This window comes from Bradyrhizobium sp. CCGB01 (assembly GCF_024199795.1).
In the GTDB taxonomy this organism is placed as follows: Bacteria; Pseudomonadota; Alphaproteobacteria; order Rhizobiales; family Xanthobacteraceae; genus Bradyrhizobium.
This window is the reverse complement of the sequence record NZ_JANADK010000001.1, coordinates 4,101,194-4,158,567: the sequence shown is the minus strand read 5'-3', so window position 1 is coordinate 4,158,567 and position 57,374 is coordinate 4,101,194. Positions and strand designations below refer to the sequence as shown.

Here is a 57,374-nt window from a genome sequence, read left to right as displayed (position 1 = left end):
CGGTGCTGGATGCGCTTGCGGCCTGCTGCATCTGGCTGCGGTCGGCGGCGACGTCGGACTCATCATCGAGCAGCCGATCCTCGATGGCGCGAGGCTCCTTCACACCCGACGAGGCCTCGTCGAACAACACCAGTTGCTGCTTGAGGCCGCCTTCCTCGCCGCCTGTGTGCATAAGTTCTCGATACGGCAGGGTCGCGAGGCGAAGGTCGGTCGTGCGCACTTCGCCGCGCCAATCGTCGGTGCGCGCAGGCGGCCGATCGGCATACTCATCGCCCACCAGGGTTGGTGGATTGTGCAGACGGTTGACGAAATTTGCGTCCTCATAGTGCCGCAGCTTGTTCGCCCGGACCGGTGCAAGCCCGGAAACCAGCACGATGGCCTGGTCGGGCGGTAGCTGCATCACTTCGCCTGGCGTCAGCAAGGGACGCGCAGTCTCCTGACGGCTGACCATGACATGGCCAAGCCATGGAGCCAGCCGGTGACCGGCATAGTTGCGCTGTGCACGTAGTTCCGTCGCGGTGCCGAGGGCGTCCGAGATCCGCTTGGCGGTGCGCTCATCGTTGGCCGCAAAGGCAATGCGGACGTGGCAATTGTCCAGGATCGCGTTGTTCTCGCCATACGCCTTGGCGATCTGATTGAGCGACTGCGCGATCAGATAGGCGCGGATGCCATAACCGGCCATGAATGCGAGCGCGCTTTCGAAGAAGTCGAGCCGCCCCAGTGCGGGAAACTCATCCAGCATCATCAGGAGCTGGCGCTGCCTGCGGTCACCTGCCTTGGTGTTCAGCGTCTCGGTCAGCCGGCGCCCGATCTGATTGAGGATCAGCCTGATCAGCGGCTTGGTGCGGCTGATGTCCGACGGCGGAACGACGAGATAAAGCGTGACAGGCTTGCCGGCGCTCACGAGGTCGGCAATGCGCCAGTCGCAGCTTTCGGTGTTTCGGCTGACGACCGGATCGCGGTAGAGGCCAAGAAAGCTCACGGCGGTCGACAGAACGCCGGAGCGTTCGTTTTCGGACTTATTGAGCAATTCTCGTGCGGTCGCGGCAACAACCGGGTGCACCTTGGGCTCGGCCTCGCTGCCAAGGTGATTGGTCGCCAGCATGATCCTAAGCGTCTTCTCAAAGGACTGCGTAGGGTCGGCCAAGATCTCCGTAACGCGGGTAAGCGTCTTCTTCTCTTCCGCATAAAGGACGTGAAGAATGACACCGACCAGAAGCGAATGGCTTGTCTTTTCCCAATGGGTTCGGCGTTCGAGCGCCCCTTCCGGATCGACCAGGATGTCAGCGATGTTTTGGACATCGCGGACTTCGGCCGCTCCTTTGCGCACCTCGAGCAGCGGATTGTAGCGGGCGCTCCGCGAATCCGTGGGATTGAACAAGAGGCAATGCGAGAATGTCGAACGCCAACCTGAGGTCAATTCCCAGTTTTCGCCCTTGATGTCGTGCACCACCGCGGACGACGTCCACGACAGTAGTGTGGGCAGGACCAGTCCGACGCCCTTACCCGACCGGGTTGGTGCAAAGCACATGACGTGCTCCGGGCCGTTATGCCGCAGATAATTGCTTTCAAGTCGTCCGAGAAACACGCCCTTGGCTGCGAAGAGGCCTGCGTGCTTGATCTCTTTGGGCATCGCCCAACGGGCCGAGCCATAGGTTGTCACGAGCTGATTTTGCCGCGCCCGCCACACCGAGTTGAGGATCGCAAACAGCGCGCCTGCGATGCCGCCAGCGGCAGCGATGGCTCCGCCCTTCTCGAATATCTCAGGTGCATAGGCCTCATAGGCGAACCACCATTCGAACAATCGCCAAGGCAGATAGACGCGATATCCGACGATCAAGAACCAGGGCTCACCCAGCCGCTGCTGATAGCCGAGAGCTGCGGCGGTCCATTGCGTCGCGCCCCAGGTCGACGCAACGACGATGCCGAGCACGACGACGATCTGACCGACATAGATTTTTGCTGGAAACATTTCCCGACCCGCTCACTCGCACCGCCGAGTGCGTGCGAGATGAAAAGCGGGAGTAGCCGAAGCATTCAATGGGAATAAAAATCGTCGGCGGCAATGAAATCCACGCCGGTCGCACTCATCCCTGAGAGATCAACGATACGCCCGTTTCAGCGTGGTTGAGGATGCACCTCAATAGAAGGTGAGCGGTCTGACGAAACTGGATCAATCGTCTGGCTCGGCTGATTGCTTAGCTCACCGACATCGTGAGCAAGGATGCGAGCGAATCGCACGGTCTTGTTGGCGCATCTATTTTCGGATTTACGGCATCAGCAGAGAATCTGAAGACCGGCTGGTTATACTCATTCCACGAATTGAGTATAAATTCGCGCGAGAGCAGCCCCGAGCTTGCTCGTGTCGCGCCATGCCGTCCGATTGAGGCACCCTGGCAAAGCGACTGTCGGAAGGGCGTTCACGCGCAACGGTTTTGCGGCCTTGGAAGCGTTGGGGAGGTCGTTAAGGAAATCGAAACCATTGCGGGGAATAGCCTTCCTATTCCCCGCATAGACTGCGGTGAATACCCTTGCGAATGCAGGGAATAGCCGCCATATTCTCCGCAACGAGTGCGGAGAATGACAATCTACATCCACCAATTGCCCGGTTGGCCCCATTTTTCATGGGATTCCGACGCCTTGGCGAAGCAGCTCGCAGCCGTCCGGCTCAAGCAGGGCCAACTCATCGGCCGAATGCAGACCCTTGGGTTCCCCCAGCAGGAAGAAGCCGTCCTGACCACCCTGACCGAAGAGGTCCTCAAGTCCAGCGAAATCGAGGGAGAGAAACTCGACAAGGAGGCCGTACGCTCATCGCTAGCGCGTCGCCTTGGCTTGGACGCGGGCGCCTTGCCGTCGGCAGATCGGAATGTCGAAGGCATCGTCGAGATGATGCTCGACGCCACCCAGAAATTCAAAGCCGTGCTCACTGCAGAGCGGCTCTTCGGCTGGCAAGCCTCACTCTTCCCAACGGGTCGCAGCAACCTGAAGAAGATCACTGTGGCGGCCTGGCGGGACGCGTCAGCCGGACCGATGCAGGTTGTCTCGGGCGATTATGGTCGCGAGCGCGTCCACTACGAAGCGCCGACCGCCGAAAGGCTCGATGGCGAAATGACCGCGTTTCTGAAGTGGTACAACACGGAAGAGAAGATCGACCCAATCATCAAGGCCGCGATCGCGCATCTGTGGTTCGTGACAATCCATCCCTTCGAGGACGGTAACGGGCGCATCGCGCGCGCCATCGCCGACATGTCCCTTGCCCGCTCTGAAGGAATTCCGCAGCGCTTCTACAGCATGTCCGCCCAGATACGCACCGAGCGGAAGACCTACTACGACATGCTGGAGAGCACCCAGAAGGGCAACCTCAATGTCACGCCATGGCTTGAGTGGTTCCTGGGCTGCCTCGACCGCGCCTTCAGCGGAGCTGAGACCATTCTCGCAGCGGTGCTTGAAAAAGCCGACTTCTGGAAACGACACGCCACGGCCCGGATCAATGAGCGACAGCGCGGTATGTTGAACCGATTACTGGACGGGTTCGAGGGCAAGCTGACATCGAGCAAATGGGCAAAGATCGAGAAGTGTTCGCCCGACACCGCCTTGCGCGACATCCAGGATCTCGTTGATCAGGGCATTCTCGCCAAGGACGAGGGCGGCGGCCGGAGTACAAGTTACTCCCTCGCCTCTTGAGTGCTGTTGCTGGCGAACACTTCCCTCCCGGGACCGTCCTCTCACCGGAAACGTGAAGCGGTCGCACACCGCCGTATCCTCTAGCGGCCGATACCGCGCTTGATGCCGATCGACCAGGATATGCCCTCTCCGCCCAGGCTGCCGGTGACCAGCTGCCCGCGCGCCCTCTCCAGCACCGGCCGCCAAGGTACCAGTGCGAAGTCATGAGACCGCTCGATCAGGGCGAAGCGGCCGCTGTTCAGCGTCAGCATGCGCCGGTAGACGCCTGTGAGACTGTCGCCGACTTGAACATCGACATGCTCAAGACCCGTCCGCGCGGCAATCTCCGCCGCTGTCTGTCTGAGTTCGCGCGCCTCCAGCGTCCGCAACAGATCCCGCGCATAGCGCACCTGACCATCCTGCTCGGCCGCAAGCCCCTGCTCGATCAGCCATTGCCGTCTCGTCCGCATTGCCGTCTCGACCTCAACGCCCATTCCGCTCGGTGCGAACGCCTCGCGCGTCTTGGCGACAAGCTGACGATCGAGCCACGTTGCGCCCACCGCCTGCGGGAGATCCTCGAGCCTCTGCCACGACAGCACGGCGATCCGCACGGGGTTGCGAGAGCGCTGGCGGCTCTCATACCGAAGCGCCCGATCAAGATGATCCTCGCCCACTGCCCAGCTCCCATCACCGAGCCGGCCCACCATGCCTTCCTGCCGCATCGATTCCAGGCGCCGCACATGAGCTGCAACATACTCGGTCGAAGCTTGCGGATCGAACTGGCGATGAAGGCGGTCGCTGTAATGGCCGTTATGCGCAGCGGCGATCTTCGCGATGGTTCGATCGATCTGGCGCGGTTCGGCAGCTCGAGAGCTGAGCTCGACAATCGCGTTCCGGACAAGCGGCTCTTCATTGGCGCCAACGGCACCAATCTCGGCGTAGTGCGTCCGTCCGTCCACCCCGTCGATCACGACATAGCGGCGCTCCGACAATTCGTCCGCGAACCCATCGCCAACGACCCGCCCGACCAGTCGTAGATTGCCTCGTTCCGGATCAAAGATCGCGTAGTCGCCGGCCGCCCGCGCAATCCCTGCCGCAGCCATCTCACGATGCATGGTCTTGATGATGTCGCCGCGTTCCCCCATGCGTCTGAGCTTGGGTTCGAGCTCGGAGTCGATCCGCCAACGCCCCGGCTCAGCCTCCATCGCCAACCCCATCCGCTCCAAGGTTCGCATCCGCCCGATCCGCGCCGTCTGCCAGCCAGGCTCCCGTCCAGACAACGCCCCCACTTCAAGAACTCCGCCCGGAGCATCACGCAGGATGCTCCGGTCGAGCCGCGTCAGCCGCTCGGCCGTGATCTCCTGCCGAAGCTTGCGCGCGGCCTCAATTTCCGTTTCAGGGCCAAGCTCTCGCGTGATGAGCTCCGCTGCCCGAGACCGAAAGCCATGACCGATATAGTCGCGCGCGATGACGAGGTCATTTCCTTCGCCATCCCTGCCGCGCAAGACGATGTGGGTATGGGGATGGCCGGTGTTGAAATGATCCGCGGCGACCCAATCGAGCCTGGTCCCGAGATCGTTTTCCATCTGCAGCATCAGGTCGCGGATGAAAGGCTTCAGGTCGGAGAGTTCCGCGCTATCCTCAGGTGCGACAATGAAGCGGAATTGGTGGCGGTCACTGGCGCTTCGTTCCGTGAAAGCCTTGCCGTTCGCTTGATCGTTCGCGTCATCATAGAGCTCGCCCGGCTCACCGTCTCGGGTGACGCCATCGCGTTGCACGTACCGCAAGTGCGCCCGAATGGCGCCGGGATCGCCGGCCTTGATGCGCACGATGCGTGCCTTGATCACGACGCGACGCTGGCCCCTAACCCGCGCTCGTCCGGCCAGCACAGAACCCTGCGCGTGCCCGCGACCGATCCGGCCGCCCGAAAAGCTTGACGCGCGATGCGAACCGGCGCCGGCCTTTTCGGCCGCCTGCCGGACGCGCCGAAGATAGCCGGTTGCTCGCTTGGCTCTGCGGTTGGCGATCCGGCCAAGCTTTGGTTCGAATTCGTCGTCGATGCCGTGCATGAGCCGGGCTCTCCGTCTGCAAGACATGCGGATATGTGAAGCAGGCCCGCGGCTGCCAAGACGCAGACGAAATCAGCGAGCAACGCGATCGAGTTGAGCCGCAATTGGCGACATCGCGCCGAGCGATGTCGCCACGACTTGGATGTGCAGACAACGGTTTAGGCGCTCCGTAGCGCCAGCGCTTTTATCTTGCACTCTCAATCGGTCGTTTCGTCTGCTCTGTCTCACCCATTCTCGCTTCCTCTCTGCTGTGACGAGACCTTCGCAGTGCCGCCACGCAGCGTCACGACGAGTGAGAGCCCGGGTGCGCCGTGCACTCTTGCGCGCTCATCGACAGGCATAAAATCGCTGCGACAAGGCAGCCGGCAACCGTCGCGGCGCATCTTTCCATCGGTGTGACGGCGCCGCATCACAGGCACTCCCGCGTGGTCCAGGCGCGTTTTGGGGGGCGTGGCCACAGGCAAGATAACGTGCGTCCGTCGTCGTGGATCTGCACCAGGTCTCGTCCGCTCGTCGCGGAGCTCCGTGTTCAAACCAGAGGGTCTTCACCTCGATCGACCACCTCAAATCGCCTTGGCCCCCGCCGCGGAGCGATTTGAGCTTCGTGTCTCCTTTCGGAATTCCATCCCGAAACTCCAGAACAGGGTTAGGATTCCGTGCCCCTGAGCAGTTGACAGACCACCTGGCGTGAGGTCGCCTTTGGGTCAAAAGCCGACGCTCGGCTAGCAGCGCGGCAAGGTCAGCTTTGGGCCAGAAGCTGACACCGCTGCCGTTAGGTCGGCGGCGTCGGCTGAGGTGCTGGCTGAGGCGGTGACGTTGCGGGATGCTGCGACGATGTAACAGGGGGCTACCGCTGCGGAGCCGTGCCGGGCTGCTGATCACCGCCTCCATGCGGGACACAGGTCCCCACGTTACTCAGCAGTCGTTTGGCCTCAATGTCGCGGGCCTTCTTGTAGTCCTTGCGCCGGTCGATCCTTGCCGCCGCCTGACGATCCCACGCATCGAACGCATCCGCATAGTGCTGTCGCATTTGCTCCTCGGCGGCGAGACAGTCGGTGAACTTATCGAACACCAGATCGGTGTTGACGGGCGCGACGCCGCCTACCAAGACCACCAACATCCACTTCATTGTTTTTTCTGCCTACGTTCGTGCCCGTTCTTGCCACTGACAAGCACCCGGCCAGCGTTGCTGACCGGGTTAGTCAATGCGGAGGAGAGCAATGATCGTCATCGATGTCCGGCAACGGGTCATGTTCTTTGCCGTTCCTATCGGACAGCGGACTTTCTGCCTCCGGTGAAACCCCGCTACTGTCGCGCAGCGTAGGAACGTCCAGAGCGCCGATGGCTTGGTTGTCATGAGAAAAGCGCAAGAATACCGCGAGTTGGCTGAGCGTTGTAGGGCCGCAAAGTTGGCTGCAAATGAAGGGCGAGCCAAACATTCGCTCGCAACCCTAGAGCGTAGCTACTCCACCCTCGCCAGCAGCGCCGAGATTGTTGCTCAGGCTGAGGCTCGCTGGGCAACTGCGAACAGCCTCAAGCAGCCGGAGGAATGACACCCATGCAAGCGAAGATCGAGCCGATGATTGATGCGCTGATGCACTACGACATCGAGACGGCCGTTGCATTCGAGCGGCTAGCCGCCAACGAGATTGATGGCGACCTCAGGGCGTGCCTTGAGGGCTTAGCGACAGCCTACCGGAAGCTCGCTGCGTTGCGGGCGGAAGAAATAGGCCTGCCGCCACCAAACAAGCCTTCACGTCAGGTAGGTCCCATGGCGAGCGGTTGACACGAACCTGCCAGCCCTTCGCCCGCTCCGGCCTGCGGAACTTCTTGAGACTATGGCTTCGTTCAGCTGGCTACAACCACCGAGATAAGTTCCGCGCGGGTGCCGCCGCCGCGCTGATAATTGCCAAGTTTTCCCGGAACTGGTTGCGTCCTCTTAGTCATCCTCGATAGAAGGGATACGATCTACTGGCTCGACTCGCCCATGCCCAAAGAAAAAGAACAAGCAGGCCGCAAGGTCACGTTTGAGCACCATTTGCCCGCGCAGATAATGGCCATCGATGGGACTTGGCGTCGCTCATGCCGCGTCAAGGAAGTCTCGGAAGCCGGCGGGATCCTTCAGGTTGAAGGATCAATCGAAGGACTGGCCTTAACGGAGTTCTTTCTTGTCCTCTCTTCGACCGGCCTTGCCTATCGCCGGTGCCTGCTCGACAGAGTGAACGGCGATGAGCTGGCGGTCACGTTCCTCCGACAAAAGAACAACGCCAAAAAAGCGTCAGAGCCTCCCGCTTAGTCCAGTGAGGAGTGCCCATGCTGCCGATTATTCCCAGTTCTCGGGAACCTTCTGCTTCTGTGCACTTTGTAACGTTCAGCGAAAATGTAAGTTGGGGGCGACCTTGCCGGAAGTGCCATTAATCCTTGTCGTCGAGGACGACGACGCCATCCAAGGGATTGTCGAGGATGCGCTGAGTGAGGGAGGCTTTGAGACCGCCATCGCCAGGAAGGGAGTGACTCTACTCAAAGGCGGGCTTGTTGCGTATCGGAGCCTTGTCACTGACATCAATCTACTCGGAAGGTTCAATGGTTGGGAAGTAGCGCGAGCGGCCCGCGAGGTGGATGCCGCGTTCCCGGTGATTTACATGTCGGGAATGGCGGCCGACCAATGGGCCGTGCAAGGCGTTCCGAACGGCATCACGCTGACGAAGCCATTCGCCTCGGCGCAGCTTGTGGCAGCGGCCTCGCAGCTACTCAATCAAAGTTAGTCGCTTCTTACCGGCACCGGAAGCATCGGATGAAGCATGCATCGATACTCCTCGTTGAAGATGAAGCCCTCATTCGGATGATGCTCGTAGATATGGTTGAGCAGCTTGGGCATACCGTCATTGCCGAAGCCGGGAGTGTCGATTTAGGCCGATCCCTTGCGGAGATTGAGGACTATGATTGCGCGATCCTCGACATCAATTTGCATGGGTTCAATGTGAGGCCCGTCGCCGAGGCCGTGACAGGACGCGGCCTTCCACTGGTATTCGTGAGTGGTTACGGCACGAAAGGTGTGCCTGATGGCTTTCAAGGAATGCCTGTCCTGAACAAGCCTTGCTCGCAGGAAGCGCTCAAGCGAACTATTGACGCTGTTCTATCCGATGCACAGCATGAAAAAATTCGAGACATCGGCGACGAAGGATCGTAAGCCGTCACCGCTCGACATCGCTTGCCGAACTAAACAGGTCTGGGGGGTACATACCTGCTGAATAGGGTTGATGATGCTTGGAAAATTGCTGTGAACGTTGGCTATCCGGTCAAAGGCGCATTCAAACCCGAATGAGAGACACGACGCTCGAAGCTTCCGCTTCGGGTCATTCTCGTCGTTTTGGCTGTCCGACAGTCACTTCCGGTATAACCTGACGAGCGGACATTCGCAGTGTTCGACGGCATGTCGCAAAAGGGCCAGCAGCAGACTCTCGCGACTTCTTTGCCTCAGCACATCTCGGCGCTACAGGGCCCCGCCTAATTGGCCTATACGTCTCCCCTGTGCGACGGAAGACTGAAAGCAAAGGGCTTAAACATAAATTCGTCGCGGTCGACAATAAGAGGCCTCTCAAACCCCCAGTCGCTGGCCCGATTTTGAACTTCGATGGCGTCAACCAAGTGCGTCCGGGGAATCCCGAGATACCGGAAGGAGGCTGGCCCGGAGGGAGAGAGCGCACGTGGCAGCGTCAAGCAATATCCGAACCCTCTCGCCGCTCCATTCCGAAAGTCGATACTGGCACCAACGTTTGGGCCCTCGCGAAACAGGTCCTCAGTCCTTTGGACGGGATCAGCAGGACATGGCAACGCGGACCAACTCGTCATGTCGGGATAGTAAGACGGAGCAACGCCCTGGTCGCCCTTGCCCCATTTGACTGGATGGCGCCGGGGGAGCCCTCTATCAGGCACGTCGAACTCAAGGTTATAAAGCACGCGATTTGACGGGACCGGGACTGCATCTTCGTGATCAGTCTGCATAGGGCGACCGTAAAGCAGAGGATCTACTGCCTCCTGCTCTTCTGTGTTTATAGGTTTCCAAAATTGAGGTCGATCAGCGGGCCAGACTTCATGGACGCGCTCCTTCCTTGCTCCAACCAATCGAAAGCGAGCATAGCCATAACAACCGAGCCCCATCGGAACACGCGCGGGCGGCAAGCCATGTTCCTTAAGCGCGGCTACGCCGCTGGCCGTATGGTAGGATGATCGAGAGACCAGATTATGTTGCTCTCTCCGAAACTGGTCAAAGGCGGCACGGTCAGCGCGCTCTATTGTAGCTCCTCCAAATCGAAGAACCGACAAAGGGCTCTCATACGCGTCGTCGGATAGGTAAGCCGTCCCGAATGCAAGCGTCTCTGCATCATCGTAGACAACTATCACTGGGAGCAGGTCGGGAGGCACTTCGCCGTTTTCCGTCGTTTCGCCCCGGCACGCTCGTGGCGGACGCACGACAAGTCCTCTGCCGTCGCCCATTCGACGACCGAATACGCTTGGTGTCAGACCGATTTCGACCGTTCGACCCCCGTCCATGTAATTGATCTGGCGTACGTCGCAGCCGACAACAATGTCGAAATCCTGCGTCTCACCCTTGTAAGACAGCTTCACCTTGAGTCGATAATAAGTACCTGTGTCGCGAGTGGCGGACTTTGCGAAATCCCAGTTGCCGCGAAGTGCCTGGAATACTGGCGAACGCTTCGCACTAACCAAAGCCGCAACAAAAGCGACCACCAAAGCTAAAGAGATGAGAGCTATGGCCTTCATGCACGATTTCGGTTCTGGGTTTGTCTTGGCGCGACACCCCGGCGCGTTCTAGCCGTAGCTTCTTAGACCACGCATACGATGGACAATCGTAATGTGTGCAACCAAAGGTTAAAGCGCAGTTTGCTCAAACCGCAAAATCAGTCGAGTTCCGCTTTGGTCACTTGCGGACGTTCCCGCCCGATGGAGTTTAGGTCGGATCTACCCCTCGAAGCGGACGTCGGTGAACCGTCAAGCCACGTCGCCTTTGGGCCCAGAAGCGGTCCTCGCCTAACCGTCCTCGACAGGCCTGCTATCGGTCGGCCGTTCTTCTAGACAGCCTGATGCTGGCAGCGCCTCCCGCGCCAAGCGGTGCAAGCCTGGCGGCCGATGCCGAGGGGCGTCGTGTCAGCCAGCCGGTTTCCACGTCCAGAGTGGCGAGGCAACGCCAAGGATATCGCATCGCAGGACCGGCCCGAAATATCTGGAGTCGAACGACAGCGGGTGCGGCTGCATCAGGAAATACTCTCCCTCGGCCAGTCGCAAACACCCCTCCCAGGACGGCAGAGGCCGTCCTGCCCGGTCTTTTTCCTGGACTTCGGCGGTGACCTTGCCGTTGATGAAGATTGATTCAATCGGGTCCTTGGCTCGGCAGACGTCGTCGCCGGCGCTCGCCACGACCTGCTTGAGGAGCGGCACCGGGGCCGGCAGGATCTCATGGGCGAGGATGAGGAGCTCGATCGCGGGCGGTGGTCTGTAGACGGCGAGTTCGCCTCGGGCCGGCGCTCGCGGCTCGACGTAGTAGAAGCCGAGCGGCGCGCTGCCGGAGGCGTTGTAAATCACGACAGGCTGCTGGGGTCCGAACGTCAGCAAGGCAGCGACGGTGCTGGCCGACATCGCCGACAGTACGACCAGTTGGTGCCATGGTTTGTTGCGATCAATCGGCATCGGACGTCGACCTCCGCTTGCTGGCCTCGGAGTATTCGACGAGGTCTTCGATGTGGTAGCGGACGTAGCGTCCGTGCTTGCGGTAGGCTGGTCCCCTGCCGTCGACCCGCATTTTCTCGAGGGTGTTCTTGGTCAGCCGCAGCCAGGCCGCCGCTTCCTTGGTGTTGAGGAAAGGCTTGTCGGAAGCCTTGTCATCCTGTCCCGTCATTGCAGAAGTGTTCCTTCCTACAGCCACGCAACCCGTGAGTGTGTGAAGAAGCGTCGTCCGATCGAGAGCAGTTTAGGGAGTGGCGAAGTTTCGCCGGGTGCATTTCGCCACTAGGCGCGCGCAAAATTGGTCTAGCGAGCGAGGAACTGGGCCAGTCCACCAATCCCGCAAGCTCTGGTTAACCCAGAAGATCGCGATAGCCACCCTTCATGAGTTCGGTGCCTTTCGCAACGAGCCGTCGCGTGCGGTCCTTCAAGAATTGACTATGACTGCGCCATTCCTCAGTGACTTTCTTCTCTCCAAAGATTGCAATCGCAATCTGCCGATAGGTCTTGCCGCGAAGGCTTTCGTCGAGCGCGATGAGGGCGTGCTGCAAACGCTCGTCATTCGCAAATGGCGGCCTTTGCGTCTTCTGGAAGCTCGGCTCGGTGAAGCGCTTTAGCTGCTTCAAGAGCTCTGTCTGCGCGGCGATGTCGGTAAGGTCGGTCAGCTCGAACACTGGCGCGAAGGCCGCGGTGAGGACGCGCAGGCCGTGGATCGCGATGGGAACGTGGACACCCCCGCCCTTCATCAACACCAGCGGCACGCCATTGGCGCCGATGACGGCATGTCGATCCACCCGGAAATTTCCCAGGGTCAAGGATGCGGTCTTGCTCCCCGGTGTCGGTCTGGTCGCGTTCAAGCGAACGAGCCGTTTAAGGGCATCGGCGTGCCAGAACACGGGCGCCTGATCGGCAGCCAGGCGCGGATCGGCGAAGGCGGAGAGGCCCCATTTCTCGGCGCGAGGAAAACGCCGCGGCAGGCGCAACAGGCGCGTGCCGTCGATCAGGGTGATGCACGACAGGCGCTGCGGCACGGAGCAACGCCAATCAGCTTTGTAGTCCTCGTTTCTGCGCAGGAACTCCCATGCCCAATCGCTCCCGTCATAGGCGACGGAATTGCAGGCAGCAGCGTTGTCGCCGGCGTCGCGGCGCGAGTGCGAGACGGGATTGGTCAATGGATGGCCCCGGCGAGACTGTCCCCTTTCTGCTTGGCCCGGTCAATCGGGGCGAGAGAACGGCCCCCGCGAGAATTGCCCGCGGAGGCCGATTGTTGTCAGTCGACGGGATTCCAGATCAGGGCAAAGACGCTGTCGTCATCCTGGCCGGCGGCTCGCCCGAGATTGGCGTAGAGCTTGCGCGGACCGAACTCGGGGGCTGCCAGCGACAGGCTCACATAGTCCTTGCCGCTGTTCTCGCCGCGGCGGATCCAGCCTGCCCCGATCTCGACGTTCTGGGTCATGACGCGAAAGTCGGGATGGCTGTCGGCGGTCTTGTCGCGGTTGGGAATGATGTCGATGTCGGCCCGGATGGAGACGGTGCGGAGCTGGCCCTTGTAGCTGCCGTTGTCGTTCTTGGTGACGTATCCGATTGCGGTCATGGTCTTGTCCTCTTGTTGCTCGCGAGGAGCCGATCCCTCGTGATGGCGAGACCGTGATGGGAAGCGCAACTCCTTCGAACCCGCGGCTTTTCGCGGGGCGCAGCCCATGCGGAGCACCCGAGCCGACGGCTTTTTTGAAGCGTAGCGGCCGCGAGGAGCCGGACTTGTCCGGCGGGGAAAAAAGCTGGCGGCGAGGGTTTTGGCAGGCGGGGCGCTTGCCATAGGTCTCTCAGCCACGCGCAGGGAGATCGGGCCCGCAGGCAACAAGAGAACAAGGCTCGCCCGATCGGTTGGCGGCACCGGGGCGATGACGGAGAAGGATGTCTCTCAAGGCCGCGCGCATAGCGGCCCGCTCAACACAGATCCTGGCGCGTCCCCTTGAGATCCATCCCAACTTCCGCGTCATGATCGGGGACGTCGAGACCGGTCGCTGTGCGACTCCGAGCAAGAAACGCCGGCCTCCAAGGCGTGTGTTTCTTCGCTTGCGGCGCTCGAGACGTGCGCCCTTCAAGCGCTCCAACGATCGGCATTGGCCGTGACACGAATGACGCCCCTTCCCCGGTGTAGCCTCCTGCCGACTGGCATTCGTCGGCTTCGGGGACAACTCTCAGGGAAGGCTCGCTCGGGCGACCTTGCCGGGATGTTGGTTGGAGACGTCTCACTGCTCATGCATTCGCGATCAAGAACCGCTCTTTTGCGACTCGCAACGCGCGAATGTTGCGCGCCAGTGTCAAGCAGGCAAATCCAATGTACACTGTTTCACGTGCATGCCGATTCCCGGTGTGCATTTTCTTTGAGGATAGTTGGAGGGCTTATGGCCAAGAAAGCGAAGAAGGCTAAGAAGGCAGCGAAGAAAACCGCAGCTAAGAAGACGGTGAAGAAGGCCAAAAAGAAGAAGTAATTCTTCTGTGCCTTTAGCTTTCATTCCAGCCAAGTGGCCGCTCGCGGGTTTTCGCCGCTCTCATTGACCTTTTGGCGTTGGCCGGAATGATCGTCCCAATCGTTGGGCCGGATCGTGGGCGCTTGATGTGCTGCGGTCCGGCTTTTTCGTATGTGGCGTCGAGCTTACGTTTCTGCGCGAGGACGCCGCAGCCTGCCCTAATTGAGCCCGTTCGCCACCAGCGCAAGGCATGACAGCAGCACGGCGGTCGAGGTCAGCGTCGAGACGGTGACGACGAATTGAGCAAGGCAAATGCGCCTCAGCTTGACCGTGTACGGCTCGGGAAAGACCTTCGAGGGGTGTGCCATGGTCGGCTCCATGATGCGATGCGATGCACCGCCTGGATCGACTCATAGGGCGAGTCGGCCGATGAGCTCGCGGCTATATTTGCGGTTAGCCGGATTGACTCTGAAGCGACTCGGAACGCACGAAATCCGGGCGCAAACCAAGTGTTCGCGCCCGAATCGTCGTCCTCAGCCCCCGGTAAACAAAGGATTAATGATTTCGCAGGTGCGCGCAAGGTCGAGGGGTTTTGCGGGGGCGTATTGCCCGATTGAAACGCCATGTAGCGCGGCACCAAGCCTTCGACCTTTGCCCTGCCTCCCCGTTCAGGCAGTCGTGCCGGCGCCTTTCGAGCGCATCGCGTTGATCGCGGTGCGGTCGCGAAGAGGATCGAGGAAAGTCTCGTCCCCACCACTTGGCCGCGCCAGGCTTGAGCACCATGCCAGGGGCCTCGGTGAGGACCGAGCCCGCGCTGCCTCAGGGTGCCCCCGCCTGCGCTGCTTCAGCGCGGTTGCTCGGGCCAAACGCGAGCAGGAAGTCAGCGGCCTTGGAGGCTTTGCTTGCCGCCTGAAAGATCGCCCGGCTATCCTCGCGAAGAACGTCCAGCCATGAGCCGAGATAGTCGGCATGGCGGACGGTTGGCTTGATGCTGAGAGCTGCGCAGATGAAGGCGGCCGTCAGTTCGGCAACGAGTTCTTCCTTGGCGTAGGGTTTGGAGCCGAACGCGCCCGAGAGGTCGCGGTTTAGGCGGCACTGATGGCCGGTCCAGTGCCCAAGCTCGTGAAACAGCGTCCGGTAAAAGTTGATCTGCTCGAAGAAAGCGGCTTGCTGTGGGATATGAACGCGGTCCGTCGACGGGGCATAGAAGGCTTCGGTGCCGCCGATGCGGATATCGGCGAGCGTTGCAACGGCCAGCGCCTCGGCCCGCGGCACGATCTGGCGCTCCGGCACAGAGGGGGAAACCGCGGCGAGATGGTCGGGTAAATGTTCGCACTGGTCGAGGTTGAAGACGGTGTAGCGGCGCAGGAAGGGAATGGCCGTCTCGCCCTCCTCCGCCTCGCTTTGCCCGGTTCGTGATGCGCCGTCCCGGCCGCGCTTGGGAATGAAGCGGTCGGCGTAGCAGACGGTGACGCCATGCTCGCCCTTGCGAACGGACGCGCCGAGCTGGGAAGCCTGATTGAAGGTGATCCAGCGGCCCGAGGAAAAGCCGCTCTCAAACTGCTTTCCCCAGAGGATCAGGATATTGATCCCGGAATAGGCCTTGCTTGTCGCCGCGTTCCGCGGCAGCGAGAAGGCGTGATGATCGCCCCCCACTCCCCAAGGCCGCGCCCAAGGGAAGATGCCGGCCTCCAAATCGGCGACGATGCGCGTTGTAATCTCCTCATAGAGGCTCGCTTTCGGCTTGGTCATCTCATCGCGTTGGTTCTTCGTACTCATATCAGTCTCCATCCGCCCTTCTTCCGCGCCCTGCCCCCGGAAGGCGGGGTGGGCGGCGAAGAGCGACCGGAAAGCCCCGAACATTTGAGGCGGGCTGCACCGGAACGGCCGGAGCGACAGCGGAGGACCGCGCCCAAGAACAACGTGCACAGAGAGAGACCCGGAGGGGGCGCGGTTGCAGCCGGCCGGTTCGGGGCTATGCGGGAGCGCCGCCCACCCCGACGTCAGGGGGCAACTCAAATGCGCCGGCCGCTTCGCGGCTGGCTCCGCAAAGCGCATCGGAAACGGTGCTTGCGAACCCGGCGCCATTGCGATTGGTCTCCCGGCTCGCTTTGCAGCCCGGACGACGCCCGCTCAGGTCACTCCCCGCTCAGTTATCGCACTGGCGACACGATCGACGGACCACCTCCTGTGACCGCGACGGTTCGCGATTACACGCGTCGAACGCGACGTTCTACGAGCCGGCGCTTGCCAGGATTGTCTTGGTGGTTGCTTCCCGTTTCTGAGACGCCATGTTCCAGACATCCCCCACCAGACGCCGCTTCAAAGGTATCGCTTCGGAGGCTTTGCTTCGCAGGCGTTACATCTCAAGCCTTGTGTCCTGGACATCGCCTTCCAGGCTTCGCTTCCACTCAGACAACCCTGTCCTTTGCGCCAGGGATCAAAGCCGGAAGGCCGAGACCATTCTGGGCTCGGTTCACGAGAGCCCGGCCCGCAAGCAAAGGCTTGCGGGTGGCGCCCCTCAAGACAGCAATCGCTGGATTCTGAGCATCAGCTCACGATCATCCAGAGCCGCAGCCCACTCGAACAAGGCTTGACGGATTGTGGTCGTGACGATGCCATGATGCGCCAGGCGATTAACAACAAGCTGGCGATCAGCTTCTCTTCTCGCGAATGCCAGATCCGCAAGCAACCGAACCTCATAACCCCGTCTCGCCCCCTCGAGTGCTGCAACCAGAACCTCCTCCTCCAAATACCCGCCACCGAAGAAGACGATTCCGGCGTCCGCCTCCGCGAGCTGCGCGCTAAATGCTGGATCGTGCCATGGCGACAGAGCGTCCGACTCGAAAGACTCGATCGCGGCAGCCACCTCTGCAGCACACAGGCCCGGCCAATGCGCACCGAACGCGATTGATCGTACGCCAAGGATATCGCGGCAGATCGGGAGCAGCGCCAGGCCTTCATCGCGTTGCGCGGCAAAAGCCCCAGCTCCTCCCGCTACGCTGCCTCGCGCGAGATTGAGCAGGACGACACGGCTCTGGCGGGGGTCTGCCAGCAAGATCCAGGCTCCATGGCGCAGGGCATGACGTGGTCACGCGGCTTTGCGATCCTCAGGCAACCTACGCAAGACAGGCCCCGGAACGCCCGCCTGCCGGTACATCGCCTCCAGCGCCAGATCGCAGTGTCTGAGATAACCTGCGAGCGCGGTCGTCTGACCGAGCTTACGCGGTTCGGTCAACCTCTCGAGCGGCCAGTACGCTCGCCTTAGAATGCGTTCCATACGCACGTCGGTGACGGTTACGATCGCATTTGCGCCTTTCGCGCGCATCGTTTCAAGCATTGCTGCGAAAAGCACGAAAGTAGCGCGATTGAACCCGCGTTGCCCCAGTTCGGCGACGCGCTCAGTGTCGACGCAAAACCGCGAACTCTCGAGGATGAGTTCGCTCCTTGGTGCCTCCTTGTCCCCGAGCAACATCGGAAACGTGTCGGCGAGCATGGTTGGGCCGGTGGTTGGAAGCAGCCTGACACATCCGAGGACGTCGTTGTCGTCTGAGACGACCAGGATGTGGGTTGGCGCCAGCGCATCGTAAATGTCGATCTCCAGATCTCCGGAGACTGAGACTGTCCAGTCCAGGCGATCTTTGAAGACGCGGCGGCGCAGGCGGAACATCTGCGCCAACAGGTCGAGCCGGGATCCGGATTGACGATGGTCGAGAGTAATGGCGTGCATAGCGAACTCCGTTGGAAGGAGTTCACCAGACCAGAGAGCAGCGATTGCAGCGCCTGTGCTATTTGACAGGTTCATGACGAAACCGAAACTTGCGCCAATGTCGGCAAACAAGCGCCGATTTTTCCATGCGACGATAGCCGAGGCACGCCTTGACGCGGCGCCGTACGGGGTTGGCCAAGAGGTCGAGGTCTGTCAGGGCAGAAGTCTTTGCCGCATCGCCAGCGCGACGCAGTGGGTAATCGACACCGCGCCGAGCTTACGGCGCGCGTTCGCGAGATGGAAAGCCACGGTGCGCGGGGTGATGTCGAGGATTACGGCCGTCTCGGATACGGTCTTGCCGAGAGCCGCCCATGCCAGGCATTGCCGTTCGCGCTGGCTGAGGATCTGGACGCGTTGCGGAACGACGCTCGTTGCAGGTCGCCCGCGTAGATGTGTGTGAAAATAGAGGCCAAGCAGCTGGACGACATCATGTGATGTCGCCAACAGCACGTCCGGCTCCATCAGGGCGTCATCGGTCGCAACGGTGAAGGCTGCCATGCGGCCGAACCCTGCCCTGATGGGCACCGTGATTCCCGACCTGATCCTGAACTCAGTTGCCTCCTGGAAGAAGCGGACTTGCTCCCGGCTTGCCGGGCGGATTGACCCGGAGGATGCTCCCCAAGTGAAAGTCGCATGCTCGGTTTGCGCCCGGAGAATGACGGGATCGAGCCGCTGATACTGGCGGCGCAGGTACCGGCTCGTCCAGGATTTTGGGTAGGATGAGATGAGCTTCAGCGAGCTGTCGACAATGCTGAGATAGGCAAACCAGCGAAAGCCGAGGCCGTGGGATGCCCGCGTCGCAATCCGCTCGAACTCGTTCTCATCCATGGCCGTCTGAAGGGCGTCAACGAATTCCTGGAAGATGTTTTCCGTCCAGTTCATGGCTAACTGGATCCGACTGTTGGATTGGGCTGATCGCTCGTCCGATACATCGTCCCTGAGGCGATTCCCGCCCTTCCCAGCACATCTACGAGCGACGGTCTCAAACCGCAGTGGCGGCTTGAGCTCATGACTTGCCGCCACCCCGGTGAATCAACTTCGGCTTGGTCAGAGGCGGATACATCCGTCCCAAGGAGAGGTCCCTCCCCAGTTGACGCACACGCTCTGTCTTCGCATGTAACCCTTCCAGGCGTCAGACCCGGCCGTGCGTCCGCCACCTGTTTCCTTCTCACCTCCAAACGCGGCACCGATGTCCGCACCGGTCGTCCCCATATTGACCCTCGCAATCCCGCAGTCGCTCCCCGCGGCCGACAGGAACAGCTCGATATTGGAGAGATCCGTGCTGTGTATACCCGACGACAATCCCTGCGGTACGCTGTTGTTGATGCGGATGGCTTCCTCAAGCGTATCGTAGAGAAAGACATAGACGATCGGAGCGAACGTCTCCTTCTGAACAGACGGCAGATCCGGTGGCAGATCCGTGATGAGCGTCGGTTCGACATAGTAGCCCGGTCGATCAATGCGCTTTCCACCGAAGACGACTTTGCCGCCAGCGTCCCTTGCATTCCGCACAGCCCTGTCGAAGTGCATGACAGCGTCCCGGTCGACCAGCGGGCCGACAATCGTCGCGGGCTCGCGTGGATCGCCGACTTTGATCTGGCCAAATGCTTCCTTCAAAAGTGCGACGAGTGGTTCAGCGACCGAGCGCTGGACAATGACACGTCTTGTGCTTGTGCAGCGCTGACCGGTCGTGCCGATTGCACCAAAGGCAATGCTGCGCGCCGCCAGCTTGAGGTCGGCGGTCTGATCAACGATGCAGCCGTTATTGCCTGAGCATTCGAGCAAGTAGCGGCGTCCCAATGTACTTCCCACGACATCCGCGACCCTGCGGCCGACGGCGCTCGATCCCGTGAACGACACCAAGGCAACCCGTCGGTCGTAGACAAGGAGCTCTGCCACGCTGTTATCGCCTGGCATGAAGAGCGAGAAGACACCGTCGAGCTCGAGCTCGCTCATCGCTCTGTTGCAGATCTGCTGCAAGCCGAGCGCGGTAAGCGGCACTTTCGGACTGGGTTTCCAGATGACGGTATTGCCGCCGATGGCCGCAAGGAAGGCATTTTGGGCCCAGACCGAGGCCGGGAAATTGTAGGCCGTGATCACCCCAACGACGCCTAGCGGCAGCCATTGATCGTACATTCGGTGCTTGCTGCGCTGGGACTGCTGAACCGAGCCGTACATCATGCGAGATTGTCCCGCCGCCATGGCCGCCATGTCGATGACTTCGCGAATTTCAGCCTTTGCCTCGCCAAGAGCCTTGCCCGTGTCGACCACGATAAGCGCGGCCAGATCGTCAAGATGCTCACAGGCCAAGGCCCCAATCCGCCCAACCAGCTCACCTCGCCTCGGCGCAGGAACAGAGGCCCAATCGATTTGCGCGGCCTGAGCACAGCGAATGATGCGCTCGTAATCCCGCTCATTCGCGCCGGCAATTTTTGCCACAACCTTGTCTTCGGCGGGGTCGACCGCATCGAAGGGACTTCTGTCTGTGGTTGGGCTCCATCCGTCTCCATGGGCGTAAGCGCCGGAGTTCAGAGGACCAATATCGAAATTCTTCAAAGCTCGCTCAAACATCCCAGCCTCATTTAGTTATTTAACCAACCTAACTATATTGCTATAGATACGTCACCGGGATGTCAATCGGACCACGCGCGACGCGCGCAGCTTGAACGATCGGGTCAGGCTCACCACGAAGCTCGTCCATGTCGGGGCAACGGTTCGCATGTCATTCAGGATCACTCACAACGGAGGAAAACTTGAAAAGTTTTGCGCTCAGCCAATACCGGGCTCCCCTCGAATGCATCGAAACATCCACGCCCGTCCCCGAGGGCAATGAGGTTCTCCTCAGGGTGCGCGCCTGCGGCGTTTGTCATACCGACCTCCACATCTGGGAAGGCGGCTATGACCTCGGCGGCGGAAAGATGATGAAGATGTCGGACCGTGGCCAAAAGCTGCCGCACACGATGGGGCATGAAGTCGTTGGCGAGGTCGTGGCAATTGGCCACGAAGCGCTCCATCTTGTCGAAGCCGGCAGAACTTATCTGGTCTATCCATGGTTCGGATGTGGCGAGTGTCAGGTCTGCAAGAGTTCGGACGAGCATTTGTGCCCGACTCCCCGATATCTCGGCGTCCTGCGTCCAGGCGGTTATGCCGACCACGTCCTGGTCCCGCACCCCCGCTACCTGGTCGATATTCCCGCACTCTCGCCCGAGCAGGCCGCCCCCTATGCGTGCTCGGGACTGACAGCCTATTCCGCGCTGAAGAAGCTCGGTCCTCGTGGACTGAGAAAGCCTATCCTGATCGTGGGTGCCGGCGGGCTGGGCTTGATGTGCCTTTCGCTATTGAAGGCGATGGGACGGTCCGGGGCGATCATCGCCGACATCGACCCTGACAAGCGGCGCGCGGCCCTCTCAGCAGGCGCAATTGCTGCGCTCGATCCCACCACAGACGCCTTCGCTAAACTCCTTGCCGAGCGCTCCGAGGGTGGCATCCACGCGATCATCGACTTCGTCGGCTCCCCGGCTTCGTGGGACCTCTCGATGGCGACCCTTGCCAAGGGGGGAACCTACGTGATCGTGGGTCTCTACGGCGGCGAGCGAGCCCTATCCCTGGCAACGATGCCTTTGCGCGCGATTACGGTATCCGGTTCGTTTGTTGGTAGCCGGCGAGACCTGATCGAATTGATGGGCTTGGTGCGGACCGGCGTCGACCCGATGCCGATTGTGACCCGGCCCCTCGAAAGCGCCCATGAGACTCTGTCTGACCTTAAGGAAGGCCGCATCGTTGGACGAGCCGTCCTGGTGCCGGGGCGCCCGTCATAACCAAACCGGTTGGACGGTGCCGGCAAGCCGGCACCGTCCGGGTAGTATCTCAATCGCCAGTGCGCTGATCGAACAAGGTCCAGCGTCCGCCCTTGGCCTCAAGCACGTAGATGGGCTTGATGGCATCACCATTCTCACGGAACGTGATCTTTCCGCCGAGCGCCGGGTAGTCCTTCATTTTCCGCAGTTCGTCCTTGATGGCAGAGCGCTCGGCAGCGAGTTTTGAATGCTCACCGGTCACCCGGGCCCGTTTCATGGCCTCCGCATACAGGTAGACGATGTCGTAGCTGGATATGTCGGTCTGGTTCGGCACGGTGCGGCCAATCTTAGCGGCCTCCGCTCTCACTGCGAACGACTTTGCAAAGGCACGGACGGCATCGTTCAGATCGCTATAGAAGGGCGACCCGACGATTGTCCCCTCACCTGAATCTCCAAACCGGATCGGGAGGTCAGGATCTCCGACAGTCGTTCCAGCAAACAGGCGCGCATTGACGCCCTGCCGCTTCATTTCCTTGGCGAGATTGATCATGGCTTCGGGCGGTGCTCCGACACCGATAATATCCGGCTTCAACTGGGCAAGCTTCGACACCTGTGCCGACATGTCGAACGCCTTGTACGGGAAATCGACGAATCCACTCACGGGCACCTCGATCTTCAGCAATGTCTCCGGCAGTACTGCCGTTCCAACCGCCTTGGATACGGCATCATCAGTCGCGTAAGCGATGGCGGCTGTCCGCATGCTGAGCCCCTTGGCCCGCATCGCCTTGAGAACCGTTTCGATGACCAAGCCTTCGTCGACCGTATTGCGGAACGCGAATTTGAATGGTGCCGCCACACCCGGCGCCGACGACGACATCGACATCTGGGCAATCCCGAGCCGCTCCCCGGCCGAGAACGCCACCCGCGCCTCGCTCGAGGAGAACGGGCCGACGACAGCGAGGGCTCCACTATCACGCGCAAACTGCTCGACGGCGAGGACCGCCTGCTTCGGATCTCCTGCCGTATCGAACTTGACGACTTTGAGTGGCAGGCCATTGACGCCACCGGAACGATTGATCTCGTCAACCGCCATATCTACGGCAATCTCATTCGCATTCGCGACGCTTACGAAAGTGCCGGTCCGCGCCATCGACAAGCCGATGACGAGATCCTCCTCGTGCGCATAAGCCACCGATGCAAATGCGGTGGCCATCAGCAGTCCCACCAAGCTTACCTTGTATTTCATTATCGCCTCCCTATCGACTTCCTCACATGACCGACTTCTGCAGCCTCAACCGCTGAACCGCCGAGATAGGCTTCCTGGAGCCGAGAACTTCCGGCGATCGCAGCAGCATCGCCCTGCATGGCGACGCGCCCGAGCTCCAGAACCGTCGCCTGGTGCGCAATTTTCAGAGCATTCGCGGTATTCTGCTCGACCAGGAGTACGCTCAGCCCCTTGCTGTTGTAGTCCCGGATGAGCTCGAACAGCCTTGTGACAAACAGTGGTGAGAGGCCAAGCGACGGTTCGTCCATCATCAGGAGCCGTGGCTTTGCCAGCATCGCGCGACCGAGCGCGAGCATCTGCTGCTCGCCACCAGACAAGCAAGCTGCATTCTGGGTTCGGCGCTGCGCCAGATTGGGGAACCGGTCGTAGATGTCGTCGATTTCACGCCGTACGGTGGCTGTGTCCTGCCGCATATGGGCACCAAGCAGCAGGTTCTCTTCGATTGTCATGGACACCAGAATTCGGCGGCCCTCCGGCACCAGGACCAACCCCGCCTCGATGCGCTGATGAATTGGCCACCGCGTAACCTCGGCGCCTGCAAAGACGACCTTGCCGCTCGTTGGCGAGACTGCCCCAAGAATTGAATGCAGAAGAGTACTCTTGCCGGCTCCATTTGCGCCGACAACTGTCGCGATCTCACCGTGTGCGACCCGGAGCGAAAAGCCGACAAGTGCCTCGACGCGTCCGTAACGCGCCGACAAGTTCTCGACGTCGAGAATCCACCTACTCATGCTGCCTGCTCCACTCCAAGATAGGCCTCACGAACCTGCGCATCTGTTCTGACTTGATCGAATGAACCTTCGGCGATTTTGCAGCCGAAGTTCAGAACGACGATTTTCTCACAGATCGAACGGATGAAATGCATGTCGTGCTCGATCACCAAGAGCGTGGTCCCTCGCTGCTTCAGGATTTCAAGGTGACCGTGCAGCTTGCGTGTTTCCGATGCATTCAACCCCGCCGCTGGCTCGTCCAGCATGAGAACCGATGGCGATGACAATGTCGCGCGGATCAAATCCACACGCTTGCGAACCCCATAGGGAAGCAATCCCACCGGTTCGTCGGCGTACTCGCGCAGACCAAACGCGGCCAGTTCGTTCTTGGCAGCCCGTATCCACTCATGATCGCGAACGAGCCGAAATGGACGCAGCACGTCGAGAGACCGCTTTAACGTGGCGTGCTGCCCGATGAGCAGATTATCGACCACCGACAGGCGCGGTATCAGGCGGATATTCTGAAAGCTCCGCGCAATCCCGCGTCTGATGCGATATCGAGACGACAGACCGACGATATCTTCGTCTCGAAACCGGATGCTTCCGGAGGTGACCGGGTACACGCCGCTGATGAGGTTGAACACCGTCGTCTTTCCAGCGCCGTTGGGACCGATCAATGCAGTGGCGGATCGTTCCGGCACGTCAAACGTAAGGTCGCGCACGACTTCGAGCCCCCCGAACGATTTCGACAGATTTTGGATGGAAAGGAAGTCGGTCATGATGCAGTCGTTCCGCCTTGTGCCTCAGCCTGCACGCGACGACGCGACAGGCCGCGCGTGATCAGCCCCTGCGGACGCAGGGCCATGAAGATGATGATGAAGAGTGCGAAAATGGCGTATCGCCACTGGGAGCTCGATCTTAGCGCTTCCGGCAAAAACGTGAAGATCGCGGCCCCGATGAGCGGTCCGAAAACCGATTGTGTGCCTCCGAGCAGCACGTACAGTACCGTGTACGTGCTCAGCATCACCCCGAAATACTGGGCCTCGATATAGTTGAAATAATGCGCATAGAGCCCTCCGCCGACGCCGGCAATACCTGCACCTGCCGTCAGCGCGGAGATGCCGAGAGCTTTTACGTTCAGCCCCAGGAGGTCCGCGACCAGAGGATCGTTTTTGACGGCCGCGAAGTAGATGGTTACCCGTGTCGTGGACACCAGGCATACAAGTAGAACGATCGCGGCAGCAGCTGCGACGACGAGGTATGCGCCGATGTGCATAGAGACGGGATAGCCCGCGGCGCCGCCGACGACCTCGAGATTGAGGAAGATCGCAGAGATCACCTGCCCCAATGCAAACGTTGCAAGGGACAGGTAGATGCCTTGGGTTCTGAGTATTGGCGCGGCAACGGCGAAAGCCAGGATCGCCGCTGCCCCCCCGCCGGCCCCGACAGCAGCCAGCGCCGGCCATCCACATTCATTGGTCAAATATGCCGCGGCATAGGCGCCGATCGCCATGAACCCGGCGATTCCGAGATTCAGCTGCCCGGCCGCCATCGGAAGGTAGACGCCGTAAGCGGCAATGGTGTTGAGGGCGAGCAGCACAATCAGGCCGGTCTGATAACCCGACATCAGAGCTTCTCCCTGGCTGCAGCCTTGCCAAAAAGCCCTTCGGGCTTGGCGACGAGCAACGCGAGCAACAAGCCGTAGACACCGATATTGACGAAGTCGGCGCCCAGGAATTGCGTCGACAGGATCTCGACCAGGCCGATCAGAAGGCCTCCTGCAACCGCACCCCAGATATTGCCCATGCCGCCGATGATCATCGCGCTGATGCCCTTGAAACCGATATTCTCGCCCATCGTCGAGGAGACCTGGAGGTAGCTGATCGCAAAGAGAATGCCGCCGATCCCGGTGAAGACTGCGCTCAGCACGAACACCCTTGGGACCACGGCGCCGACGTTCACGCCAAGCATCGATGCCGTGCGCCGGCTTTCGGCGATCGCCCTCACCTGCCGACCGAGATTCGTGAAGCGCAGCGACAGGGAAAGGGCGACAACGAAACTGAGCGAGAGGACAAGGCTCAGCACTTGAGCTCCGCCAACGACGATTGAGCCGGCTCTGAAGTTGAAGTCGGCAATGAGGGCAGGAAACGACTGTTGATCCGACCCCAGCCAAAGGACCACAAGGTTCTCAAGAAGAACCAGGAATCCGAGTGAACTGACGAGCGGGACCTCCGGGTCACTGTCGCTGCTCGGTCGATAGGTCAGCAGATAGACCGCCAGACCCACGATCGCGCTCGCGCACAGCGCCAGCCCAAATGCGAACAGCCAGTGCTGGCCGCTCCTCAGCGCCGCCCACGAGACCATTCCCGCGATCATGAAGATGCCCGGAATGGAAAAATTGAGGAAGTTGAGGACGCCGATCGCCAGCGTAAAGGCGACAGCAATCATCACATAAACGCCGCCAAGCATGAGGCCGTTAACGAATTGCTGGGCAATCATGACCACCTCGCTCGTTCGATTGACAGGAATCCGGCGAGACTTGGCAGCGTCATATCGACCCTCCCCTGAAACTCAGACATCGGGCGCACGATGTGCAGTCTGCGCTGTCGAACTACCGGCTCCTGCGATATCGGGGCTGACCAGCGTCCCCTGAGGCAGCGAGCGGGCATGCGCCGCAATCTTGCCGGCCGTCGTGATCCACACCCTGTCGCGGTGAGACGCGATATGCGCGAGCGCGCGCCGCAACTCTCGTGTCCGGTGCGGTTGTCCCATGACGAAGGTATGGAGCGCAGCCGAGAAGACGAGCGGATATTTCTCGGAGTCCTGCAATTGCTGTTCGAATGCATCGATCAGCAGGTCGGCAAATTCGGCGTCGCTGACCCGCCGGTTGAAGACCGCCGGCAGATCGTTCAACTCCATCGACGGGTACGGCACGCTGAGAATTGGACCGAGATCTGTCCGGAACAGCTGGGGTTGCTCGTCGTAGAACCAGTCGAGCATGTAGCCGAAGCCTTGCTCGACCAGGAGTTCGGGCGTTTTCGTGCTCTGTGAGATGAAGGGGCCGAGCCAGCCTTGCGGGGCCACCCCCTCCTCCTTTTCGAAGCGCTGCCGGACCTCCTTCAGCATGTCGCGTTCCTCGTCTTCGGTCATATCGATCTGCCGCTCCGAATTGGTGCGGCCGTGACCGACGAGTTCGTCGCCACGTTGCCGGAACGCGGCCATGAGTGCGGGATAAGCATCGTAGACAGCGGTATTGGCGAGCACAGAAAGCGGAATTTCGAACTCCTGGAAGAGATCGAGCAGGCGCCAGACACCGACCCGATTTCCGAAATCCCGGTACGCATAACCCCGATGAAACGGAGCGGCCGGCATCGTCGTGAAATCCGGTCCCGGATTCCGCCCGAACTCGAAGGCCTCGATGTTCAGCGCAAAATAGACGGCAAGACGCTTGCCGTCCGGCCATTCGTAGGTCGGCCGCTGCGTAATGGGCACGAACGGATACCGGTTCATCTTGGTGTCAAACTTGGCCATGGCCCCTCCACGCTTCCTCTATTGACCGTCACGCTAGCTGACGATATTTAGTTTTGCAAACTATTTTTCTGAAAAGGAGATCTGATCGTGCGACCATGGGACGGCATCATCACCGACGAGGATCGACGCGCATACGATGCAGCCGGCTTTGGCCGCGCAGCAGGCATTGGGCGTAGACCCGCGCTTTTGATCATCGATGTGCAGTATCGAACGACCGGCTCGATCCCAATGCCCTTTTGGCAAGCGGTCGAAGAGTATCCAACGTCATGCGGCGACGTCGCATGGCAGGCTGTTGGGCATATCGGCAGGATGCTCGAACTATTCAGGAGGAAACGCTGGCCTGTCCTCTTCCCCCATGTCGCGCCGAAGGTTCGGCAGGACGGCGGCCGGCTCGCAGCAAAAGTCCCTGCGATCATGACGATCCCGCCGGTCGGGTATCAATTTGTACGTGAGGTCGCCCCGGTCGACGGCGACATCTTGATTCCGAAGAAACATCCGAGCGCTTTCTTTGGCACCACCCTCGCCAGTCACCTCATAGACCTCAAGGTCGATAGTCTCGTTATGACCGGATGCACGACGTCAGGCTGTGTGCGCGCGAGCGTGGTCGACGCGTTCTCCTACAATTTCCACGTCGCCGTGCCACAGGAGTGCGTTTACGACCGCAGTCCGATCGCTCACGGCGTGAACCTGTTCGATATGTCCCAGAAATACGCCGACGTTCTTCCCACCGATGAATTGCTTCACAGCCTTGCCAAGATGACGGAGCACGACAATGTCGAATGATTTTGAGTATGGATCCGGAGGGATCGTCGGTTTCGCGCCGCCGCAGTCCAATCCAACCGTGGAGCCCGAAATGGCCACCCTGATGCCATCGGACGTGCTCACGCTAACAACCCGGCTACGTGGCGACCCTACCGACACCCGCAAGAGGTTCGGAGATTACCTGTTCAATTTGGCTGATAGCCTGGATGGGTTCGGCGCGATCAGGCTCGGAGCCCTCGGTTTCGCCTGTACGGCAACAACCTATCTGCTCGGCGAGGACAAGGTCCGACGCAAATTCGAACAACTTTCGCGGCTCTACGGTTACCCGATCCTGTCCTCGGCCGAGGCCATTGAACTTGCCCTCACTGAGCTCGGGGCGCGGCGTATTGCGCTGTTCGGCCCCTACCCGACCTGGCTGCAGGAAGCTTCCTTCTCATACTGGTCGCAGGCGGGGTTTGAGCTGGCTGCGAAAGGAGGAATTGACCTCGGCTCGGCCGATACGCTCAACATCTACAAGCTTCGTGCCGCTAGGATCGTCGAAGCCGTCCTGCGCCTGGAATGGCAATCAGCCGACGCGATCGTCCTGACCGGTACGGGCGCGCCGACCCTGCGGGCCATTCCCGACATCGTCCGCGCCACCGGCAAGCCGGTCCTTTCCTCCAATCTTTGCCTCGGCTGGGCCGTTCTCAGGGCCATTGGCCACCGGGCCGCGCTCCCTGTTGGGGCGGGTCAAAGCGTGCTAATCGACGGCTGGCCCGCGCGGGTGGCAGGGTAGCGATTCGTTTGCTGCGGGCTTTTGAGGAACAGCCGAGATGACAAAGTCCAAGGAGCGCATGACGAAAGCCAAGCCCGCTGCGGCCCGGCCTCGCGCTCCTCAACTCCCGCCGACGATTTCCCGCACCGCCCTCATGGTCGACGGGACCGACATGCTGGTGCGCAGGATTACCCACCAGCATTTCGTGCTTTCGGGCCTGCTCGAGACTGTTCGGAGCGGATTTGCCTCCCTGATCGGGCTTTCGTCCTTTCAATATGTGCTCATGCAGGCGGTTGGGCGCCTTTCAGACCAGCAGCAATGGACCGTCCGGTCGATAGCGCGCGAAATGCACATGACCGACGCTTATGCGAGTGTCGAGATCGCCGACCTCGTCGAGAAGGGTTACCTCGCCAAGATCGTCAATCCCGACGACCGGCGCGTCAGCTTTCTTGAATTGACCGACAAGGGCGTCGCCTCGCTGTCGGCAATTGCTCCCATACAGCAGATGGTCAATGACGCACTTTACGGCCATCTCGATAGCAACAGTGCCCTCACCTACTCCAATGAACTGAGCGTCTTGATATCCCGTGCCGAGAGCGCGATCTCCGTGCTGAACGAGGTCGCTGCGGACCAACGCGAGGCCGCGCTGCGACAGACGTCCAAGCGTCGCAGGCGGCCTGCGCGATAGCTACAAGGAGACCAGAAGCCAGCTTGACTCCATAAACCGATCCATTTATTTAGTTTACTAAACTAATTTTGGAGACACTGAAATGCTCAGGACCGGCGCCAATTATCTTCGATCTCTCAAGGACGGACGCAAGATCTACCTCGGCGGCCATCTCGTCGATGACGTGACAACCCATCCAGCCTTTCGCAATTCGGCCCAGAGCTTCGCGCGGCTGTTCGATCTCAAGTGCGATCCGCAGCACTCCGGCCGGCTCTCCTTTACAGAGGACGGCCAGCGCCACAGTTTCTATTTCAAGCAGCCGCGCAGCCGTGAAGACCTCGAATTCCGCATGGCCGGGCACAAAGCCTGGGCCGACGCCAGCTACGGGCTGTTTGGCCGGTCGCCCGACCATGTCGGGTCCTTCATCACCGGCATGACCTGCCGACCCGAAGTGTTCGATGTCACGAACCACGGCTTCAGGCAGCATCTCCTCGACTACTACACCTATGTCCGGGATAACGACCTCTACGTCAGCTACGCGACGCACCCTCCGCAGGGAGCACGCAACTACTCGTCCGACGCGAGTTCAACGTTCTTCAAATCACCGGCGCTTCATGTTTCGGCCACGGACAATGATGGGATCACCCTCCACGGAATGAAGACGCTCGCGACCGGGGGCGCATTTTGCGACGAGATCTGGATCGGGAACCTCACTCCCCTGGCACCGGACCGTATCAAGGAAGCCGTGACCTGCGCCGTACCTGCAAACGCGCCGGGGCTTTCGCTTTGGTCGAGACGCTCGATGGAGCAGGCCGCCCCGAACGCGTTCGACTACCCCCTCTCCTCTCGCTTCGACGAAAGCGATTGCATGCTCGTCTGTGACAGCGTGAAGGTCCCGTGGTCACGTGTTTTCACGATCGGGAACGTCGATCTCAGCCGCGCAATCTACATGGAAACAGGCGGCCACTACTTCGGAAACCATCAATCCAACGTTCGTTTCTGGGCAAAGCTTCAGCTGATCCTCGGGCTCGCGAACAAGATTGCGAAGTCGGCCGGCGTCCGTGGAATTCCGGCGGTTCAGGAGACACTCGGACGGCTTGCCGCCATGGAAGCCACCATTGCCGGCCTGATTGCTGGTCAAATCGCCGATCATCAGGCTGTCGGCGACGGCTATGTCGTCGTCAATCAGCGTTACATGTATGCGGCACTGAGCTGGTGCCAGGACAATTATGGGCTGATATGCGCGACCGTGAGGGAGCTGATGGGTGGCGCAATCTTTCAGATGCCGGCCGACATCTCAATCGTTGAAAACGGCCAGATGAACGCTCTCTTCGAGACCTATTGGTCGACCGAGCACGAGAGCGCTCTCGACCGGATGAAGCTCTACAAGCTGGCCTGGGACCTGCTGGCGTCGGAGTTTGGCGCCCGGCACGTCCAATATGAGAACTTTTATGCCGGGCCTCCATTCCTCGTTCGAGCCCATAGCATGAGGCTCGCGCCCTGGTCCTCCCTCGATCAGACCGTCGACAAGCTGATGGCAAGCTACGACCTCCCTTCGCGCGGCACGCCAACTCGCACCGTCTCCGAGCAATTAGAGGCAGTCACGCCCGCCAAATGACAATAGGGGCCCGGCCCTCGCGGCCTCGGATTCGTCCGAGGCCACGAAGCTCGCCGGCCGAATGCACATGCCCATAGGCGCGATCCAGGAGCAAACAGAGCCATGACTTTCGACAACAGAGAATTCCGTGACGCGCTTGGCCAGTTCCCAACTGGGGTCATCATTGTTACTGCGACGACCGATGAGGGCGAGCAATTGGGCATGACTATGAGCTCGTTCAACTCGGTGTCGATGGATCCTCCCCTTGTCGTGTTCAGCATCCATCTGGGCGCCGCTAGTCTTGCGAAGTGGCGAACGTGCCGCAGGTACGCAATCAACGTCCTCAGCGAAGGCCAGGAAGATCTCTCAAATCAGTTTGCCCGCGCCAGGAGCGGCAAGTGGGACGGTGTCCGCTCGATCAATGGCCAGTTCGACACTCCGCTCCTTCCCGGCGTGCTGGTGGCCTTGGAATGCGAGCAGTACGCGCGCCACGATGGGGGTGACCACGAGCTCTTCATCTCGCGGGTTCTGGCGATTCATAAAGCCCCGCATGAGACCGGCCGTCCGCTCATATTCGCGAAAGGGCGCTATTGGCAGCTCCAGCCTGAGGGTCCCAATTTGGGTCGCTGATGCCATGTGGCATGCCCTCCCCCTCGCTGCTGGTGGATATGGCACACTCGTGGCTCACGAGCTCGCCCACCTCTGCGCCGCTCGCGGCTCGGCCACAATGGCGGTGACCATCGGATTGGGGCCAGCAATCGCCGAATTTACTGATCTCTCGGGTACGGTCTGGGCATTCAAGCTTCTGCCCCTTCGATCTGCTTGCGGCTTTTTCGATGGGCCCCATCCTCAGACGAGGCTATCCCGCACAGACGCAAAGCCGCGTGCGACGTTTCGGAGTTTGCCTCTCGGAAAGCGCGCGGTCATCCTTGTTGCCGGCCCACTCTCCAATGCTGCATTGGCCTGCATCTTGATATTTGCGACCTATGCCCCGGATGCCGATTTCACTCTTGTGCGCCTCGGTAAGGCCGGTAGCGGCATCACCTACTTGATCTGCTCGCCTTTGGTGGCCATCGCACTGTTCAACTTCCTTCCCATTCCTCCTCTCGATGGCGGCCGCTTGGCCATTCCTGCGTTCGAGGCCTTCACCGGAAACCCGATCGAGACTGAGAGCGAGAAGCGCCTGTTCAGATTGGGTGTCGTCCTGTTGTCCGTGATGACGTTCTTCGGCGCCCTTCTCTTTCTTGCCACACCGTCATTGGTTTTCGAATAGCCGGCGTCATCAGCATGCCAGGCGGCAATTACGGCTCATCCGGCGCCATTCTCCGGCAGTTCTTTCCAGCCTCGTTCCTCCGGCCTGCGCGGCAGCCGTCAATCGCGCTATCCCGTTGCGCATCAAAGGTACTTCGCTATCAAACTGAATTCCTTGAGCAGCGCCCTGTTTTTCGCGCCAGTCGTGCCCAACGACCGTTCGAGACTATGACCAAGATGGTCATGAATGAGCATCTTCTTGGCGCTTTCGATGGCTCCTTCAACAGCCTGCAATTGCTGTGCGATCTGAGCGCACGGGCGCTCCTGCTCTATCATTTCGATGATCGTCTCGAGATGGCCGTTCGCTCGTTTCAGCCGGCGCGCGATGGACTCGTGTACATGATCTGGCATCGTCTCTCCTATTCTCCCATGAGGATCAGTCGTATCCTGGGGGGAGGATAGCAGCATGTGCTTGACTCCGCCGAACTGCAAGACTATGCCGCGGACCAATGCCGGATGCATATTGCGTCTCGCAGATCACAGACAGACGAAGAGCCATGGGCAGTACCCGCTATGGCACCCTCCTCCCGACGGGAGCAGAGGTGCCGCAAAACATAGACAACCGCGACAGCGGCGGCGTGAAGGCTCGCGATCCCCGATAGGTGATCGCTTTCCGCTCACTGACCTGCCGCATGTTGCGGAGGTGGAGGTGAGCGATGTTGAAGACGATCGCACGACAATACTGGCTCGGATTCCAGCGCAGGACGCCGGGATCGCGACATTCTGTTCCCGCCAACGACAATATTCAGCCTTCCGAGGGTGAATGGAACGCGAGCCGCGACCGGACGCCGCGCGTTCAGATTGCCTGTTACTGGTCACAGGCCATCGACGGACTGGCTTGCCACTGGCTGGTCGATGCCCCCGCAATACCGCCAGACAATAATCGGGCGCCCACACGTGCGGACGCCGCGAGGCTGTGTGATCGCGCTGGCTCGAGGGCTCAGCGTGGAGCGTGATCAGTACAGTCCTTGTAAAATTGCGGCGTGTCGCAGCGCTCGCTGTCTTGCGACTGGCCGGCCGATCGCTGCGCTTGGTCATGGTTCTTCATGGCCAGCGGCGGCTCTCCCGACATGGGCTCGCCCCGCTCCTGTCAGCTACGCGATCGCTCGAACGGCTCGGGATCTGGTTGGCTTTTGGACGACGGCAAAAGCGCCGAACTTGATGAAATTGAACAAGTTGGAGTCTTGGCGATGAAACGAGTGCTTATCATTGGGAGCGTGACAACGAGCCTTGCCTGGACCTACGCCGCAGCCGGTGATTTGCTTCCCGCCGGTTCGGCCGCGAGGGGATCGTATCCGTGGACAGGCTTCTATGTCGGCGGTCATTTCGGCTACGGCGATGCGAACTTTGGGCCCGGCGCCCATCCCCTACCCGAGCAAGGCGTCATCCTGCCGCACAGCGCCACGGGGCTGAGCGGCGGTTATCAGCTCGGCTACAATCGCCAACTCACAAATCGCGTCGTGCTCGGCATCGAGGCCGATGCGACATTCACGAGCCCGGTTGACGGCCCTGCGGCCGTGCGCGCCCCTACTGCCTTCAACGCAACGATTGACTACGTTGGGACCGTGCGCGGCCGCGTCGGTTATGCCTATGACCGGTTCATGCCCTTCGTCACCGGCGGCGTCGCGTGGGGCCACACACACATCAACGTCAACGATGCCGATGGAGTCTCGGAGCTGTTTCCGGTCGGAAAGTACCAGACCGGATGGACCGCGGGCCTCGGTCTCGAATACGCCGTCAGCGGCAACTGGACCGCGAAGGCCGAGTACGACTATATCGCGCTGTCGCGCAGGACCTACGATCTCAGCGGGTTTGGCCCCGGCAACGTCGATGTCGAGCCGCGCGTTCACCTGTTCAAGCTCGGCCTGAATTACCAGTTTGGCGACAAGCCCTGGGTAGCGCCGATCAAGCCTAAACTGCCGGAATCCAGCGACTGGAACGTCCACGCCCAGACGACCGTGCTGCCGCAAGGTTACGGGCCGATCCATTCGCCCTATGCCAGCCCGCAGAGCCTTCCCGGCAGCGGCCAGTTCCAGGCAACATGGACGACAACGGCGTTCCTGGGCGCCCGGCTCTGGGACGGCGGCGAATTCTATTTCAACCCCGAACTGGCGCAGGGTTTTGGCCTCAACGGCACGCTCGGCCTTGCCGGCTTCTCCAACGGCGAAGCCCAGAAGGCCGGCGCGCCGTTCCCGAAGATCCGCGCGCAGCGCTACTATCTCAAGCAGACCTTTGGTTTCGGCGGCGAGCAGGAAGAGCTGCCGGACGCTCCGAACCAGCTGGCCGGCAAGCGCGACATCGACCGTGTCACGCTGATCGTCGGCCGCTTCGCCGTCGGCGATTTCTTCGACGGCAATTCCTACGCCAAGGACCCGCGCACCGACTTCATGAATTGGGCGATGTGGTCGTCGGGGGCCTATGATTTCCCCGCCGATCTGCCCGGTTATTCGCGCGGCGCCGTGGTCGAGCTCAATCGCAAGGATTGGGCCGTGCGCGGCGGACTGTTCCAGGTCCCCGATGCGCCCAACAGCGATACACTGGTCTACAAGACGGGCGGCGCGGTCGTCGAATTCGAAGAGCGCCATTCGATCTTCGAGCAGCCCGGCAAGCTGCGCGTCGGCGTCTTCGCCAACGGCGGCAACACCGCAAATTATCGCGAAGTCGTCGCGCTGGCTGCTGCCAATCCCGCGCTCGACATCAACGACATCGCCACAGCAACCCAGCGCCAACGCTCCAAATACGGCTTCTACGTCAATCTCGAGCAGCAGATCGCTGGCGACGTCGGACTGTTCGCCCGCGCGAGTTGGAACGACGGCCAGAACCAGATTCTGTCATTCACCGACATTGACCGCAGTCTCTCCGGCGGCCTCTCGATCAAGGGCAGCCGCTGGGGACGGCCGGACGATACGGTCGGCATCGGCGGCGCCATCAACGGCCTGTCGGCCGGGCATCGCGATTTCCTCGCAGCCGGCGGCGTCGGCCTCCTGATCGGCGATGGTCGGCTGAACTACAACAATGAGCGAATCCTGGAGGCTTACTACGCCTACTCGGTGATCAAGAACGTCACGCTGACCGCCGACTATCAACTCGTCGTCAATCCCGCCTACAACGGCGACCGCGGCCCGGTCTCGATCTTTTCGGGCCGCGTCCATGCAGAATTTTGACTGGAGGCCGATTTGATGAGGCTTCATATCTCCCGTTCGACCGAGGCTGCTCGGATCCTGCGCCCCAATATCTGGGATGTCGCGGCGCTGATCCTCGTGATCGGCGCCATGGTTCTGATCGTCTACGGAGGGGAGCAGACCATCGCGCCGCTGTCCGAACTGGACCGCACGCCCGTCTCGCTCGATCCTTCAAACCTGCCGCTCTACGCCCTGCGCACCATCCTGCGGATGCTGCTGGCGATGGCGTGCTCGACGATCTTCACCTTTATCTATGCCGCGATCGCGGCCAAGAGCCGACGCGCGGAGATGGTCATGATCCCGCTGCTGGACATCCTCCAGTCCGTCCCGATCCTGGGCTTCCTGACCTTCACCGTCGTATTCTTCATGAACCTGTTTCCGCGCCATGTGCTCGGCGCCGAACTCGCCTCGGTGTTCGCGATCTTCACGAGCCAGGCCTGGAACATGACCTTCAGCATGTACCAGTCGATGCGCAACGTGCCGAAGGACCTGGAAGAGGCCACGCAGAGCTTTCACTTGTCGGGCTGGCAGCGGTTCTGGCGCCTGGACGTGCCCTTCGCGATGCCGGGGCTGATCTGGAACGCGATGATGTCGATGTCGGGAGGCTGGTTCTTCGTGGTCGCTTCGGAGGCGATCACCGTCGGCAACACCACGGTAACCTTGCCGGGCATCGGCTCTTATGTCGCGCTGGCGATCCAGCAGCGGGATCTGCCCGCAATCTTGTATGCGATCCTGGCGATGCTGCTCGTCATCATCGCCTACGATCAATTGCTGTTTCGTCCCATCGTCGCCTGGGCCGACAAGTTCCGCTTCGAGCAAACAGCTTCGGGCGAGGCTCCGACATCCTGGATGCTCGACCTGTTTCGCCGCACCCGGGCCCTGCGCGCTCTTACGCTGCCCTTTTCGGCTCTCAACCGTGCGATCTCGAATCTGCGCGTTTCACTGCCGAAGCTGCGGCCAGCGACCAAGGCCAACAGCCGGCCGTCGCGGCTGATCGACGCGCTCTGGATCGCGCTCGTCCTCGCCGGCACCGCCTACGCTGCCTGGCTGACCTATCGCTATCTTTCGGCCAGTCTCGGGCCGTCCGACGTCGTGATCGTGATCCGCGACGGATCAATCACCTTGTTGCGCGTCGTCGTGCTGATCGGCCTTGCCACGCTGATCTGGGTTCCGGTCGGCGTCTGGATCGGACTGCGTCCGAAGCTCGCCGAACGTATCCAGCCGCTGGCACAGTTTCTCGCCGCCTTCCCTGCCAATCTCGCCTTTCCCGTGTTCGTCGTCGCCATCGTCAGCCTCAGGCTCGATCCGGACGTCTGGTTGAGCCCGCTGATGATCCTGGGCACGCAATGGTACATACTTTTCAACGTCATCGCAGGCGCGAGCGCCTTTCCGACTGATCTGCGCGAGGCCGCGAGCAGCCTCCATCTCGGCGGATGGCGGTGGTGGTTCAAGGTGATCCTGCCCGGCATCTTTCCCTATTACGTCACCGGTGCGATCACCGCCTCAGGCGGCTCCTGGAATGCATCAATCGTCGCGGAGGTCGCGAGCTGGGGCGACACCCATCTGAAGGCCATGGGCCTCGGCGCCTATATCGCATCGGCGACGGAAGCCGGCGACTTCCCGCGCGTCGTTCTCGGGATCGCCGCGATGTGCATTCTCGTGACGTTGTTTAACCGCCTGATCTGGCGACCGCTCTACGCCTTCGGCGAGCGGCGCTTGCGGCTCGGCTGACGAGGAGACCATCATGCTCGATCAACCCTCTGCACTCATCGACATCCGCGGTGTCTGCCGATCCTTCCCGAAAGGCAGCGGCGAAGAGCTGCTGGTGCTGGACAAGGTCGATCTGACGATCCGCTCGGGCGAAATCGTCGGCCTGCTCGGCCGCTCCGGCTCCGGCAAGTCCACCTTGCTGCGGATCATCGCCGGCCTCGTCGCGCCCTCCTCGGGCAGCGCGAGCTGCCGCGGCCAGACCATCATCGGACCGCCGAACGGCGTCGCCATGGTGTTTCAGTCGTTCGCGCTGTTTCCGTGGCTGACGGTGCTCCAGAACGTCGAACTTGGGCTCGAGGCGCTCGGCGTCGATGCCATCGAGCGGCGCAAACGGGCGCTGGCAGCGGTCGACCTGATCGGCCTCGACGGATTTGAGTCCGCCTTCCCTAAGGAGCTGTCGGGCGGCATGCGCCAGCGCGTTGGCTTCGCGCGCGCGCTGGTCGTGCATCCGGACCTGCTGTTGATGGATGAGCCGTTTTCAGCCCTCGACGTGCTGACCGCCGAGACGCTGCGCACCGATTTGATCGATCTCTGGATCGAGGGCCGCTTACCGATCAAGTCGATCCTGATGGTAACTCACAATATCGAGGAAGCCGTCCTGATGTGCGATCGGATCCTGGTGTTCGCGTCGAATCCGGGACGCGTGGCCGCAGAGATCAAGGTCGAGCTGGGCCATCCGCGCAACCGGCTCGATCCGCATTTCCGCCAGCTAGTCGACGGCATCTACGCCCGCATGACCCAGCGCGCGGAGCCCAAGCCGCCCTCGGTCGAAGATATACCCAGCGCCGGAGTAGGCATGACCCTGCACCACGTGTCCTCCAACGTGCTGTCCGGCCTGATCGAGACCTTGGCGGGACCGCCCTATCACGGACATGCCGACCTGCCGGTGCTGGCGAGCCAGCTCCAGCTCGAGGCCGACGAAATCCTCCACCTCGGCGAATCCCTCCAGCTCCTGCGCTTCGCTCAGCTCAGCGAAGGCGATTTGCTGCTCACCGAGGCTGGCAAGTGCTTCGCCCATCTTGCGACCGACGCCCGCAAGACGCTCTTCGCCGACCATCTCACCGCTCACGTGCCCCTGATCGGACTGATCCGTCGCGTGCTCGACGAGCGCCCCTCGCATGCCGCCCCTGCGGCGCGGTTCCGCAACGAGCTCGAGGACTACATGTCCGAGGACTATGCCGACGAGACGCTCAAGACGGTGGTGTCCTGGGGGCGCTATGCCGAGCTCTTCGCCTATAACGAGCAGTCGGAGACGTTCAGCCTGGAAAACCCCAAATGATACGATCTCGTTGCGCTCACTTTCCCGAACGATGGATGATGAGGATTCATCTCGGTAAAGTGAACCGACGCTAAGCTTCTTGACGCCCTATTCGAAACTTGCGTTGGATTCGAAGGCTTCGCATTCAGTGTTTCTTCATCTTCCGGCGTACAATTCCCGCGCGCGTCGCCCTCCCAGCGGATCGACAGTCGTTGATCCCGAGGTAGCCATCCACATCAATTCAATCGCACTCGACATAAGGACACTGCGCAAAACAATCCAGATTTCCCGTCGATCCGGGCATCCGCATGTCAAGGATTTTCCGAACTCTAACACATGATCTAGCTCTCGCCCGCCAGCGGTCTGGTACTCGCTTTGCGGCAATGCGCGCTCGGCCCCAAGTATTCATCGGTGATGAGAACGCCATCACAGCGCTCCCACCTTCCTCAAACGAAGGAGCGTGCCATGGTCAAGCATCGGCGCCGTTTCAAGAAAACTCAGTCAGTTTACGCGCGCGTTTGCCTTGGCGTCGCCATCGTTGGCTTTGTGATCTTCGTCGCCGGAGTGCTTGTGAGCGTCTATCCTTAAGGCCGCCTCAGTTGGCGGCCCTTTCATTCATCGACGGACTGACTTCCGCTTCTGGCCATCGCGTCATTTTCTGCGACCGCGCAAGAGAGGTCGGGATCGGCTCAAAGCGGGACATTGCCTGTGGTTCATAGGTACATGGCCTAGATCAAATGGCGCCAAGTCAGCCAAACCGCGAGCGCGATGCAGACGATAATCGCAAGATACGGCAGCGCCACGCGCCTAAGTATGGCGTCCCAACCGGTCAGCTCAGAATCATCCATGTGATTGCAAAACCCCTTCGACGCGATCCATCGCTATCGTAACCCTCTACCTAACGAGGATTTTACCCGGTCATCTGCTTTTCGCATTAGGCTATGTGAAAATTCCGCCTCCCGCCGCGCGCGCAAAATTAGGAACTCTCTCTTCGTTGCAGCGTCAGCCGTCATGGCAGAATTCATCAAGGTTCGATTTCACCAATTTGGCGGGGATCTTTGCGTAGAACGGCTCGAACAGTCGGGCCCCGACGCGCGCCAGATCCTGGTCTCGGTCCGCGCAGCGAGCATCAATCCCGTCGATTTCAAGATCAGGTCTGGCAAATATCCCTCAGTGAAGAAGGACCGCCTGCCCTATACGCCAGGACGGGACGTTTCCGGAGTTGTGGAGACCTGCGGCGCGCAAGTAACACGCTTTCGACCGGGCGACGCCGTCTTCGGCATGGTCCCCGTATTCGGCGGCGGTTACGCCGAGCGCGTCGTCCTGGACGAACGCGCGGTTGCCGACATGCCCGTGGGGCTGGATCATGTTCAGGCGGCGGCCATCCCGTTGGCCGGGCAGACGGCCTACCAAGGCCTGTTTCGACGCGGCAAGCTCAAGGCAGGCGAGACGGTGTTGATCCATGGCGGCTCCGGCGGGGTCGGCCATTTCGCAATCCAGCTCGCCAAGGCCATGGGTGCTCGCGTGCTAACGACCGTCTCGACCGAGCACGTCGACTTCGCGCGATCGCTCGGGGCCGACGTGGTGATCGACTACAAAACGCAGCGCTTCGAGGAGGTTGCCAAGGATGTCGATATGGTCTTCGACTTGATCGACGGCGAGACTCGCGAGCGCTCCTGGGCGCTGCTCAGGAAAGGCGGGCGTCTGGTCTCGACGTTGACCGCGCCCTCGGAGGACCGCGCCAAGGCGCTTGGCGTCACGGCCATGCGCTACACGGTCGAGCCCGATGGCGAAGAGCTGGCCGAAATCGGAAGGCTGGCCGATGCGGGCAAGCTGAAGCCGCACATTCAGGCCACCTTCCCGCTCGAGCAGGCTGCACAGGCGCTGGCGACCGTGGAGCGCGGTCATACGGCCGGCAAGGTCGTGCTGACATGCGGCTAAGCGGGAGCGTCTCATGAACACGACCAACCGGCGTAGCCTGCTCGCTGCTGCGGCCGCGCTCGGCGCCACCGCAGCCGCCTCGGCCCAACCGCGCAACGAGCCCGTCATCGGCGACAAGGGCGCCACGATCGTGGGCCCGCGCAACCCGGAGCGGGAATTGCAGAACCCGGACATATTGCGGCCACCCTCCACCGACCACGGCTCGGTGCCGAACCTGCGGTTCTCATTTGCAGACGCGCATATGAAGATCCGCACCGGCGGCTGGTCGCGCGAGGTTACGCAGCGCGAGCTGGCGATCTCGACCACGATGGCCGGCGTGAACATGCGCCTGACAGCGGGCGGTGTTCGCGAGCTGCACTGGCACAAGCAGGCCGAATGGGCGTTCATGCTGGCCGGCAAAGCCCGCATCACAGCGGTCGACAATGATGGCCACAATTTCATCGCCGATGTCGGTCCTGGTGACCTCTGGTATTTTCCATCAGGCATTCCCCACTCGATCCAGGGACTGCCGGACGATGGCTGCGAATTCCTGCTGGCGTTTCCAGATGGTGAGTTCTCCGAGGACAGCACGTTTGCGATCACCGATCTCTTTGCTCACAATGACCCCGGCGTGTTGGCCAGGAACCTTTCCATCGACGCCAAGGCGCTCGATCAGCTTCCCAAGCAGGAGCGCTTCATCTTTCAGGCCGAGCCGCCGCCTCCGCAGCTCGAGACAGACGCGGTGCACGACGCGCTCGGCGCCGTTCCGCTCGACATGGTGTTCCATCTGACGCAGCAGCCGCCGACGCAATCGCCTGGCGGCAACGTCCGCATCGCTGATACCCGCAACTTCAAGATCTCGACGGACGTGGCGGCAGCGCTGGTCGAGGTCAATCCCGGCCACATGCGGGAGCTGCACTGGCATCCGAACGCCGACGAATGGCAATATTACATCTCCGGTCAGGCGCGGATGACCGTGTTCGCGGCGGAAGCGAGGGCGCGAACCTTCGACTACCGGGCCGGCGACGTCGGTTACGTCCCGATGTCGATGAGCCATTTCATCGAGAACACCGGCGACGAACCGCTGCGCTTCCTCGAACTCTTCAAGTCACCCCGCTTCATGGATATCTCGCTCGCGCAATGGATGGCGCTAACCCCGCCCGAGCTGGTTGCGGCTCACTTGAACATCGACCGCGCAGTGATCGAAAAGCTACGCAAGGACAAGCAGCCGGTCGTGTAGTCATTCGGGCAAATACTCTGTCAGTTCATCCGCCGTGACCAGATCAACCTGACCGTAGAAGCGGGTGCGATACATCGTCATCAGCGCGTCATGCCCGATGTCGGACGAGCTGCACAGTGCATCCTCCACGATGACCACCCTGAAGCCGAGATCGACCGCGCTCAGCGCCGTCGAGAGCACGCAGACATCGGTCTCGGCGCCCGTGACGACGACGGTGCTTACGCCCTTTTCGATGAGCAGGCTTGCCAGGGCAGGATTGCTGAACGCGGAATAGGCGGGATTGTCGATGATGCGGACCGGCGGAACATAGCGCGCCAGCGCGGGCACCAGGTCGAGAGCGAACGGCGGGAGTTGGCCGCGCGTGGCCAGCTGCCAACGCCGAAAATAACTTTGCCACTGCCCGGGTCGATCCTCGGGTGTCTGGGGGGTGATAAAACGCGTGAAGACGGTTCTCATCTGGTAGCGCGACACGATCGATGCGATCGCGGGCAAGACCCGCTCCATCCAGGGAGTTTCCCAGAGGCCGCCCGGTGCAAAGATATTTTGCATGTCGATGCAAAGGTGCACGGCATCCCGGATTTCGGCGACCTCCGACTTGCTGCTCATGATCGCAACCGATGTTCGTCCAGCGCCCGCGCGAGATAGGGCGCCGTGCGGCTCGACTTACGTCGCGCGATCTCCGCCGGCGGTCCGGCTGCGACGACTTGACCGCCCTCGTCGCCGGCGCCCGGCCCGATGTCGATCATCCAATCGCTCGCCGCGACAACGCTCATGTCATGCTCCACGACGATCACGGTGCTCCCCGCCTCCACCAACCCATCCAACTGGACAGTCAGCTTCTCGACATCCGAGGGATGCAGACCCGTGGTCGGCTCATCGAGGATGTAGATGCTTCCCGCGCGCTGGGTGCGTTGCAGCTCGGCGGCAAGCTTGACCCGCTGCGCCTCGCCGCCGGACAGCTCGGTCGCGGGCTGACCGAGGCGGATATATCCAAGCCCGACCTGCCGGACCACATCGAGCGACCTCGCGATGTGGGCGTTGTCTGCGAAGAACGCATGGGCCGCATCGACGGTCATTTCAAGCACGTCGGCGATCGACTTTCCGTTGAGCTTGATCTGGAGCGTCTCCCTGTTATAGCGCGCGCCCTGGCACTCCGGACACGGCGCATAGACGCTCGGCAGGAACAGCAATTCGACACAGACAAAGCCCTCTCCCTGACAATTCGGGCAGCGGCCCTTCGGCAGGTTGAAGGAGAATCGCCCGGCATCGAAGCGGCGCCGGCGCGCATCTTTCGTCTGCGCGAACAGCTTTCGCACATCGTCGAACAGACCGGTGTAGGTCGCCAGATTGGAACGAGGGGTCCGTCCGATCGGCTTCTGGTCCACGACCACCAGCCGTTTCAGGCGATCGAGCCCTTCGGTGATCTTGCCACTCGAGGTCTCGACCGGCGCGCGTTCAAGAACGTCTTTGCCGTCTTCGTCGGTCGCATGCGACTGTCCAAAATGCCCACTCAGCGCCTCGACGAGGAACTGGCTGACCAGGCTGGACTTGCCTGAGCCGGACACGCCGGTGACCGTTGTCAGCACACCCAGCGGGAATGCGACGTCGATCCCCCTGAGATTGTTCCGCGTGACATCGCTCAGCTTGAGCCATCCTTGCGGCGAGCGCTGCCGCCGCTGCGGCGGAACGGCCTGGCCGAACAAGTATTTTGCGGTGCGCGATCTTTCGACGGCTTTCAATCCGTCAATGGGGCCACTGTAGAGGATTTCGCCGCCATGCCTGCCGGCATCGGGTCCGACATCAACAATCCAATCGGCGTGGCGCACGACGTCCAGCTCATGCTCGACGACGAAAAGTGAATTTCCGGCCGCCTTCAGCCGGTCGAGCGCGCGGAGCAGCGCCTCAGTGTCGGAGGGATGGAGACCGGCAGACGGCTCGTCGAGCACATAGACCACGCCAAACAGGTTGGAGCGGACCTGCGTCGCCAGGCGCAGACGCTGAAGCTCGCCCGGAGACAAGGTCGGCGTGCTCCGCTCCATCGTGAGATAGCCGAGACCGAGATCGAGCAGCACACCAAGCCGCGCGCCCAGGTCCTGCGCGATCCGTCGCACGACGATCGTCTTCTCCGGGTGCGCGTCCTGCCGGCCGGCCTTGCCCTCGCAATAAGGCCGCATCAGCGCCGCCAATTGCTTCAACGGAACGCGCGCCATGTCGGCGATATCCATGCCGGCAAATTTGACGGACAGCGCCTCCGGCTTCAGGCGCTTGCCGTGACAAGCCGAACACTCGGTGCTCAGCATGAATTGCGAGACGCGCTTCTTCATCATTGCACTGGTCGTGTTGGCGAACGTCTCCATCACATAGCGCTTGGCGCCGGTGAAGGTGCCCTGGTAGCTCGGCTCCTCCTTCCGCCGCAGCGCCCGCTGGACCTCCTTGAGGTCATAGCCCGCATAGACCGGAACCGTGGGCTGCTCGTCGGTAAACAGGATCCAGTTGCGGTCCTTCCTGGGAAGCTCGCGCCAAGGCGTATCAATGTCATAGCCCAGCGTTGTCAGGATATCGCGCAGGTTCTGGCCGTGCCATGCCGTTGGCCAAGCCGCGACAGCGCGCTCACGGATCGTGAGCGTATCGTCGGGCACCATCGAGCATTCGGTCACGTCGTAGACGCGGCCTAGGCCATGACACTTCGGACAGGCCCCTTCCGCCGAATTGGGCGAGAAGGACTCGGCGTACAGCAGGGGCTGCGACTTTGGATAATCACCGGCGCGCGAATAGAGCATCCGAAACAGGTTCGACAGCGTCGTGACGCTGCCGACGCTGGACCGCGTGGTCGGAGATCCCCGCTGCTGCTGGAGCGCCACCGCCGGCGGCAGCCCCTCGACCTCGTCGACCTCAGGCACGGCCATCTGGTGGAACAGGCGGCGGGCGTAGGGCGACACGGATTCCAGATACCGCCGCTGCGCCTCCGCATACAGCGTCCCGAAGGCCAGCGACGATTTTCCCGAGCCGGAGACGCCGGTGAACACCACCAGCGCATCACGCGGGATATCCACATCGACGTTCTTGAGATTGTGCTCGCGCGCACCGCGCACCCTGACAGATCCGGTAGCCGATTGCCTGGCGCCCTGCTCCAGCTTGTAAACCTTGTCGTCCATGATTTGCTGCCAATGCCTTCGAACAGATAACCGGCTCGAGGCTCCGTCGATCCTGAGATGCGGCGCCTTGGAACCATTACCTAGCGCGCCGGTTCGTTCCAATGATTGCAGGATATGAGGCACATCTTGCATTTCCCGTGCTGGATCTACAAACCCACAAGGCAGCCCCGCGGGCAGATCGCTGGATGGCTTTTGACGCTCACGAGGTTGGTCGCGATGCCGCTCCCCGCCCAGGCGGGCCTTTCCAGCTCGCAGCTTGAACAGGTTGTCCTTGCGCCTCGCCTTAATGCGCAGCTGCCCCTGCAAACTCCGATGAGCGACCTGAACGAGCGCAGCGCGCCATTGCAGCATTGGCTCGGAGGCGCTCCGACCGTCTGGATTCTCGCCGATTACACCTGCGAAACGCTGTGCGGACCGGCAATCTCAATTGTGTCGAACACGCTGGCCGATACCGGCCTCAGCGCGGGCAAGGACTTTCGGCTGTCGTCGTCGGCTTCGATCCTAAGGACACCGCCGCTCAGCGCTGACCATGGTATATGCTTCAGCACTAACACCACCAGAAACATCTGGAAGCAATAACTAGGTGTTCCCTTTTCAGGGCGGGACGTGGCGCCCCGGCCACCGGGGCACCATCCGAGCCAAGCACCGGCTCCTCATTCAATGCCTATTCACTCTCGCCCGGAGAGGAGCCAATTCGATCATTTCCCTTCGCCTTACGTTCAGTGGCTCCGAGGTGCCTCTTGATCGCCGGAACGATGTCGTCGACTGAGCTAAACCAGCGCAGGCCGTAACGTTTGGCGCTCATTTCGGTGAACCTTAGGCGATCGACAAGTTTCGATGCAGGCATCAAAAAGTAGTCGCGCACCGCGAGATTTGAGGCGTCGAGCCTGATGCCGACGATTACTCCAGGAGGCAAATGTTGGCCGTGCTCGACCGTCCAAGTCGGAGAGTGCCTTTCGTTGCCGTCGTGAGTACTGCGGGCTACGCGCAACGAAACGAGGAGACCTCGTATCGCCAGGGTTCTATGGACTTGATCGTACCTGATGTCTTCACCCAAAACTGCTAGAGCTGCTCCGAGTTTCACAGCGTGCTCTTCAATCATGGCATGACGATCTTCGCGCGAGTCGATGTACTGACAATCTCGGGACGAGACATAGCCAATCAATCGATATGCATTCCGCAAGGAACCAAAGCGAAAAAGAAAAAGACCAGGGCTCGGTACGCCTGGCGCATCTCGTATGACTTCGCTGCTAAGCCGCCCCTTTTTCTTCAACAAAAGCCTAAGTCGCTTTAGCATCTCTTCGTTAGAGAGCCCTTTGGTACTCTTACGAGCAGCGATAATCGCCCGCGCTTTCGCGAACAGCTCGGGACTAATGACGGACTCGAACGCACCGACTTTGCGTATCCAGCGCTCGGGTGGGTTTGGTTTGTTGTACTCTCGAAGTCGACATGTATGCCGGTCGTAAAGCAAATTGCCGATATAGTTCTCGTTCGCTAGCATGTAACGGATAATCCCTTCAGACCAGGGGCGGCCTGTTGGGCACTTGATGCCGGCGGTATTTAGCCGCCGCGCTATTTTGGTCTCCCCCCTCTGATCGATCACAAATTGCCGGAAGATCGAGCGGACTAATTCGACCTCCTCCGGCGGTCCTGGCCGTAGAATGACTCGATCTGTTTGGAGGAATTTTCTTTCACCGTTTTGCATCACGCCGCGGGAGCGTCCGGTCGAATCAATCAACTCCCTGCGCAGACCGATGCCGGGGCGTCCTCCTAAACGAAAACCCATTCGAGCCACGTGGCATGCTCCAGCGTAAACCTTTTCGGATCGTTCCCTGCTCCATTCGGCCGCCATGCCTCGCTTTAGGTTTTTCGCCATGCTCGAAACAAAGCTGCTGTCGTTCTTGAACAGCTCTGCACAGTACTCAACGCGCACACCGTTACGCTTGCACAAGAACTCATAATAGGCGCTCTCATCGATGTCCTGGAAACGCCCCCAACGGCTGACGTCGTAGACAAGTATGTAGCCAAAGTCCGCGCGCCCACACTGAACGTCGTCGATCAGATCTAAGAGACCCTTTCTATTCTTGATATGAAGCCCGCTTTTGGCGTCGTCACGGTAGGTCCGCACGATCTCCAACTCGGATCTCTGCGCGTACGCGGCGATTGCCGCCATCTGATTCACGATTGAATATTCCTGGTAGTCGGTCGACATCCTAACATACTGGGCTGCACGACGTGCCCGCTGTGCCTTTGGCAGCCAGATTTTGTGCGGAACGAGTGCATTGACCATCGACCGAGGCTCCAACGCATCGCGCTCGTGCAACCTAGAACGGCCCGGCCAGATCGACAAATTCACGTCTTCATGATGGGCTCCATGTCCATCCATACTTCTTCGCCATCCAGGTCAGAACGGCTGTCGCAAGGGCCACGATTAGTCCTCCCCAGTGGGAAGCCCTGCGCGTCGCGCTGATCGAGCGCAGATACAGAATCGCGCCAAGCAATAGGCCGTAATTCTTCCGGAAGTCTCCGTTGAGCTTGGCAATCTTCGACAGCTCGGAAGTGCCTTCCACTTCATCCGCCATGGCTGGTTCCTCTCAAACCGTTAGAGCCAGCGGCCTATAAACTCCTGTTTTGCCCGACGGCACAAGCGCAATTTTCGGTATTTCGAAATTAGAGCAAAGCTCATTCATCCGAACTATTGAGTGTATTGACCAACCAGTTGCGACCGACGCACCCGTATCCCACAAGACCCTGCGGCTGTTCAGGCGCGCCGACTCGCCGCTATCTTTGCGGCATGACCAAAGCTGAGAATAGAGCGGCCGCGAAGGTATGGCACGAAGGGCGCGAACGGCAGCGCAGTGAAGCTGCTCGGACTGAGGCTGTCAAAGCTGAACTCGTCGAGTTGGATCGGCTTCGCACCTATCTCATATAGAAGTGGACGCTCGGCCATACGCCCCCGCTAATTGATGCGATTGACGACTACGTGGAAGCGATCACTGGGGATCGCACCACGCTGCACGCAAACTCTTCGAGCATTGGGCCTCGCACCGCGTGACAAAGTTTACCGCTGAGCGCCCCTACGCCGCCCCGGAGGCGGCCGCGCGGAAGCTCGTCGAGCTCGCCGCGAGCATCGAGGCGATCCAGGACGGCCGCATCTATATCGAGCGCATCAACGCACCCTTCCCTTTCACGCTGAAGGCTAGCGGCAGCGAGTTCGGTGCCGGCATTCGGTACGCAGTTGATCGTGGTTGGCTGATACTCCACGAGAGCGGCACGTATGTAAGCTGCTTCCGTCTGGCGAGGATCTTCTCGCCCGGTAGAGAGGGCCTCTCCGCGGGAACGCGCTGCGACCGAGGCGGACTTCCTTCGCGAATCGGACTCCGGTTCGGCGCTCAGCGCGGAGGTTCCTAGCTAAAGTCGGCGGAGCCTCATTACCGCCGATTCCCGCCGGCGGGTGTTCCATTCGTCTCAAATTAGAACGCTGCCGGGCTCGAAATACACGTCCCGGCAGCATTTATCCTCAAACTGAGCCCTGAAATCCCAGTTGGTTTCAATTGAGCAATGGTCGTGCCACAGGCCTGTGACAGCGCTCGCCGGTTCACGGTGGCGGGGCCTTCCTTGGCAATTTACGGGCGAGTGTCCGCGGTGGAATGGCGCTGCAAAGCTTCGATAGCTTTCCGGTAATCCTCGGCCACCTTGAGAAGACCCTCGCGCTCAAGTTCGAATGAAGCAATCGCTGCGTGCTTTCTGCACGCACGTTCGAGCCGGCGGAATTCCTTCAATTCCCGGTTCAACGACAGATCCTCGAATCCGACGACAGCTTACGATTGGGCAGCACCAATGTAGCGAAGTGCCGGAAGTTCCCGCAACATCAAATGTCAACCTGAACGAGAAGCTTTATCGGCATTGTGGTTCTTGGTGTGCAGTGCGGCACAAGTGGCGCCGCCTATGTCGGAAGGCATACAGACCTGATTGCCGAATCTTCCTAGACATTTTGTACACCTTGGCGCCCCCTTAACCGCCAAGGCTTCCAATGGCTCCGGCATCTAGTTGTGCTGGGGCCATTTTTTTGCGACCTGTAACAAACGAGCGCGAGCGACTGCCGCTCGTGGGTGTGGAGAAATATTCACCTGTTTGCGTTTCATGCGCTCCGCAACCGCACGCTCGACCTCGGCGGCGAGCACGCTCAGGTGATCTGCCAGCCAAGTAAACAGTTCTCGCTTCTTTCGATCGGTCGCCAGATCTCGGATCAGCGCACACTCGGCCGCATCTTTGCGGCGCTTTTCCAACTGAGCCTGCATATCTTTCATTGCAGCTACTCCGGTCCCGCCAACAGAACCCTATGGCCAATGTTCAAAAGTGAACAGAACAGATTGCCTACTTTTCCTAGGCTCGAGGTGCTTGGCGATCCTCATACCGCCAAGGCCTCCAACGGTCCCGGCATGTAGGGGTGCTGGGACCGTTTCTTTAGCGAGCGCCTCGCGCCCAAAAGGAACGACATTGGCGCGCTGACATTTGAGTCGTCGCCGGCTCGCCGCCGAGCTGGCGGAGCGGCCCCGAACTAACCCTTGTACCCACCTGCAGCCGGGGCCGTCTCTCCGCCACGTAGTATCGGAGTAGTGTATGCGTCCATCGCCCTCGATTGTCCCGGCTGATCGGCTCGACCGCGATATCTATCTGGTGCTGGAGGACTTCGGCGCGCGTGCAGGCTGCGCCTGGCGCGAGACGGATGAGGATGACACCGACCGGGAGACGATCATCCGGGACATTCTGTCCGGCAATTACGCCTATCCCATTCGTATCGTTGCGTTCAACGCGATCGAAGGCAGATCCAGGGATGCGACGTCGGACCTTGCCGACGAGCTCGCGCAACGCGTCGGCAGTCAAGGGCTGGAAGTCTCACCAGCGCTGCGAGCTTTCATCAATGCGAACAGCACGCGCTCTCTCGAAGAACAACTCGCACTTCCCCTGCGCGGCGCGGCCTGAGACAATTCCGCGCAACGTGGGGCTTGATGTAAGGCCGCTACAGTTTCACCTAATCGGCAGTGCACTTTTGGACCTTCGGAAGGTGTAACGATGGCTAATCTGTATCCCATGAACCGAGAGCGGGACGCGTGGATATTGCGAGAGCGCCTGGAGCGCTGCCGAAAGCTCGCCAAGGACTTTGCGCAAGGCCCGACGGCGGAGCACATTCGGGAGATCGAGGCGGAGCTCCTGGACGATATTCGCGCCTTGGAAGAAAAATAAGGCCTCCGTTGGTGGCCTTACGCTCCAGGAGATTGTTTGGCGAACCCGCGTCAACGGAGTCGATGCTTGGTGGTCGGATTCTCCATGATCTCGACCAGTACGCCGCTCGCGACAGGCTCGACTCTGTCACCGTGATTGCATTTGCAAAGCATGCCGGCTCCGCACGGACAGCCGAATATCTCGCTCCATGCCCGCTGCGGATGGTTTTCACATACGAAGCCAATGCCGAAGCAGACCGGACATTTAGGATTGGTCATATCGATCCTACTACGAACATCAGGATTGTCACGATGAGTCCGGCTAGCGACACCGCTATCCCGAGATCGACAAGGAAGAGCAGCGACGCACGCTCTTCGTTGTTCACGTCAACCCCCGTGAGAAAAGTGCGCGCGGGCCTCGCTCTCGTCGCAAGCACAGCGCGCGCCTCTTACACACGACGGCAGCCTTATCAGGCAATCCAAAGGCTCCGCGCCTTTTCAACCGATGCAGCTCTCAGAGCCTTGGCGCGATACGCGTCGATCGCGCGATTGGCGATCATCATGGGTCGACGCTCGCCGCCTCTGATCTCCTCTTCAATGAACCGAACCAGAAAGCTCGTGCATGCATCAACTTCGCCAAGCTCCCCTGACCTCTCAAGGAAGCCCCAGGCAATGTTGAACGAGTCCTCGATCATGCTGCCCATATACATGACGACAAAACGTCGTCCGGCAGCCACCGTTCCTATTTGCGACTAAGTCCTTTGAAGGAGCTGGCGCGCAACAGCCCTTCCGATGTGATGTCCCGATACTGCACATCGGCATAGAACGTTGGCTCGACCCAGATAGCCCTGGGCTTCCTGACGGGTTTGGTGAGTTTTGTCTTCGGGCTGACGACCGTTTCCAATGCCTTGCGGATCTCTGCTGACTTCGTTCGGCTCCAGCCGGTCCCAACCTTCCCCATATACCGCAATTCTTTGCCCTCCTTCTTGCCGAGGTAAAGGGCAGCGACGCCGGATGGATCCTTGACGAATCCGACCACAGCAAATTTCTCGCGCTGGACTGCCTTGATTTTTTGCCAGACCTCGACGCGGTCCGAGCGGTACGGCGCGTCCACCCTTTTCGAGATAATGCCCTCGTAGTTGAGCTTGCTGGCGGCTTCGAACATCGCGCGGCCGTCGCCCTCGTGATGTTCGCTGTAGAAAACGGGCTTCTCCAGCTTGTTGCCCTCGATCAGCTCCTTCAGCAGTTCTTTGCGGGCAAGCTGGGATAGCTTGCGAAGATCCTGGCCGTCGAGCCAGAGGAGATCGAAGGCGAAGTACAGTAACCGATCTTGATCGCCTTTCCCGAGGTCGGCCTGCAGCTCGGAGAAGTTGGTCCGGTCCTCATGGATGACAACGACCTCCCCGTCTACGATCGCCTGACCTGGGATGTCGAAGGCACCCGCAGCGGTGGAGGACTTGTGCGTCCAGTCGAACCCATTCCGCATGTAAGCCCGGCGGTCGTCGCCGTCGACGCGCAGCTGGATGCGGTAGCCGTCGTATTTGATCTCGTGAATCTACTGGGATCCTGAAGGTGCTTTCGTCTTCAGGGTCGCCAATTGAGGACTGATGAAGCCCGGCATTGACAGAGCTTGCAGCTCTTCAGCCAGACTCCTTTTGGTACGCTTCGCCCAATACGCAACTCACGCCGACACTACGAAAAAGAAACGGCCTCAGCGGCACCGGGGGGCATATGCTGAGGCCGGATCAATACCCTCTCTCGTGGAAGGCTCTACTTGAACGCCTGCTGATTTCGGTTGTTCCTCGCCTGTACGCTATGGGCCTGCCTGTGGGGCCGGACAGAAACTCTTCGTTATTACGGAACATTTCAGACGCGCGGCCCTCGTTCCGCGTTCCGCGCGTCAGGACCCGCCATGCCCGCGATCGAACCCGATGCTAAATTAAGAAGCGCCTGGAGCTCTGTCTCGAGGCGCTTCGTCTTCGCAAGAAAATCTCATCGACCACCACGCGGATCGAAGCCATCAAGGCGGAGCTGAAGATCTTCGCCAACGATCTCGGCCGTGGCTTTCGGGAAGTGGACACGAAACTGGGGCACGTCTCGGTGTCGCCGGAAAAGCCGGAGCGGTTCGACGGGGATTTCCCTGCCGTTGATGTTCGCAAATGGCAGTCACTGCCCGAAGCCGACCGCAAGAAGCATCTCGAGAGCGGTCTCGTCGTCATCGAATCCTAGTGGGCCAAGCCGTACCACGGGCGCGTCGATATCGAGCTCTACTGACGACGCCAGTCGTCATCACGGCAGGCCGATTGCCGGGGCAGCGCGGATCGATCGCTGGCTCGTCGAGTCAGCTACACAGACAAATCATACGTGAAATGATGTTCGCCTCTTGCGTGAGCAACTGCGCTTTGCTCCGCGAGGGAAGGGCCGAACAGGTTTGCATCGTTGATCAGTGCCATTCCACTATTTCCGGCATCGTGCAAACCATATTCAACCGAATCGAGCCCATGGCCATCCTCAAAATGATCTGAATCTTTGGCCTCTGCTATATCATTCTTGAAATGAAAGGAATCTCCGGGCTCGGGCGCAGCTGCCGTTTGTGCCGGACCGGAGTCATCGGTAGCTTGGTGGTTGCTGCCAGCGTTCTGGCTCGGCCCCGCATGCAGATTTTTAGAAGCGTTTGAATGCGGCTCCTGCAAGTCACGCTGCGATTGGATGGAATTGGCATGGCTACCCAGTGCATCATTCTTGACATGCTTCTTGCCGACTGTGGCGTCGTCGTTTGAAGCGTCTACCTCGCGATGCAATTGTCCACGATTGTGTTCGTGTTCCGGTGGCTCGTGCTCGGCATGTGGCTTGCCTTTTGCGGCGCCTTCCTCCGAAACATGCAAGTCACGCTGCGATTGCCTTTGAGTTGGATCCTGTCCCGGCGGCTCGCGCTCGGCATGCGGCTTGCCAGCTGTGGCGCCTTGCTCCGAAACATACAAATCACGCTGCAATTGTCCATGATCGGATCCGTCTACTTCGGTCGCCTGTGTTGTGCCGTATTCGGCATTCCTCGGCGTGTCCGTTCTGCCCGCCTGTTCGAAGCCGCCATGATCGATGAGAGCGTCGATGGCACCGGCTCCAACGTGAGGGTTGCCGCTGCCGCTGACGCTATCCTCGCTCGCGGCTGCATCTGTGATCTGGAGTTCGTCGCCTCTGCCGACAGTATCGCCTCGGGCTCCCTCGAAGGCGAATGATTCACTGTGCATTTCGGGATTGAGCCAGGTCAGCTTGTCGAAGCCATTGAGGTTCGGATCGACGTCGCCAGCCGTATTGAGGGCGGCAAATTGGCCGGTAGCGTTTGCGGCATCCGATGCAAAGAAATCGCTCGGGCTATCGGAAAAAGTGAATGCCTGCGCCGGGCTGGCAAGGAGTTCGTATATCGAGACCCCGACCGCCATCAATACGAACGTGCCAAAGCTGCTCAGGCCCAGCCTTAGAGGGGTGGGTGTCGGCAATGTGATCGTGCTGGCGGCAATATCGGCACGGGATTCGATGAGCTTGGCCCGCGTCGGGCTATCAGCTCCAGAATCCTCATCGCGGCCGGCATTGCCCCCGGCTTTGGCCGTTTTGCCCGAAATAGCGGTAGTTTTTTGGGAGGTGATTTTGATGGTCAAGGCCGCGCCGGTGCCGTCTGCGGCCATTACCGTGACACTATCGGTATACGCTTGACCGACTGCGGTCGCGCCCGCGGATTGAACGTCATCTAGCGCTGCCCAGATCAGAGCTGCAAGCGCGCCCATCCCACCATAAAGGCGCGACAGGACGAACGTTGCGAGCTCCGTCCGGTTTTTGATCTCAAGCTGCGCAGATATGTGATTGATTCGCGCCTGGACGGTGACTGTGGGGATCTTAAGCTGGCGCGCAAGCTCCTTGTCCGACATTCCGCAGGCGACCAGACGCATGATCTTGCGCTCCTGGTCCGTTAGCGCTGCCAGCCCTTTTTCGCCAAACGCGGCATTGCCCGCCTTGCGAGCAGCCGCCCGGTCCGCGGTCGGCGCCACCAGCCTCAGGGACTGCATCAAGGTTTCGGGCTCCTCGCGCATCGGAATTGCAGTGCAGGCACCCGCTGCGATTGCGGCAGCAAGATCCCCACGCGCAATGGATGCCGTGTAGAAGACCAGCCGTGTGGGAATGTTTTCGGCATTGACGGCGGCGAGCATTTCAGAAGCCGTCACGTCAGGAAATCCGTCCTCCACAAGCGCGACATCTGGCTTCAACTTCCGAAATGCCTCGAGGCAGCCAGCTCCACTAATGCACGACGCAATGATCTCGAAGTCACGCTCCGCCGCAAATAGCGTCGCAAAACCCTGCAAAACGATCGGACGACGATCTGCTATCACGACTCGGATACGAAGCATCTGCGCTACTCGCCCGGCGTTCCGTCCTAATTCGCCCAGCAAAGGCGACTAGGTTCAACGACGTAAATTTCACGAGCAGCGCGGCAACGCACAACACACCTCTTGGTTCCGGGAGTTAATGAGGCGATCGAACGATGTTCAAACTTGCGATTGATCGGTCCATCGAGAAGCGGCCTCGCCGCCGGCAGAAAGTCCATCAGCACAGGAGAAGGGAAATGGGGCCGATCGTCTGCTTCGGGTCACATGCGGGTGTCGCGGCGATCTTCGTCCTCGGTCCGCTCGCCCCCCCGCAAGCCGACATCAGCGCATGCAAATGGTGAAGCAGCTGAGGGCCGATAGGAGGCATTGAGCGCAATCCACTTCGATCGCAAAGGGCACCTATTAAAATAGCAATCGGAGCTAGGAAAGATTGGGAAGTTCGCGCGTTTAGCGGGACCGGGGCAACGCAATGGAGGAGAAGCATGCGAACAGTAATTCTCGCGATGATTGTAGTTGCCGGAAGCGCGATCACCTTCCATGCAACGGCACAGGAGCAAAAGGCGGCGCCCAGTGAGCAAACCAAGGAGGAGATGCACGGTGATGTAGATAAGGAGCTCAAGGCCAGCGAACCCAACGAGCAGATGCAGCGTGATGCGGCCAAAGGGGTCAAGACACGCAACTCCGGAGCGTCCGGATACGTGACCGATCAGGAGAAGCCGGCCGCTTCTGCGCATCCCCCGGGCCAACCGGGTAGTGAGCAGACTACCGGTTCGAGTATCCAGACCGGCACAGGGAAATAGAAGCCGTTCGCGTAACGTGCAACCCGGAAAGTGTTGCCCCCGAATCCAGTAACTGAGGCGCTCTATTTCATTTTTCTAGATCCAATGTTGATGAAGAAGATCGGCTTGCCGGCTTCGTCTGTGACCTCAAGCGACCATTTTTGCCCCGGGCGAAACCTCCCGTTGATATCCCTCAAGACTTCGCCAGCAAAGATCGTAGCGTTATGCCACGCCCTTTCGTCGTCCCGAAAATGCTCTCCCGCGTCATCGGTGCTCGGCTCGGTGCCATGAACGTTGAAGAAGTATCTAGGCATTGCCGATTAACACAGGTTAGTCGTCGCAGTTCCTAACCGGTCTCTCTGCTGCGTCTTGGATGGTGCGGATTCGCTGGGCCCGGCGAGCAAGTCTTCGTAAGTCTTGGCAATTCTGCAAGCTTTAGCAGGCCGGCAACCGGAACGTGCTGAGACCAGCCTGTATAGGCTATGGGTCACTTGCCGGCACGAAATTGAACTATCGACATGTCTGCTTGCGCCACAAGCGGACGTCAACGCCTCAGCAGCTTCGCTCCGTTCGCAGTGATCATCAGCAGCACCGCGATAAAGCCGAGGGCGCCGGCGATCCAGGCGCCAATCTTGACGACAAACCAGTTGGTCGTCTTGGCCTTCGCGAAGAAGTCATACATCTCGCCGACCTGGCTCGCGATCTTGTCATGCGCGTGGACGCGTACCTCGAGCGCGGTGGATTGAATTCGCAGCCGTCACAAGGCAGGGATTGCCGCCCATCAAGCAGGACCTCGATGTAGAGCGGCGGGTTACGAATACTGACGAGGCGGCGTTCAATGCGCGGGCTTGGCGGGGCGTTTTCCGTCAGAGGGAGGGCAAACGCGTTCGAGGAACTCACCATCGCGGGTTCACTTGGTCGACGCGTTCGGAATCAGGAAACAGGACGACGCTTTGGTAGCTCACGTAGCGTGGTGGCGCTTCGCGCAACAATCAGCACCCTTTACATCCCCGTCTGGACCTCGGCGAAGAGGGCCCTCTACCTGGAGCAGGCATTAACGAACTCCAGCGCCGGCCGCGAGGCGAAGAGAAGGCTGCTCTGTCACCAAACGTTCTAAGATATCGCGTCCTGATCCAGACAGAACGGATCCCAGTCCGGGCCCGCTGGCATTAAATCCAGCGGGCCGTTCGATTTCGAATTACTTCCCCTTCATCTTTGGGTCATTCATGGTCGCGCCGGGATTGGCCGACCCAGGGCTGCTCGAAGCGCCTTGACCACTAGCCGCTGCTGGAGAATTGCCACCGCCGCCCGATCCAGCACCGGCTCCGCCCGATCCAGCGCCCGCGCCGGCTCCTGCCCCAGTTCCACCCGCCCCTCCGCCTGCACCACCCGCGCCGCCGGCTCCGCCGCCAGCCCCACCCTGCGCCGAGGCGGCAGCGATCGATCCGAACATAAACGCAGCTGCAAGCGCGATCTTGCCAAACTTCATAGTTGTCTTCTCCTGTTGAAGTTTGTCTGCAACCGCCCCCCTTACCCTTCGTTCCTAAGTCGATGCAGGTCCAGGCGCGTCTAGGTGACACATGGGTAAGGATGCGTCCCTCAAACCTGAACTTCCCCGTGGAGGTCGAGGATCGCTTCGGCCAAAAATGACCGCTTCGGGTTGAAAGCGTTGTCTAACGCTCGGCTGCAAACTTCCGGCCTCCCCCCTCTGCACATGTAGCGGCACCGCTAGTGAAAGGCCAAGACCTGACAGCGCTGCCGTTAGGTCCGCGGCGTCGGCTGCCGGTCAAATGCTGATAATCGACGCAGCGCTATAAGTTCGACCATGGGCCACCAGTAGACAAGCGACTGCCAATCGAAGGAGCCTCGGATTGGCCTCAGAGGCCGCGTGGGTTGGTCGAGGGATTCATTCGAACGAGATATTCGATCGCGCGCCCCTAGTTGCCCCGATATCCCAGAGCTCCAGGTCGCTTACGTCGTCCAGCGTCGCTCGCAAGGTCTGGCGGATACGCCAAGCATAAAAAGCGTCAAAAGCACTTTAAGAAAGTTGGAGGGGCCGCTGCGTCGACACTGACGTCTGCGCCGATCCCGGGCAGTATAACTCGTGCTCATCGCGATCTCCCGGAGTGACCACCCACGGGGCGACCTTGCCGTGGCAGATCGGAGCGCGCTTGACACCGCGCCCACATTTTTTCTCACCAGCGACTTATTTTTTGCGTCGCACCCTATACTACATTCCCTCGTGCCAGACGGGAGCGATCTTGCTCTATCTCTTTTGAGGGCCACGCATTGGAGACCGACCGCCGCGAGCTTCGTCGGGGACCGGATGCGTTGC

General features: G+C 60.5%; 53 protein-coding genes (1 of these 53 cut by a window edge). 22 read left to right on the top strand and 31 right to left on the bottom strand.

The annotated features are described in order from the left end of the window. Positions 1-1,972: the 5' portion of a conjugal transfer protein TraG gene (locus tag NLM25_RS18915; protein ID WP_254137940.1), read on the bottom strand. Its footprint begins 56 nt before the window's first position; only the first 1,972 of its 2,028 coding nucleotides appear in the window; it begins with the start codon at positions 1,970-1,972; its stop codon lies off the left edge, out of view. A 608-nt stretch (positions 1,973-2,580) separates the two neighbouring features. Between NLM25_RS18915 and NLM25_RS18910 the strand changes: the two genes are divergently transcribed. Then, on the top strand, positions 2,581-3,684 hold the full coding sequence (locus NLM25_RS18910) for a Fic family protein (RefSeq protein WP_254137939.1): 1,104 nt from the start codon (positions 2,581-2,583) through the stop codon (positions 3,682-3,684). An 80-nt stretch (positions 3,685-3,764) separates the two neighbouring features. Here the strand turns inward: NLM25_RS18910 and rlxS are convergent, their stop codons facing one another. After that, positions 3,765-5,732, bottom strand: coding sequence for a relaxase/mobilization nuclease RlxS (gene rlxS, locus NLM25_RS18905; RefSeq protein ID WP_254137938.1), 1,968 nt, complete (start codon positions 5,730-5,732; stop codon positions 3,765-3,767). 847 nt (positions 5,733-6,579) lie between these two features. Continuing rightward, positions 6,580-6,861: a hypothetical protein gene (locus tag NLM25_RS18900; RefSeq protein ID WP_254137937.1), complete on the bottom strand. Its 282-nt coding sequence runs from the start codon at positions 6,859-6,861 to the stop codon at positions 6,580-6,582. Between the two features lie 429 nt (positions 6,862-7,290). On the opposite strand from NLM25_RS18900, the gene NLM25_RS18895 reads away from it, so the two are divergent. From NLM25_RS18895 to NLM25_RS18880, 4 genes are all read left to right on the top strand, one after another. Continuing rightward, entirely contained in the window at positions 7,291-7,518 is a 228-nt protein-coding gene (locus NLM25_RS18895; protein ID WP_254137936.1) for a hypothetical protein, read from the top strand. Between the two features lie 201 nt (positions 7,519-7,719). Then, entirely contained in the window at positions 7,720-8,028 is a 309-nt protein-coding gene (locus NLM25_RS18890) for a hypothetical protein (protein WP_254121839.1), read from the top strand. 103 nt (positions 8,029-8,131) lie between these two features. Further along, positions 8,132-8,497 (top strand): response regulator transcription factor, encoded by a 366-nt coding sequence (locus tag NLM25_RS18885; RefSeq protein ID WP_254121838.1) that lies wholly within the window; start codon positions 8,132-8,134, stop codon positions 8,495-8,497. 29 nt (positions 8,498-8,526) lie between these two features. Beyond that, positions 8,527-8,922 carry a response regulator gene (locus NLM25_RS18880; RefSeq protein WP_254121837.1) on the top strand — a complete coding sequence of 132 codons (396 nt, stop codon included), beginning with the start codon at positions 8,527-8,529 and terminating at the stop codon, positions 8,920-8,922. A 1,979-nt stretch (positions 8,923-10,901) separates the two neighbouring features. Here NLM25_RS18880 and NLM25_RS18875 read toward each other — a convergent pair. The 10 genes from NLM25_RS18875 to NLM25_RS18830 form a co-directional block, all read right to left on the bottom strand. Beyond that, positions 10,902-11,441 carry a S26 family signal peptidase gene (locus NLM25_RS18875; RefSeq protein WP_254137935.1) on the bottom strand — a complete coding sequence of 180 codons (540 nt, stop codon included), beginning with the start codon at positions 11,439-11,441 and terminating at the stop codon, positions 10,902-10,904. Then, entirely contained in the window at positions 11,431-11,649 is a 219-nt protein-coding gene (locus NLM25_RS18870; RefSeq protein WP_254137934.1) for a helix-turn-helix domain-containing protein, read from the bottom strand. Before NLM25_RS18870 ends, NLM25_RS18875 begins: the two co-directional genes overlap by 11 nt. Positions 11,650-11,827: 178 nt before the next feature. Then, positions 11,828-12,646, bottom strand: a complete 819-nt coding sequence (locus tag NLM25_RS18865; protein ID WP_254137933.1) for a DUF2285 domain-containing protein — start codon at positions 12,644-12,646, stop codon at positions 11,828-11,830. Between the two features lie 98 nt (positions 12,647-12,744). Continuing rightward, positions 12,745-13,068 (bottom strand): DUF736 family protein, encoded by a 324-nt coding sequence (locus NLM25_RS18860; RefSeq protein WP_254137932.1) that lies wholly within the window; start codon positions 13,066-13,068, stop codon positions 12,745-12,747. A 1,098-nt stretch (positions 13,069-14,166) separates the two neighbouring features. Beyond that, positions 14,167-14,316, bottom strand: a complete 150-nt coding sequence (locus NLM25_RS18855; protein ID WP_254137931.1) for a hypothetical protein — start codon at positions 14,314-14,316, stop codon at positions 14,167-14,169. A 451-nt stretch (positions 14,317-14,767) separates the two neighbouring features. After that, a complete protein-coding gene (locus tag NLM25_RS18850) occupies positions 14,768-15,727 on the bottom strand; it encodes an ArdC family protein (RefSeq protein ID WP_254141213.1) in 960 nt (319 codons plus the stop codon). Positions 15,728-16,469: 742 nt separating this feature from the next. Continuing rightward, positions 16,470-17,006 (bottom strand): hypothetical protein, encoded by a 537-nt coding sequence (locus NLM25_RS18845; RefSeq protein WP_254137930.1) that lies wholly within the window; start codon positions 17,004-17,006, stop codon positions 16,470-16,472. Positions 17,007-17,039: 33 nt separating this feature from the next. Further along, entirely contained in the window at positions 17,040-17,789 is a 750-nt protein-coding gene (locus NLM25_RS18840; protein WP_254137929.1) for an acyl-homoserine-lactone synthase, read from the bottom strand. Positions 17,790-17,870: 81 nt separating this feature from the next. Next, positions 17,871-18,740, bottom strand: coding sequence for an autoinducer binding domain-containing protein (locus tag NLM25_RS18835; RefSeq protein ID WP_254137928.1), 870 nt, complete (start codon positions 18,738-18,740; stop codon positions 17,871-17,873). A gap of 24 nt (positions 18,741-18,764) precedes the next feature. After that, the gene (locus NLM25_RS18830) at positions 18,765-20,288 is read right to left on the bottom strand and encodes an aldehyde dehydrogenase family protein (RefSeq protein WP_254137927.1); all 1,524 of its coding nucleotides are present in this window, start codon (positions 20,286-20,288) and stop codon (positions 18,765-18,767) included. A gap of 182 nt (positions 20,289-20,470) precedes the next feature. On the opposite strand from NLM25_RS18830, the gene NLM25_RS18825 reads away from it, so the two are divergent. Beyond that, positions 20,471-21,535: an alcohol dehydrogenase gene (locus NLM25_RS18825; protein ID WP_254137926.1), complete on the top strand. Its 1,065-nt coding sequence runs from the start codon at positions 20,471-20,473 to the stop codon at positions 21,533-21,535. A 49-nt stretch (positions 21,536-21,584) separates the two neighbouring features. On the opposite strand, the gene NLM25_RS18820 is transcribed toward NLM25_RS18825, so the two are convergent. From NLM25_RS18820 to NLM25_RS18795, 6 genes are all read right to left on the bottom strand, one after another. Further along, the gene (locus tag NLM25_RS18820) at positions 21,585-22,760 is read right to left on the bottom strand and encodes an ABC transporter substrate-binding protein (RefSeq protein ID WP_254137925.1); all 1,176 of its coding nucleotides are present in this window, start codon (positions 22,758-22,760) and stop codon (positions 21,585-21,587) included. Next, on the bottom strand, positions 22,760-23,530 hold the full coding sequence (locus tag NLM25_RS18815; RefSeq protein WP_254137924.1) for an ABC transporter ATP-binding protein: 771 nt from the start codon (positions 23,528-23,530) through the stop codon (positions 22,760-22,762). Before NLM25_RS18815 ends, NLM25_RS18820 begins: the two co-directional genes overlap by 1 nt. Next, complete coding sequence (locus NLM25_RS18810; protein ID WP_254137923.1) at positions 23,527-24,288, bottom strand: ABC transporter ATP-binding protein; 762 nt, start codon at positions 24,286-24,288, stop codon at positions 23,527-23,529. The genes NLM25_RS18815 and NLM25_RS18810 overlap by 4 nt, the downstream gene beginning before the upstream one ends. Then, the gene (locus NLM25_RS18805) at positions 24,285-25,136 is read right to left on the bottom strand and encodes a branched-chain amino acid ABC transporter permease (RefSeq protein ID WP_254137922.1); all 852 of its coding nucleotides are present in this window, start codon (positions 25,134-25,136) and stop codon (positions 24,285-24,287) included. Before NLM25_RS18805 ends, NLM25_RS18810 begins: the two co-directional genes overlap by 4 nt. After that, on the bottom strand, positions 25,136-26,008 hold the full coding sequence (locus tag NLM25_RS18800) for a branched-chain amino acid ABC transporter permease (protein WP_254137921.1): 873 nt from the start codon (positions 26,006-26,008) through the stop codon (positions 25,136-25,138). The genes NLM25_RS18805 and NLM25_RS18800 overlap by 1 nt, the downstream gene beginning before the upstream one ends. 72 nt (positions 26,009-26,080) lie before the next feature. Beyond that, complete coding sequence (locus NLM25_RS18795; RefSeq protein WP_254137920.1) at positions 26,081-27,040, bottom strand: polysaccharide deacetylase family protein; 960 nt, start codon at positions 27,038-27,040, stop codon at positions 26,081-26,083. Positions 27,041-27,127: 87 nt separating this feature from the next. On the opposite strand from NLM25_RS18795, the gene NLM25_RS18790 reads away from it, so the two are divergent. The 6 genes from NLM25_RS18790 (at position 27,128) to NLM25_RS18765 (ending at position 32,093) form a co-directional block, all read left to right on the top strand. Beyond that, a complete protein-coding gene (locus tag NLM25_RS18790) occupies positions 27,128-27,823 on the top strand; it encodes an isochorismatase family protein (RefSeq protein WP_254137919.1) in 696 nt (231 codons plus the stop codon). Beyond that, positions 27,813-28,577: a hypothetical protein gene (locus tag NLM25_RS18785; RefSeq protein ID WP_254137918.1), complete on the top strand. Its 765-nt coding sequence runs from the start codon at positions 27,813-27,815 to the stop codon at positions 28,575-28,577. The genes NLM25_RS18790 and NLM25_RS18785 overlap by 11 nt, the downstream gene beginning before the upstream one ends. A 37-nt stretch (positions 28,578-28,614) precedes the next feature. After that, the gene (locus tag NLM25_RS18780) at positions 28,615-29,244 is read left to right on the top strand and encodes a MarR family winged helix-turn-helix transcriptional regulator (RefSeq protein ID WP_254137917.1); all 630 of its coding nucleotides are present in this window, start codon (positions 28,615-28,617) and stop codon (positions 29,242-29,244) included. An 82-nt stretch (positions 29,245-29,326) separates the two neighbouring features. Continuing rightward, entirely contained in the window at positions 29,327-30,841 is a 1,515-nt protein-coding gene (locus tag NLM25_RS18775) for a 4-hydroxyphenylacetate 3-hydroxylase family protein (RefSeq protein ID WP_254137916.1), read from the top strand. Between the two features lie 102 nt (positions 30,842-30,943). Then, a complete protein-coding gene (locus NLM25_RS18770; protein ID WP_254137915.1) occupies positions 30,944-31,450 on the top strand; it encodes a flavin reductase family protein in 507 nt (168 codons plus the stop codon). Further along, complete coding sequence (locus tag NLM25_RS18765; protein WP_309143606.1) at positions 31,371-32,093, top strand: site-2 protease family protein; 723 nt, start codon at positions 31,371-31,373, stop codon at positions 32,091-32,093. The genes NLM25_RS18770 and NLM25_RS18765 overlap by 80 nt, the downstream gene beginning before the upstream one ends. 122 nt (positions 32,094-32,215) lie before the next feature. Here the strand turns inward: NLM25_RS18765 and NLM25_RS18760 are convergent, their stop codons facing one another. Continuing rightward, positions 32,216-32,482: a metal-sensing transcriptional repressor gene (locus tag NLM25_RS18760; RefSeq protein ID WP_254137913.1), complete on the bottom strand. Its 267-nt coding sequence runs from the start codon at positions 32,480-32,482 to the stop codon at positions 32,216-32,218. Between the two features lie 839 nt (positions 32,483-33,321). Here NLM25_RS18760 and NLM25_RS18755 point away from each other — a divergent pair. The 5 genes from NLM25_RS18755 to NLM25_RS18735 all read left to right on the top strand — a co-directional run bounded on the left by NLM25_RS18755 (position 33,322) and on the right by NLM25_RS18735 (position 41,501). Next, positions 33,322-35,295, top strand: coding sequence for a carbohydrate porin (locus NLM25_RS18755; RefSeq protein WP_254137912.1), 1,974 nt, complete (start codon positions 33,322-33,324; stop codon positions 35,293-35,295). A 15-nt stretch (positions 35,296-35,310) separates the two neighbouring features. Continuing rightward, positions 35,311-37,044, top strand: coding sequence for an ABC transporter permease subunit (locus NLM25_RS18750; protein ID WP_254137911.1), 1,734 nt, complete (start codon positions 35,311-35,313; stop codon positions 37,042-37,044). A gap of 13 nt (positions 37,045-37,057) precedes the next feature. After that, the gene (locus NLM25_RS18745) at positions 37,058-38,362 is read left to right on the top strand and encodes an AAA-associated domain-containing protein (RefSeq protein ID WP_254118367.1); all 1,305 of its coding nucleotides are present in this window, start codon (positions 37,058-37,060) and stop codon (positions 38,360-38,362) included. A gap of 831 nt (positions 38,363-39,193) precedes the next feature. Beyond that, positions 39,194-40,282 (top strand): NADP-dependent oxidoreductase, encoded by a 1,089-nt coding sequence (locus tag NLM25_RS18740; RefSeq protein ID WP_254137910.1) that lies wholly within the window; start codon positions 39,194-39,196, stop codon positions 40,280-40,282. 13 nt (positions 40,283-40,295) lie between these two features. Further along, entirely contained in the window at positions 40,296-41,501 is a 1,206-nt protein-coding gene (locus NLM25_RS18735) for an oxalate decarboxylase family bicupin (protein WP_254118365.1), read from the top strand. Here NLM25_RS18735 and NLM25_RS18730 read toward each other — a convergent pair whose 3' ends face one another. After that, the gene (locus NLM25_RS18730; protein WP_256565455.1) at positions 41,502-42,107 is read right to left on the bottom strand and encodes a cysteine hydrolase; all 606 of its coding nucleotides are present in this window, start codon (positions 42,105-42,107) and stop codon (positions 41,502-41,504) included. It abuts the gene before it with no gap. Beyond that, complete coding sequence (uvrA, locus tag NLM25_RS18725; RefSeq protein WP_254118364.1) at positions 42,104-44,656, bottom strand: excinuclease ABC subunit UvrA; 2,553 nt, start codon at positions 44,654-44,656, stop codon at positions 42,104-42,106. The genes NLM25_RS18730 and uvrA overlap by 4 nt, the downstream gene beginning before the upstream one ends. Before the next feature lie 216 nt (positions 44,657-44,872). On the opposite strand from uvrA, the gene NLM25_RS18720 reads away from it, so the two are divergent. Further along, a complete protein-coding gene (locus NLM25_RS18720; RefSeq protein WP_254118363.1) occupies positions 44,873-45,235 on the top strand; it encodes a hypothetical protein in 363 nt (120 codons plus the stop codon). Positions 45,236-45,320: 85 nt separating this feature from the next. Here NLM25_RS18720 and NLM25_RS18715 read toward each other — a convergent pair whose 3' ends face one another. The 4 genes from NLM25_RS18715 to NLM25_RS18695 form a co-directional block, all read right to left on the bottom strand. Further along, the gene (locus tag NLM25_RS18715) at positions 45,321-46,946 is read right to left on the bottom strand and encodes a recombinase family protein (protein ID WP_254118362.1); all 1,626 of its coding nucleotides are present in this window, start codon (positions 46,944-46,946) and stop codon (positions 45,321-45,323) included. A 70-nt stretch (positions 46,947-47,016) separates the two neighbouring features. Continuing rightward, positions 47,017-47,238 carry a hypothetical protein gene (locus NLM25_RS18710; protein WP_254118361.1) on the bottom strand — a complete coding sequence of 74 codons (222 nt, stop codon included), beginning with the start codon at positions 47,236-47,238 and terminating at the stop codon, positions 47,017-47,019. Between the two features lie 1,044 nt (positions 47,239-48,282). Beyond that, positions 48,283-48,450: a hypothetical protein gene (locus tag NLM25_RS18700; protein ID WP_254137909.1), complete on the bottom strand. Its 168-nt coding sequence runs from the start codon at positions 48,448-48,450 to the stop codon at positions 48,283-48,285. Between the two features lie 252 nt (positions 48,451-48,702). Further along, entirely contained in the window at positions 48,703-48,966 is a 264-nt protein-coding gene (locus NLM25_RS18695; RefSeq protein ID WP_254141374.1) for a hypothetical protein, read from the bottom strand. A gap of 313 nt (positions 48,967-49,279) precedes the next feature. On the opposite strand from NLM25_RS18695, the gene NLM25_RS18690 reads away from it, so the two are divergent. Both NLM25_RS18690 and NLM25_RS18685 read left to right on the top strand, forming a co-directional pair. Further along, on the top strand, positions 49,280-49,642 hold the full coding sequence (locus NLM25_RS18690) for a hypothetical protein (RefSeq protein ID WP_254118360.1): 363 nt from the start codon (positions 49,280-49,282) through the stop codon (positions 49,640-49,642). Positions 49,643-49,732: 90 nt separating this feature from the next. Beyond that, positions 49,733-49,903 (top strand): hypothetical protein, encoded by a 171-nt coding sequence (locus tag NLM25_RS18685; protein WP_254118359.1) that lies wholly within the window; start codon positions 49,733-49,735, stop codon positions 49,901-49,903. A gap of 448 nt (positions 49,904-50,351) precedes the next feature. Here NLM25_RS18685 and NLM25_RS18680 read toward each other — a convergent pair whose 3' ends face one another. Both NLM25_RS18680 and ligD read right to left on the bottom strand, forming a co-directional pair. Continuing rightward, positions 50,352-50,618: a hypothetical protein gene (locus NLM25_RS18680; RefSeq protein ID WP_254137908.1), complete on the bottom strand. Its 267-nt coding sequence runs from the start codon at positions 50,616-50,618 to the stop codon at positions 50,352-50,354. A 5-nt stretch (positions 50,619-50,623) separates the two neighbouring features. Beyond that, positions 50,624-51,427 carry a non-homologous end-joining DNA ligase gene (gene ligD / locus NLM25_RS18675; RefSeq protein WP_309143650.1) on the bottom strand — a complete coding sequence of 268 codons (804 nt, stop codon included), beginning with the start codon at positions 51,425-51,427 and terminating at the stop codon, positions 50,624-50,626. A gap of 527 nt (positions 51,428-51,954) precedes the next feature. On the opposite strand from ligD, the gene NLM25_RS18670 reads away from it, so the two are divergent. Next, a complete protein-coding gene (locus tag NLM25_RS18670; protein ID WP_254118357.1) occupies positions 51,955-52,110 on the top strand; it encodes a hypothetical protein in 156 nt (51 codons plus the stop codon). A 116-nt stretch (positions 52,111-52,226) separates the two neighbouring features. On the opposite strand, the gene NLM25_RS18665 is transcribed toward NLM25_RS18670, so the two are convergent. Next, positions 52,227-54,281, bottom strand: coding sequence for a response regulator transcription factor (locus tag NLM25_RS18665; protein WP_254137907.1), 2,055 nt, complete (start codon positions 54,279-54,281; stop codon positions 52,227-52,229). 461 nt (positions 54,282-54,742) lie between these two features. Here NLM25_RS18665 and NLM25_RS18660 point away from each other — a divergent pair, with 461 nt between their 5' ends. Next, complete coding sequence (locus NLM25_RS18660; RefSeq protein WP_254118355.1) at positions 54,743-55,060, top strand: hypothetical protein; 318 nt, start codon at positions 54,743-54,745, stop codon at positions 55,058-55,060. A gap of 62 nt (positions 55,061-55,122) precedes the next feature. Here NLM25_RS18660 and NLM25_RS44460 read toward each other — a convergent pair whose 3' ends face one another. Together NLM25_RS44460 and NLM25_RS18655 are read right to left on the bottom strand one after the other, a co-directional pair. Beyond that, entirely contained in the window at positions 55,123-55,353 is a 231-nt protein-coding gene (locus NLM25_RS44460) for a hypothetical protein (RefSeq protein WP_375166846.1), read from the bottom strand. A 230-nt stretch (positions 55,354-55,583) separates the two neighbouring features. Further along, on the bottom strand, positions 55,584-55,721 hold the full coding sequence (locus NLM25_RS18655) for a hypothetical protein (RefSeq protein ID WP_254118354.1): 138 nt from the start codon (positions 55,719-55,721) through the stop codon (positions 55,584-55,586). Positions 55,722-57,374 lie beyond the last annotated feature (1,653 nt).

Bases quoted from the DNA above. Each gene is read 5' to 3' on its own strand.
- NLM25_RS18910 (WP_254137939.1), top strand. From the start codon at position 2,581: ATGACAATCTACATCCACCAATTGCCCGGTTGGCCCCATTTTTCATGG.
- rlxS (WP_254137938.1), bottom strand. From the start codon at position 5,732: ATGCACGGCATCGACGACGAATTCGAACCAAAGCTTGGCCGGATCGCC.
- NLM25_RS18900 (WP_254137937.1), bottom strand. From the start codon at position 6,861: ATGAAGTGGATGTTGGTGGTCTTGGTAGGCGGCGTCGCGCCCGTCAAC.
- NLM25_RS18895 (WP_254137936.1), top strand. From the start codon at position 7,291: ATGCAAGCGAAGATCGAGCCGATGATTGATGCGCTGATGCACTACGAC.
- NLM25_RS18890 (WP_254121839.1), top strand. From the start codon at position 7,720: ATGCCCAAAGAAAAAGAACAAGCAGGCCGCAAGGTCACGTTTGAGCAC.
- NLM25_RS18880 (WP_254121837.1), top strand. From the start codon at position 8,527: ATGAAGCATGCATCGATACTCCTCGTTGAAGATGAAGCCCTCATTCGG.
- NLM25_RS18875 (WP_254137935.1), bottom strand. From the start codon at position 11,441: ATGCCGATTGATCGCAACAAACCATGGCACCAACTGGTCGTACTGTCG.
- NLM25_RS18870 (WP_254137934.1), bottom strand. From the start codon at position 11,649: ATGACGGGACAGGATGACAAGGCTTCCGACAAGCCTTTCCTCAACACC.
- NLM25_RS18860 (WP_254137932.1), bottom strand. From the start codon at position 13,068: ATGACCGCAATCGGATACGTCACCAAGAACGACAACGGCAGCTACAAG.
- NLM25_RS18855 (WP_254137931.1), bottom strand. From the start codon at position 14,316: ATGGCACACCCCTCGAAGGTCTTTCCCGAGCCGTACACGGTCAAGCTG.
- NLM25_RS18850 (WP_254141213.1), bottom strand. From the start codon at position 15,727: ATGAGTACGAAGAACCAACGCGATGAGATGACCAAGCCGAAAGCGAGC.
- NLM25_RS18830 (WP_254137927.1), bottom strand. From the start codon at position 20,288: ATGTTTGAGCGAGCTTTGAAGAATTTCGATATTGGTCCTCTGAACTCC.
- NLM25_RS18820 (WP_254137925.1), bottom strand. From the start codon at position 22,760: ATGAAATACAAGGTAAGCTTGGTGGGACTGCTGATGGCCACCGCATTT.
- NLM25_RS18815 (WP_254137924.1), bottom strand. From the start codon at position 23,530: ATGAGTAGGTGGATTCTCGACGTCGAGAACTTGTCGGCGCGTTACGGA.
- NLM25_RS18810 (WP_254137923.1), bottom strand. From the start codon at position 24,288: ATGACCGACTTCCTTTCCATCCAAAATCTGTCGAAATCGTTCGGGGGG.
- NLM25_RS18805 (WP_254137922.1), bottom strand. From the start codon at position 25,136: ATGTCGGGTTATCAGACCGGCCTGATTGTGCTGCTCGCCCTCAACACC.
- NLM25_RS18800 (WP_254137921.1), bottom strand. From the start codon at position 26,008: ATGATTGCCCAGCAATTCGTTAACGGCCTCATGCTTGGCGGCGTTTAT.
- NLM25_RS18795 (WP_254137920.1), bottom strand. From the start codon at position 27,040: ATGGCCAAGTTTGACACCAAGATGAACCGGTATCCGTTCGTGCCCATT.
- NLM25_RS18785 (WP_254137918.1), top strand. From the start codon at position 27,813: ATGTCGAATGATTTTGAGTATGGATCCGGAGGGATCGTCGGTTTCGCG.
- NLM25_RS18780 (WP_254137917.1), top strand. From the start codon at position 28,615: ATGACAAAGTCCAAGGAGCGCATGACGAAAGCCAAGCCCGCTGCGGCC.
- NLM25_RS18775 (WP_254137916.1), top strand. From the start codon at position 29,327: ATGCTCAGGACCGGCGCCAATTATCTTCGATCTCTCAAGGACGGACGC.
- NLM25_RS18770 (WP_254137915.1), top strand. From the start codon at position 30,944: ATGACTTTCGACAACAGAGAATTCCGTGACGCGCTTGGCCAGTTCCCA.
- NLM25_RS18765 (WP_309143606.1), top strand. From the start codon at position 31,371: ATGAGACCGGCCGTCCGCTCATATTCGCGAAAGGGCGCTATTGGCAGC.
- NLM25_RS18760 (WP_254137913.1), bottom strand. From the start codon at position 32,482: ATGCCAGATCATGTACACGAGTCCATCGCGCGCCGGCTGAAACGAGCG.
- NLM25_RS18755 (WP_254137912.1), top strand. From the start codon at position 33,322: ATGAAACGAGTGCTTATCATTGGGAGCGTGACAACGAGCCTTGCCTGG.
- NLM25_RS18750 (WP_254137911.1), top strand. From the start codon at position 35,311: ATGAGGCTTCATATCTCCCGTTCGACCGAGGCTGCTCGGATCCTGCGC.
- NLM25_RS18745 (WP_254118367.1), top strand. From the start codon at position 37,058: ATGCTCGATCAACCCTCTGCACTCATCGACATCCGCGGTGTCTGCCGA.
- NLM25_RS18735 (WP_254118365.1), top strand. From the start codon at position 40,296: ATGAACACGACCAACCGGCGTAGCCTGCTCGCTGCTGCGGCCGCGCTC.
- NLM25_RS18730 (WP_256565455.1), bottom strand. From the start codon at position 42,107: ATGAGCAGCAAGTCGGAGGTCGCCGAAATCCGGGATGCCGTGCACCTT.
- uvrA (WP_254118364.1), bottom strand. From the start codon at position 44,656: ATGGACGACAAGGTTTACAAGCTGGAGCAGGGCGCCAGGCAATCGGCT.
- NLM25_RS18720 (WP_254118363.1), top strand. From the start codon at position 44,873: ATGCCGCTCCCCGCCCAGGCGGGCCTTTCCAGCTCGCAGCTTGAACAG.
- NLM25_RS18715 (WP_254118362.1), bottom strand. From the start codon at position 46,946: ATGGTCAATGCACTCGTTCCGCACAAAATCTGGCTGCCAAAGGCACAG.
- NLM25_RS18710 (WP_254118361.1), bottom strand. From the start codon at position 47,238: ATGGCGGATGAAGTGGAAGGCACTTCCGAGCTGTCGAAGATTGCCAAG.
- NLM25_RS18695 (WP_254141374.1), bottom strand. From the start codon at position 48,966: ATGAAAGATATGCAGGCTCAGTTGGAAAAGCGCCGCAAAGATGCGGCC.
- NLM25_RS18690 (WP_254118360.1), top strand. From the start codon at position 49,280: ATGCGTCCATCGCCCTCGATTGTCCCGGCTGATCGGCTCGACCGCGAT.
- NLM25_RS18685 (WP_254118359.1), top strand. From the start codon at position 49,733: ATGGCTAATCTGTATCCCATGAACCGAGAGCGGGACGCGTGGATATTG.
- NLM25_RS18665 (WP_254137907.1), bottom strand. From the start codon at position 54,281: ATGCTTCGTATCCGAGTCGTGATAGCAGATCGTCGTCCGATCGTTTTG.
- NLM25_RS18660 (WP_254118355.1), top strand. From the start codon at position 54,743: ATGCGAACAGTAATTCTCGCGATGATTGTAGTTGCCGGAAGCGCGATC.
- NLM25_RS44460 (WP_375166846.1), bottom strand. From the start codon at position 55,353: ATGCCTAGATACTTCTTCAACGTTCATGGCACCGAGCCGAGCACCGAT.
- NLM25_RS18655 (WP_254118354.1), bottom strand. From the start codon at position 55,721: ATGTATGACTTCTTCGCGAAGGCCAAGACGACCAACTGGTTTGTCGTC.